Annotated in this window: 63 protein-coding genes and 6 pseudogenes (1 of these 69 cut by a window edge); 34 read left to right on the top strand and 35 right to left on the bottom strand. The window is 61.2% G+C overall.

Features of this window, described 5'->3' with window-relative positions; genetic code table 11:
* Positions 1–8: 8 nt before the first annotated feature.
* Both CXY73_RS06575 and CXY73_RS06580 read right to left on the bottom strand, forming a co-directional pair.
* Positions 9–485: a DUF4166 domain-containing protein gene (locus CXY73_RS06575; RefSeq protein ID WP_104177205.1), complete on the bottom strand. Its 477-nt coding sequence runs from the start codon at positions 483–485 to the stop codon at positions 9–11.
* Positions 482–1,090: an SRPBCC family protein gene (locus CXY73_RS06580; protein WP_104177206.1), complete on the bottom strand. Its 609-nt coding sequence runs from the start codon at positions 1,088–1,090 to the stop codon at positions 482–484. Before CXY73_RS06580 ends, CXY73_RS06575 begins: the two co-directional genes overlap by 4 nt.
* Before the next feature lie 279 nt (positions 1,091–1,369).
* On the opposite strand from CXY73_RS06580, the gene CXY73_RS06585 reads away from it, so the two are divergent.
* Together CXY73_RS06585 and CXY73_RS23495 are read left to right on the top strand one after the other, a co-directional pair.
* On the top strand, positions 1,370–1,954 hold the full coding sequence (locus CXY73_RS06585; protein ID WP_104177207.1) for a hypothetical protein: 585 nt from the start codon (positions 1,370–1,372) through the stop codon (positions 1,952–1,954).
* Positions 1,951–2,550 (top strand): RNA polymerase sigma factor, encoded by a 600-nt coding sequence (locus CXY73_RS23495; protein WP_158254047.1) that lies wholly within the window; start codon positions 1,951–1,953, stop codon positions 2,548–2,550. Before CXY73_RS06585 ends, CXY73_RS23495 begins: the two co-directional genes overlap by 4 nt.
* Before the next feature lie 159 nt (positions 2,551–2,709).
* Here CXY73_RS23495 and CXY73_RS06595 read toward each other — a convergent pair whose 3' ends face one another.
* The 4 genes from CXY73_RS06595 to CXY73_RS21895 all read right to left on the bottom strand — a co-directional run bounded on the left by CXY73_RS06595 (position 2,710) and on the right by CXY73_RS21895 (position 6,496).
* A complete protein-coding gene (locus CXY73_RS06595) occupies positions 2,710–4,929 on the bottom strand; it encodes an FtsX-like permease family protein (RefSeq protein ID WP_104177209.1) in 2,220 nt (739 codons plus the stop codon).
* Positions 4,926–5,609: an ABC transporter ATP-binding protein gene (locus tag CXY73_RS06600; protein WP_104177210.1), complete on the bottom strand. Its 684-nt coding sequence runs from the start codon at positions 5,607–5,609 to the stop codon at positions 4,926–4,928. The genes CXY73_RS06595 and CXY73_RS06600 overlap by 4 nt, the downstream gene beginning before the upstream one ends.
* Positions 5,606–6,133: a PadR family transcriptional regulator gene (locus CXY73_RS06605; RefSeq protein WP_092113102.1), complete on the bottom strand. Its 528-nt coding sequence runs from the start codon at positions 6,131–6,133 to the stop codon at positions 5,606–5,608. Before CXY73_RS06605 ends, CXY73_RS06600 begins: the two co-directional genes overlap by 4 nt.
* Positions 6,134–6,337: 204 nt before the next feature.
* Complete coding sequence (locus CXY73_RS21895; RefSeq protein WP_158254049.1) at positions 6,338–6,496, bottom strand: hypothetical protein; 159 nt, start codon at positions 6,494–6,496, stop codon at positions 6,338–6,340.
* A gap of 150 nt (positions 6,497–6,646) precedes the next feature.
* On the opposite strand from CXY73_RS21895, the gene CXY73_RS06610 reads away from it, so the two are divergent.
* Both CXY73_RS06610 and CXY73_RS06615 read left to right on the top strand, forming a co-directional pair.
* Positions 6,647–7,222: a TetR/AcrR family transcriptional regulator gene (locus CXY73_RS06610; RefSeq protein WP_158254050.1), complete on the top strand. Its 576-nt coding sequence runs from the start codon at positions 6,647–6,649 to the stop codon at positions 7,220–7,222.
* On the top strand, positions 7,219–8,445 hold the full coding sequence (locus tag CXY73_RS06615; protein WP_158254051.1) for an alpha/beta fold hydrolase: 1,227 nt from the start codon (positions 7,219–7,221) through the stop codon (positions 8,443–8,445). The genes CXY73_RS06610 and CXY73_RS06615 overlap by 4 nt, the downstream gene beginning before the upstream one ends.
* 66 nt (positions 8,446–8,511) lie before the next feature.
* Here CXY73_RS06615 and CXY73_RS06620 read toward each other — a convergent pair whose 3' ends face one another.
* Positions 8,512–9,018 carry a GNAT family N-acetyltransferase gene (locus CXY73_RS06620; RefSeq protein ID WP_104177213.1) on the bottom strand — a complete coding sequence of 169 codons (507 nt, stop codon included), beginning with the start codon at positions 9,016–9,018 and terminating at the stop codon, positions 8,512–8,514.
* Positions 9,019–9,106: 88 nt separating this feature from the next.
* Between CXY73_RS06620 and CXY73_RS06625 the strand changes: the two genes are divergently transcribed.
* Positions 9,107–10,153, top strand: a complete 1,047-nt coding sequence (locus CXY73_RS06625; RefSeq protein WP_104177214.1) for a S66 peptidase family protein — start codon at positions 9,107–9,109, stop codon at positions 10,151–10,153.
* Between the two features lie 144 nt (positions 10,154–10,297).
* Here CXY73_RS06625 and CXY73_RS06630 read toward each other — a convergent pair whose 3' ends face one another.
* Genes CXY73_RS06630 through CXY73_RS06640 form a run of 3 tightly spaced genes read right to left on the bottom strand, consistent with a single transcriptional unit; the run spans position 10,298 to position 12,266 of the window.
* Complete coding sequence (locus tag CXY73_RS06630) at positions 10,298–11,008, bottom strand: hypothetical protein (protein ID WP_104177215.1); 711 nt, start codon at positions 11,006–11,008, stop codon at positions 10,298–10,300.
* Positions 11,005–11,910 (bottom strand): ATP-binding cassette domain-containing protein, encoded by a 906-nt coding sequence (locus CXY73_RS06635; RefSeq protein WP_104177216.1) that lies wholly within the window; start codon positions 11,908–11,910, stop codon positions 11,005–11,007. Before CXY73_RS06635 ends, CXY73_RS06630 begins: the two co-directional genes overlap by 4 nt.
* Positions 11,907–12,266, bottom strand: coding sequence for a GntR family transcriptional regulator (locus CXY73_RS06640; RefSeq protein WP_104177217.1), 360 nt, complete (start codon positions 12,264–12,266; stop codon positions 11,907–11,909). Before CXY73_RS06640 ends, CXY73_RS06635 begins: the two co-directional genes overlap by 4 nt.
* 833 nt (positions 12,267–13,099) lie before the next feature.
* Here CXY73_RS06640 and CXY73_RS06650 point away from each other — a divergent pair.
* On the top strand, positions 13,100–13,384 hold the full coding sequence (locus CXY73_RS06650) for a 2TM domain-containing protein (protein ID WP_104177219.1): 285 nt from the start codon (positions 13,100–13,102) through the stop codon (positions 13,382–13,384).
* A gap of 117 nt (positions 13,385–13,501) precedes the next feature.
* On the opposite strand, the gene CXY73_RS06655 is transcribed toward CXY73_RS06650, so the two are convergent.
* From CXY73_RS06655 to CXY73_RS06675, 3 genes are all read right to left on the bottom strand, one after another.
* Positions 13,502–13,804 carry a transcriptional regulator gene (locus tag CXY73_RS06655; protein ID WP_104177220.1) on the bottom strand — a complete coding sequence of 101 codons (303 nt, stop codon included), beginning with the start codon at positions 13,802–13,804 and terminating at the stop codon, positions 13,502–13,504.
* Positions 13,776–14,672 (bottom strand): hypothetical protein, encoded by an 897-nt coding sequence (locus CXY73_RS06660; RefSeq protein WP_146071659.1) that lies wholly within the window; start codon positions 14,670–14,672, stop codon positions 13,776–13,778. Before CXY73_RS06660 ends, CXY73_RS06655 begins: the two co-directional genes overlap by 29 nt.
* Positions 14,673–15,685: 1,013 nt before the next feature.
* Entirely contained in the window at positions 15,686–16,225 is a 540-nt protein-coding gene (locus CXY73_RS06675; RefSeq protein WP_369831220.1) for a hypothetical protein, read from the bottom strand.
* Positions 16,226–16,610: 385 nt separating this feature from the next.
* Between CXY73_RS06675 and CXY73_RS06680 the strand changes: the two genes are divergently transcribed.
* Positions 16,611–16,997: a PadR family transcriptional regulator gene (locus CXY73_RS06680; RefSeq protein WP_104177224.1), complete on the top strand. Its 387-nt coding sequence runs from the start codon at positions 16,611–16,613 to the stop codon at positions 16,995–16,997.
* Positions 16,994–17,713 (top strand): hypothetical protein, encoded by a 720-nt coding sequence (locus tag CXY73_RS06685; protein ID WP_104177225.1) that lies wholly within the window; start codon positions 16,994–16,996, stop codon positions 17,711–17,713. The genes CXY73_RS06680 and CXY73_RS06685 overlap by 4 nt, the downstream gene beginning before the upstream one ends.
* Before the next feature lie 691 nt (positions 17,714–18,404).
* On the opposite strand, the gene CXY73_RS06695 is transcribed toward CXY73_RS06685, so the two are convergent.
* On the bottom strand, positions 18,405–19,112 hold the full coding sequence (locus CXY73_RS06695) for a hypothetical protein (protein WP_104177227.1): 708 nt from the start codon (positions 19,110–19,112) through the stop codon (positions 18,405–18,407).
* Between the two features lie 3 nt (positions 19,113–19,115).
* On the bottom strand, positions 19,116–19,430 hold the full coding sequence (locus CXY73_RS06700; RefSeq protein ID WP_104177228.1) for a metalloregulator ArsR/SmtB family transcription factor: 315 nt from the start codon (positions 19,428–19,430) through the stop codon (positions 19,116–19,118).
* Between the two features lie 600 nt (positions 19,431–20,030).
* Between CXY73_RS06700 and CXY73_RS06705 the strand changes: the two genes are divergently transcribed.
* From CXY73_RS06705 to CXY73_RS06725, 5 genes are all read left to right on the top strand, one after another.
* The gene (locus CXY73_RS06705; RefSeq protein ID WP_158254052.1) at positions 20,031–21,002 is read left to right on the top strand and encodes an ABC transporter permease; all 972 of its coding nucleotides are present in this window, start codon (positions 20,031–20,033) and stop codon (positions 21,000–21,002) included.
* Positions 21,003–21,055: 53 nt separating this feature from the next.
* Positions 21,056–21,418: a hypothetical protein gene (locus CXY73_RS06710; RefSeq protein WP_104177230.1), complete on the top strand. Its 363-nt coding sequence runs from the start codon at positions 21,056–21,058 to the stop codon at positions 21,416–21,418.
* Entirely contained in the window at positions 21,415–21,639 is a 225-nt protein-coding gene (locus tag CXY73_RS06715) for a helix-turn-helix transcriptional regulator (protein WP_104125836.1), read from the top strand. The genes CXY73_RS06710 and CXY73_RS06715 overlap by 4 nt, the downstream gene beginning before the upstream one ends.
* Positions 21,636–22,589, top strand: a complete 954-nt coding sequence (locus CXY73_RS06720) for an ABC transporter ATP-binding protein (protein ID WP_104177231.1) — start codon at positions 21,636–21,638, stop codon at positions 22,587–22,589. Before CXY73_RS06715 ends, CXY73_RS06720 begins: the two co-directional genes overlap by 4 nt.
* An 83-nt stretch (positions 22,590–22,672) precedes the next feature.
* Complete coding sequence (locus CXY73_RS06725) at positions 22,673–23,356, top strand: ABC transporter permease (protein WP_233198183.1); 684 nt, start codon at positions 22,673–22,675, stop codon at positions 23,354–23,356.
* A gap of 221 nt (positions 23,357–23,577) precedes the next feature.
* On the opposite strand, the gene CXY73_RS06730 is transcribed toward CXY73_RS06725, so the two are convergent.
* Positions 23,578–24,267 (bottom strand): response regulator transcription factor, encoded by a 690-nt coding sequence (locus CXY73_RS06730; RefSeq protein ID WP_104177233.1) that lies wholly within the window; start codon positions 24,265–24,267, stop codon positions 23,578–23,580.
* A complete protein-coding gene (locus tag CXY73_RS06735) occupies positions 24,264–25,178 on the bottom strand; it encodes a sensor histidine kinase (RefSeq protein WP_104177234.1) in 915 nt (304 codons plus the stop codon). Before CXY73_RS06735 ends, CXY73_RS06730 begins: the two co-directional genes overlap by 4 nt.
* 135 nt (positions 25,179–25,313) lie before the next feature.
* On the opposite strand from CXY73_RS06735, the gene CXY73_RS06740 reads away from it, so the two are divergent.
* Together CXY73_RS06740 and CXY73_RS06745 are read left to right on the top strand one after the other, a co-directional pair.
* Complete coding sequence (locus tag CXY73_RS06740) at positions 25,314–26,021, top strand: ABC transporter ATP-binding protein (protein ID WP_104177235.1); 708 nt, start codon at positions 25,314–25,316, stop codon at positions 26,019–26,021.
* On the top strand, positions 26,018–27,379 hold the full coding sequence (locus CXY73_RS06745; protein ID WP_104177236.1) for an FtsX-like permease family protein: 1,362 nt from the start codon (positions 26,018–26,020) through the stop codon (positions 27,377–27,379). Before CXY73_RS06740 ends, CXY73_RS06745 begins: the two co-directional genes overlap by 4 nt.
* 329 nt (positions 27,380–27,708) lie before the next feature.
* Here CXY73_RS06745 and CXY73_RS06750 read toward each other — a convergent pair whose 3' ends face one another.
* The 8 genes and pseudogenes from CXY73_RS06750 to CXY73_RS22645 form a co-directional block, all read right to left on the bottom strand.
* Positions 27,709–28,479: a hypothetical protein gene (locus CXY73_RS06750; RefSeq protein WP_104177237.1), complete on the bottom strand. Its 771-nt coding sequence runs from the start codon at positions 28,477–28,479 to the stop codon at positions 27,709–27,711.
* Positions 28,476–29,024, bottom strand: a complete 549-nt coding sequence (locus tag CXY73_RS06755; protein WP_233198184.1) for an RNA polymerase sigma factor — start codon at positions 29,022–29,024, stop codon at positions 28,476–28,478. The genes CXY73_RS06750 and CXY73_RS06755 overlap by 4 nt, the downstream gene beginning before the upstream one ends.
* 914 nt (positions 29,025–29,938) lie before the next feature.
* Positions 29,939–30,691, bottom strand: a complete 753-nt coding sequence (locus CXY73_RS06760) for a hypothetical protein (RefSeq protein WP_104177239.1) — start codon at positions 30,689–30,691, stop codon at positions 29,939–29,941.
* Positions 30,691–31,485 carry an ABC transporter permease gene (locus CXY73_RS06765; protein ID WP_104177240.1) on the bottom strand — a complete coding sequence of 265 codons (795 nt, stop codon included), beginning with the start codon at positions 31,483–31,485 and terminating at the stop codon, positions 30,691–30,693. Before CXY73_RS06765 ends, CXY73_RS06760 begins: the two co-directional genes overlap by 1 nt.
* Positions 31,485–32,198 carry an ABC transporter ATP-binding protein gene (locus tag CXY73_RS06770; RefSeq protein ID WP_233198188.1) on the bottom strand — a complete coding sequence of 238 codons (714 nt, stop codon included), beginning with the start codon at positions 32,196–32,198 and terminating at the stop codon, positions 31,485–31,487. Before CXY73_RS06770 ends, CXY73_RS06765 begins: the two co-directional genes overlap by 1 nt.
* A gap of 193 nt (positions 32,199–32,391) precedes the next feature.
* Positions 32,392–33,057 carry an amino acid ABC transporter ATP-binding protein gene (locus CXY73_RS06775; RefSeq protein ID WP_104177242.1) on the bottom strand — a complete coding sequence of 222 codons (666 nt, stop codon included), beginning with the start codon at positions 33,055–33,057 and terminating at the stop codon, positions 32,392–32,394.
* A 315-nt stretch (positions 33,058–33,372) separates the two neighbouring features.
* Positions 33,373–33,558: pseudogene (locus CXY73_RS22640) on the bottom strand (DUF4913 domain-containing protein); the annotation flags it as partial.
* A 12-nt stretch (positions 33,559–33,570) separates the two neighbouring features.
* The gene (locus tag CXY73_RS22645; RefSeq protein ID WP_233198185.1) at positions 33,571–33,714 is read right to left on the bottom strand and encodes a DUF4913 domain-containing protein; all 144 of its coding nucleotides are present in this window, start codon (positions 33,712–33,714) and stop codon (positions 33,571–33,573) included.
* A gap of 221 nt (positions 33,715–33,935) precedes the next feature.
* Here CXY73_RS22645 and CXY73_RS23190 point away from each other — a divergent pair, with 221 nt between their 5' ends.
* From CXY73_RS23190 to CXY73_RS06815, 10 genes and pseudogenes are all read left to right on the top strand, one after another.
* Positions 33,936–34,064 (top strand): hypothetical protein, encoded by a 129-nt coding sequence (locus CXY73_RS23190; protein ID WP_255411366.1) that lies wholly within the window; start codon positions 33,936–33,938, stop codon positions 34,062–34,064.
* Between the two features lie 206 nt (positions 34,065–34,270).
* A pseudogene (locus CXY73_RS06785) lies at positions 34,271–34,521 on the top strand (transposase); the annotation flags it as partial.
* A gap of 103 nt (positions 34,522–34,624) precedes the next feature.
* A complete protein-coding gene (locus tag CXY73_RS06790) occupies positions 34,625–35,032 on the top strand; it encodes a hypothetical protein (protein WP_104177243.1) in 408 nt (135 codons plus the stop codon).
* Positions 35,029–35,310, top strand: coding sequence for a transcriptional regulator (locus CXY73_RS06795; RefSeq protein WP_233198186.1), 282 nt, complete (start codon positions 35,029–35,031; stop codon positions 35,308–35,310). Before CXY73_RS06790 ends, CXY73_RS06795 begins: the two co-directional genes overlap by 4 nt.
* Before the next feature lie 328 nt (positions 35,311–35,638).
* Positions 35,639–35,929, top strand: coding sequence for a hypothetical protein (locus CXY73_RS21460; protein WP_146071661.1), 291 nt, complete (start codon positions 35,639–35,641; stop codon positions 35,927–35,929).
* A 577-nt stretch (positions 35,930–36,506) separates the two neighbouring features.
* Positions 36,507–36,662, top strand: a complete 156-nt coding sequence (locus CXY73_RS21900; protein WP_158254054.1) for a hypothetical protein — start codon at positions 36,507–36,509, stop codon at positions 36,660–36,662.
* 10 nt (positions 36,663–36,672) lie between these two features.
* A complete protein-coding gene (locus CXY73_RS06800) occupies positions 36,673–37,056 on the top strand; it encodes a hypothetical protein (protein ID WP_104177244.1) in 384 nt (127 codons plus the stop codon).
* Positions 37,053–38,603 carry a hypothetical protein gene (locus tag CXY73_RS06805; protein ID WP_104177245.1) on the top strand — a complete coding sequence of 517 codons (1,551 nt, stop codon included), beginning with the start codon at positions 37,053–37,055 and terminating at the stop codon, positions 38,601–38,603. The genes CXY73_RS06800 and CXY73_RS06805 overlap by 4 nt, the downstream gene beginning before the upstream one ends.
* Positions 38,600–39,235: an ATP-binding cassette domain-containing protein gene (locus tag CXY73_RS06810; protein ID WP_146071662.1), complete on the top strand. Its 636-nt coding sequence runs from the start codon at positions 38,600–38,602 to the stop codon at positions 39,233–39,235. The genes CXY73_RS06805 and CXY73_RS06810 overlap by 4 nt, the downstream gene beginning before the upstream one ends.
* An 89-nt stretch (positions 39,236–39,324) precedes the next feature.
* Positions 39,325–40,623 (top strand): DUF4158 domain-containing protein, encoded by a 1,299-nt coding sequence (locus tag CXY73_RS06815; protein WP_369831221.1) that lies wholly within the window; start codon positions 39,325–39,327, stop codon positions 40,621–40,623.
* A gap of 387 nt (positions 40,624–41,010) precedes the next feature.
* Here CXY73_RS06815 and CXY73_RS23500 read toward each other — a convergent pair.
* A pseudogene (locus CXY73_RS23500) lies at positions 41,011–41,112 on the bottom strand (transposase); the annotation flags it as partial.
* A 240-nt stretch (positions 41,113–41,352) separates the two neighbouring features.
* Between CXY73_RS23500 and CXY73_RS06825 the strand changes: the two are divergent.
* A complete protein-coding gene (locus CXY73_RS06825; protein ID WP_146071663.1) occupies positions 41,353–41,874 on the top strand; it encodes a hypothetical protein in 522 nt (173 codons plus the stop codon).
* Positions 41,875–42,303: 429 nt separating this feature from the next.
* Positions 42,304–42,543: pseudogene (locus tag CXY73_RS06830) on the top strand (IS1380 family transposase); the annotation flags it as partial.
* 49 nt (positions 42,544–42,592) lie between these two features.
* Here CXY73_RS06830 and CXY73_RS06835 read toward each other — a convergent pair.
* The 3 genes and pseudogenes from CXY73_RS06835 to CXY73_RS06840 form a co-directional block, all read right to left on the bottom strand.
* Positions 42,593–43,030, bottom strand: a pseudogene (locus CXY73_RS06835) (Tn3 family transposase); the annotation flags it as partial.
* A gap of 212 nt (positions 43,031–43,242) precedes the next feature.
* Complete coding sequence (locus CXY73_RS21905; protein ID WP_158254057.1) at positions 43,243–43,410, bottom strand: hypothetical protein; 168 nt, start codon at positions 43,408–43,410, stop codon at positions 43,243–43,245.
* On the bottom strand, positions 43,407–44,000 hold the full coding sequence (locus CXY73_RS06840; protein WP_146071665.1) for a hypothetical protein: 594 nt from the start codon (positions 43,998–44,000) through the stop codon (positions 43,407–43,409). The genes CXY73_RS21905 and CXY73_RS06840 overlap by 4 nt, the downstream gene beginning before the upstream one ends.
* 761 nt (positions 44,001–44,761) lie before the next feature.
* On the opposite strand from CXY73_RS06840, the pseudogene CXY73_RS22650 reads away from it, so the two are divergent.
* Positions 44,762–44,860 (top strand): annotated as a pseudogene (locus tag CXY73_RS22650) (pirin family protein); the annotation flags it as partial.
* A gap of 218 nt (positions 44,861–45,078) precedes the next feature.
* Here the strand turns inward: CXY73_RS22650 and CXY73_RS06855 are convergent.
* The 5 genes from CXY73_RS06855 to CXY73_RS06870 all read right to left on the bottom strand — a co-directional run bounded on the left by CXY73_RS06855 (position 45,079) and on the right by CXY73_RS06870 (position 48,143).
* Positions 45,079–45,369 carry a hypothetical protein gene (locus tag CXY73_RS06855; protein WP_104177252.1) on the bottom strand — a complete coding sequence of 97 codons (291 nt, stop codon included), beginning with the start codon at positions 45,367–45,369 and terminating at the stop codon, positions 45,079–45,081.
* A 17-nt stretch (positions 45,370–45,386) separates the two neighbouring features.
* Positions 45,387–45,581 (bottom strand): ATP-binding cassette domain-containing protein, encoded by a 195-nt coding sequence (locus tag CXY73_RS06860; protein ID WP_104177253.1) that lies wholly within the window; start codon positions 45,579–45,581, stop codon positions 45,387–45,389.
* A 189-nt stretch (positions 45,582–45,770) separates the two neighbouring features.
* Entirely contained in the window at positions 45,771–46,418 is a 648-nt protein-coding gene (locus CXY73_RS06865; protein WP_233198187.1) for a GNAT family N-acetyltransferase, read from the bottom strand.
* A gap of 256 nt (positions 46,419–46,674) precedes the next feature.
* Complete coding sequence (locus CXY73_RS21465; protein WP_146071666.1) at positions 46,675–47,094, bottom strand: hypothetical protein; 420 nt, start codon at positions 47,092–47,094, stop codon at positions 46,675–46,677.
* A 428-nt stretch (positions 47,095–47,522) separates the two neighbouring features.
* Positions 47,523–48,143: an AbiV family abortive infection protein gene (locus CXY73_RS06870; RefSeq protein ID WP_104177254.1), complete on the bottom strand. Its 621-nt coding sequence runs from the start codon at positions 48,141–48,143 to the stop codon at positions 47,523–47,525.
* Positions 48,144–48,520: 377 nt separating this feature from the next.
* On the opposite strand from CXY73_RS06870, the gene CXY73_RS06875 reads away from it, so the two are divergent.
* The 4 genes from CXY73_RS06875 to CXY73_RS21910 all read left to right on the top strand — a co-directional run bounded on the left by CXY73_RS06875 (position 48,521) and on the right by CXY73_RS21910 (position 52,179).
* Positions 48,521–49,351, top strand: coding sequence for a hypothetical protein (locus CXY73_RS06875; protein ID WP_146071668.1), 831 nt, complete (start codon positions 48,521–48,523; stop codon positions 49,349–49,351).
* Positions 49,348–49,740 carry a GntR family transcriptional regulator gene (locus CXY73_RS06880; protein ID WP_199185303.1) on the top strand — a complete coding sequence of 131 codons (393 nt, stop codon included), beginning with the start codon at positions 49,348–49,350 and terminating at the stop codon, positions 49,738–49,740. The genes CXY73_RS06875 and CXY73_RS06880 overlap by 4 nt, the downstream gene beginning before the upstream one ends.
* Before the next feature lie 160 nt (positions 49,741–49,900).
* Complete coding sequence (locus tag CXY73_RS06885) at positions 49,901–50,704, top strand: hypothetical protein (RefSeq protein ID WP_104177256.1); 804 nt, start codon at positions 49,901–49,903, stop codon at positions 50,702–50,704.
* 1,088 nt (positions 50,705–51,792) lie between these two features.
* The gene (locus CXY73_RS21910; protein WP_158254058.1) at positions 51,793–52,179 is read left to right on the top strand and encodes a hypothetical protein; all 387 of its coding nucleotides are present in this window, start codon (positions 51,793–51,795) and stop codon (positions 52,177–52,179) included.
* Here CXY73_RS21910 and CXY73_RS21470 read toward each other — a convergent pair.
* Complete coding sequence (locus CXY73_RS21470) at positions 52,176–52,691, bottom strand: hypothetical protein (protein ID WP_146071670.1); 516 nt, start codon at positions 52,689–52,691, stop codon at positions 52,176–52,178. The genes CXY73_RS21910 and CXY73_RS21470 overlap by 4 nt on opposite strands.
* A gap of 493 nt (positions 52,692–53,184) precedes the next feature.
* Between CXY73_RS21470 and CXY73_RS06910 the strand changes: the two genes are divergently transcribed.
* On the top strand, positions 53,185–53,544 hold the full coding sequence (locus CXY73_RS06910; RefSeq protein WP_104177272.1) for a PadR family transcriptional regulator: 360 nt from the start codon (positions 53,185–53,187) through the stop codon (positions 53,542–53,544).
* Positions 53,541–53,860, top strand: the 5' end (the start) of a protein-coding gene (locus CXY73_RS06915; RefSeq protein ID WP_146071671.1) for a hypothetical protein. The gene runs 1,147 nt beyond the window's last position; the window shows 320 of its 1,467 coding nt (coding positions 1–320); it begins with the start codon at positions 53,541–53,543; its stop codon lies beyond the right edge, outside the window. Before CXY73_RS06910 ends, CXY73_RS06915 begins: the two co-directional genes overlap by 4 nt.

Here is a 53,860-nt window from a genome sequence, read left to right on the forward strand (position 1 = left end):
GCGCTACATCACGAGACAGATTTACCGCACCCTGGCTGCAGCAGCCTCATCGCCAACCGCTTGACAAACATAGAAGCATCCTGTTCGACCGACAGGTCAAGGTCCACGGCCAGGTGCTGGTGCGTCCCCAGGTAGTCAAGAACTTTACCGTCGCTCAAGACCATGGTCGCATCGAACCGGCTCGGCTGGTCGCGGACCTGGTATTCGCGCACGAAGGTGACGGTTTCCCGACCAAAGGGGTCCAGGTAGGGGTAGTTCCAGATGGTGAAGGGTACGTTCCTGCCGACATCGGGAATGAGAATGTTGCGGATCTTCCCGATCCGCAGGAACGGGATCGTCCACCACGGTCCGCGTCTGATCTGCAGCATCGTGCCCCGACCGATGCATGCGTAACCGGCGCCCAGACCGACTCCGAACCGTCGTTGCAGCATCGGATGCAGCCGGTCGAAGTCATCGCCGAGGACGTGCTGAAAGATAGACGTCACGGTTCCTCCAGCGTGTGCAGGGACATCGGGGCCAGCGCCATGGCGGTGCCGTGTCTCGGTGTGCGCCGACAGCGCGCTGCTTTCGGCCGGTCTGAGCGCCAGAAGGCGAGGACGGATGCGATCGTCCACCGTTCTGGCGGCGTCCCGGTCTCGGCCCAGACACGCAAGCGGTCGAAGCTCCATGCGGTCATCCAACCGATGAACTTCCGCATGATCAGACGGTCGATCAGCTTCCCCCACCCGGGATCGTAGTCGAACCCGGTGATGAAGGTCGTCCCCTGAGATGTGGGAATGTAACGCCAGTAGCCGCGCCCGGATCGGAGCGGTGACAGCCGGTCATGCGTGGCGAACCGCAGTGCCGAGGTCAGCGTGCCATCGGGCCGCTTTTTCTCTCCCAGGGACGTACCGGTCCCCGTGATCGTGTGCAGCAGCATCCTGCGCTGATAGACGAAACGGCTCCCGCCAGCCGGAAGCGTCGCGACCGGGGTGATGCGGCTGAATCGGAGATCCCACCGTGGATGCTGATCCACGTCCTGGGTGAGTTGCCAAACTCGGTCGACCGACGCGTCGATCTCGAGCTCAACATAAATCGCTTTGTCCCCCATACATCCAGCTTGCCGCACCACTGACAATTGCCCGAATCGCATACTTCGACGAAGAGTAGAAGCGTTGCCGGCGGACGCACGGCCGGCGACCTGTTCCGCAAGCAGTCCCAAGCCGAAGGGGCTGGACTCTCAGCCAGCAAACCGGCTCCGAGTCCAGGGCAGGACCTCGCGGTATCTGTGACGGGGATTGATGTCTCCTGACCTATTCTTGGGGACACGTGGACAAAACGGGTGCCAGCGGTCATGTACTGAATGAACGTACTTATCGAAAGGCACGCCATGGACAACACGGAACTCGAACTCATGCTCCACGAGACGGCACCCCAGCCACCGCTGCCGGCAGGCTTGGCCGGGCATCGTGAGCGGATCCTCGCTGACGCAAGACCTCGCCGCGCACGTCGTTTGCGGGCATGGACCGCCGGCGTCGCAGCTTCGGTTCTGCTTTTCGGTGGAGGGTCAGCAGCGATGGCTGCTGGCGGCATGGAAACGCCCTGGGGTTGGGTCGCGGACAACGTCTTCTCAGTCTCGAACGGTGCCGAGCTTTGCTTCGCAGGATTCACCGTCAGCTTCGCGGATGGCGTAGACGAGGACTCAGCCATCGCGCGTGAAGCACGAGCGTTCGTCGGCGCCCTCGATCTCGAAACGTTGGACACCGTGCGGATGGAAGCCGAGAACCGCGAGTCGTATCTCACCGCTCAAGACGAGAACGGCGATGTAAATCCGATCACCATGAGTGATGCGCAGGCCAAGCAGATGGCTGTGTGGCGGGTGGCCTCGAACTTGACGTGGGAGCACCTGGTGGCAAAGGGTTACGACCCCGATCTCGTCGGCTTCGGCATGGCCACGGAAGGGTGCGACTTGTGAGCACTGCTGACTGGCAGCCTCGCTTTGACGTTGCTATAAAAGACAGCGAAGGCGACCTATTCCGCTACTTCTTGCGCAGGATCTCGAACCCGGCTGATGCCGCCGAAGCATATGGTGAACTACTCATCACGGCATGGAAACTCCATCGCAAAATGCCGACAGACGCGACAGAAGCACGCATGTGGCTATTCGGCGTCGCCCACAATGTGTTGCGAAGCACCCGAAGCACCCGAAGCACCCGACGCACCCGAAGCACCCGACGCACCCGACGCACCCGACGCACCTTCGCACGCCACTCGGCCGCGGTGCAGAGATTCGCCGACGAACTGCGAACAACTCCGGCACCCCAGCCCGATGAAAAGGGGATTGAGCTCCGAGACGCGATCGCATCACTTTCCGCTGGTGAAGCTGAGTTGGTCCGACTGATCTACTGGGACGGCTTCAAGTCACACGAGGCAGCAGCAATCCTTGGCATCAACCCCTCAACCGTCAGATCCAGAATGACAAAAGCCAAGGCGCAGCTACGAGCGCTACTGTCACCGGCACAGCCCGAGCCAGTGAACCCTGCACACATTCCGTGTTTATCCGTTCGATAGCTTGCGAATCCTTGTCGGGCGATCTACTTATCCACGGCGGTGCGCCGCCCTGCAGCGCCGGACACCACCAGACGATCGACGATGCCCGCAAGACGAACGTCTTGCGGGACGACGTTGTGTTGCGGCGAAATCCTCCTTCGTGATGCCGTTGCGAGTCGCCTATTCGTAGCGGATCGCGGCCAAGTCGGTGTTCTTCCCCAATCGGGTGACGGCAACAGCGACCGCGGCGAGGGCAAGCACTGCGCTGGCAAGTAGCGCTCCGATGTAGCGGGCATCGGGCCAGCCGACCGATCGGCCACCGTTGGTGAGCCCCACGAGTATGAGGTCGGCCACCAGAAAGCCGAGTCCGATCGATATTGCCATCACGGACAGGAGCGGGGCTGCCGCTTCGAGTGTGATGATGCGGCGGAGGCCGGCGAGGTTCATCCCGAGCAGCCGCAGCAGGGCGAGCATTCGGCGACGGTCGATCATGGCCGATATGGTGGCGATGGCGAGTGAGAGTCCTGCGATGAGCGTGGCAACGCCGATACCCAAGTAGGCGAGGTTCGCGAAACTCGCGGCCATGGATTGCAACCGATCGTCGGCGAGATCCGTTCGGGTGCCCGCGGGCATCCATCCGGTACCGGCGATCGTGCCTGCCTGCAGCGCGGTTCTCGCGCGTTCGATCGCGGCCGGTGATCCGTTGGTGCCGATGAGCAGGATGCGCGGAGTCAGCTCGGCCACGTTGGTCGCTTCCGCGGGAGTGAAGACGGCGGGAGTTCCTCTCAGGGCGTCGCTGTTGATGGAGACGACAGGAGCGGAAGGAACAATCCCGAGACTGAGGTCGTTCGCGGCATCCGCCGAAATCAGGAGCCGGTTGGCGTCGGGTCCCTCACCGGAATCAATCGTGAAAATTGTGGTCACTTGGGTGACTCCCGAGATCGCGGCAATGCGCGCGCGAGCCGCTTCGGTGCGAGCGGGGTCGGTCGCGGCGGGCGTTGAATCCAGATGCTGAATGAGGGTACTGACCGGAAGCAGTCCCGGCCCATCGTCGGGGGCTACGCTCTGGTTGGCGGTTGTCGCGGCACCCGCGAAGACGCTGACCATGAACACGGCAACGACGAGGCCACTCACGGAGCGAAAGGTGTCCACGGGCGTGCGACGGATGCGGTTGCCCGCGATGACTCCAGCCGCTGTCTTGCTGCGCCGAGCCATGATGCCGCCCGCGAGCAGGGTGAGGTAGGGGCCTGCCACGAGCAGACCGACGGTGGTGATGGTGAAGCCGATGACAACCAGCGTTCCGACGCGCGGAACGGGCAGTCCGGCGAGCACCGCCACGGTCGTGGCGATGAGTATTCCCAGCCCGCCTGCAAGCGGCACTAAGCGAAGCAGCGAGGGGGTCTTTTCTGCCTGCTGTTTCGTTTGTCCAAGCGGTCCGATGCCCGCGCGACGGATGCGTCCGCCTGCCGTAATTGCGGATGCCGCGACGGTGACCGCCACTACCGTGGCCGTGGTAAGCGGCGTCACGGCGAGGTCTGAAGGGAAGAACGCTCCGTCGTCGACGGAGACGAGCGCGGCGACCGGGCCGAGCAGCGCGGCAAGCAGTACGCCGATCAGTGCCCCGATGAGACTTGTGGCCGCTGTTTCAACCGCGGCGATGGCGGCAACGGTGCGCGGGGTGGCGCCGATCAGACGTAGTGTGGCGAAACGCTCCCGCCGAGCTACGGCGCCGAGCCCGGTCACGATGCTCACGAGCAACAGCACCGGGAACAGCACTGCGATGGCACCCACGATCGCCACGGTCTGGTAGTTCGTGCCCGCACGGTGTGGCACGTCTGTGAAACTGGTCACGATCTGCGCTGCCGGGCGCTCGATTAGGGCGCTCGTCCTGGCGCCGACAACGACAACGAGCGAATCAGGACTCGCGAGGGCAGAGTCGGAAATGGTTCCAGTGAGTGTGCCGAAGCGGTCGCCGAGCTCGTCGGGCGGAACCTGCGCAATGCGGTCGATGAGCGCGGGCGACGCGTAGTACTCACCTGGCTGCGGCAGGTCGGTGATGCCCGGAATCGTGACGCTCGACGTTGTCGGGGCGGCGAGATCCAGACGCACGATCCGATCCCCCTGGTGCCGGTCGGTCGTGTGGGCCAGCGCCACTCGGTCGTCGCCCAGCGACGCCATATCAGCGGTCACCGTGCCCGGGCCTGTGTCGGCGCCGACCACGTACTCCCCGGAGGCATACATCCAACTGGACCGCTCGTCCCGGGCACCCAAGCCCTGATATGCGCCCCCAAGTAGGAGCGCCAGAGTCACTCCCACGGCGACTCCGGCGGTGATACCCAGCAGCCGCCCCCAGGATGCACGGCTGCCGATCACAGCCAGACGCACCACACTCGGATTCATTTGATGCCGACCCGGTCAGTTGCCGCCAGCTGACCATCCCGCACGATGATCTCGCGGTCGGCGTAGGCTGCCGTGCGCGGGTCGTGGGTGATCATCACGAGCGTGGTTCCCGCCTTGCGGACAAGCTCGAGCATCGCTGTCAACACGTTCTCGGCAGCGAGGGAATCCAAGGACCCGGTGGGCTCATCCGCAAAGAGCACCGACGGTTGCGTGACCAGAGCGCGGGCGATAGCGACGCGCTGGGCTTCGCCGCCGGAGAGTTCGCCGGGCAACTGATCGGCGGCGACCTCAAGGCCGAGGCGGTCGAGCCATCCACGCGCGGCCGTCAACGCCTGCCTGCGTTTCATGCCTCCGAGTAACAGCGGAATGGTGACGTTGTCGATTGCTGTCAGGTCGGGCAGCAGCTGACCGAATTGAAAAACGAAGCCGAACTCCTTCAGGCGCAGGGCCGATCGGCGTGCTTCGCTCAGGGCAGTGATGACGGTGCCACCAACGGATATCGTGCCGCTGTCGGGCAGTAGCACACCGGCCAGGCAGTGCAGCAGGCTCGACTTGCCGGAGCCCGAAGGCCCCATCACCGCGACGACCTCGCCGCGCTGGATGTCTAGGTCAATGCCGCGGAGGGCATCCGTTGTACCGAAAGACTTGCGCAGGCCACGAGCCTGGATGAGGGCGGTCATGGCAGTTTGATCTCGTTTCGCAGTTGGGTCAGTCGGGCGCCGGTCAGGTCGATCCAGCGCAGGTCGGCCTCGATATGGAAGAGCGCGTGGTCACACAGCAGCACGCGCATCAGGTCTGCTCCCTGCTTTTCACGGGTGAGTTCCCGCATACGGGCGAGATGCTCCGTGCGTTGCACGTCGAGCAGCCGGTCTGCGTTGTCGTCGACGAGTAGGGCAATGATGGTCTTGGCGAAAAGGTTGCTCTGCAAAGTTTCCGAGGGAATATCGGGCGTGAACATCCACTGCGAGACGCGGGTTCGGCCGACTTCGGTGACCTCGTACTTCTTACGATCAGGGCCCCCACCAGCCTCGTCAGCTAGCGAAAGAATCTGCCCGTCACGGGTCATGCGTGCCAGGCTCGCATAGACCTGACCGAACGCGAGGGGTTTCCGCACTCCAAAGAAACGATCGTAGGTGTGCTTGAGATCGTAACCATAGCTGGGCTCGACACTGAGCAGCCCGAGCAGGGTGAGAGAGTTGTCCACAACCGCCACTATACACACAGTGAATAGTGGCGGTTAGCCATCTTGCTGACAACTACTTATTAGGTTTGGTTAGGCCGCGGACGGCGGAGCGGTCGGGCGAAGACCGCGGCCTCCTAATGGTTCCGTAGGGGAACCCTCACTGGGACGACTCACCATTTCGAAACCGGATCGCCGAGCGTCACCCAAACACGCCATCCGTTTCCGTCAGTGGTTAGCTGGGAAAGTCAGGCGACGGTTGTGAATCGTGATCACGGTCAGCGTGGCGAGAAGAACACCAACGACAACGACCATGCTCCATGTGCCGAGTACTCCGGTGAGTGCGGCCGCGCCGAAGACGAGGAGTCCTCCGCCGATGCTCTGCATCGCGATGGAGCCAGCCGGGATGATCGGAGGATTCCGGTAGAAGGGGATTCTCGTGCCGGAGTTGGCGCGAAGCCGATGGGGGAGTGCACGCTTCGGCGGCGTTTTAGCACATTGTGCTAACTTGTTCGTGTGACGGACAAGATGCAGAGAGTGCGGATCCTTGACGCGGCTGCGCAGGTGGTCTCTGAGGCGGGGTTGGGTGGAGCGACAGTGCGGGCGGTGGCTACTGCGGCCGGAGTTGGGATGGGGACGTTGCGGCATTACTTCCCGACGCAGCGAGATCTGCACGATGAGGTGGTGCGGCGGGTACTGGAAGATACGATTCAGGATTTCGATATCCGTGACGCCAGTCGGGATTCCGGTGACCGGTTGGTGCGGTGCATGTTGCAGTTCCTTCCCGACGACGCCACAGCCCAGGAGCTATTAAATGTGTGGTTCGGGCTGTACAGGCACGCTCTGGAACCGGGCGCGAATGGCCTGTCGCGCCAGTTCTTAGAGGTCGCGATCCAGCGCGCACACCGTCGAGTTGGTGACTGGCTGGAGATTCTCGCCGATGAGGGCGCGGTCGACCGTGGACGGATCCCCGAGCTTGTGTTGTTGCTGAACGCCGTGATCTCTGGGGTATGTCTGGAGATCATCACCCCCGGATCCGCGATGACCCTAGGCGCGGCGCGAAACATCGTCTCAGGTGTAATCCGGTCCCTGATTGTCAAGGAGACACGGTGACTGATCGAGCCATGGCGAAGCGTCGGAAGCGCTCTGAGCAGGTCGCACGAACGCCGGGCGTGCGAACCATCGACCGTCCCCTCGAAGGCGGAGGCTCGTTCCATCTGGCGTACACCCGCACCGGACCCGAGGGCGGGTTGCCGGTTTTCGTGATCCCTGGCGGGCCCGGGCTTGCGTCTGTGTTGCCGTACCGGGGGCTGCGCGCGAAGTCCGAGAAACTCGGCTTAGATCTAGTGATGATGGAACACCGCGGGGTCGGCTTGTCTCGCACTAATGAGAATGGCATTGACCTCCCACGGAAGGTGATCGCGATCACTGAGGTGCTTGATGACGCCGCCGCGATCCTCGACGCCGAAGGCATTGACCAAGTTCTCGTGTACGGAGCCTCGTATGGCAGCTATCTTGCCCAGGGGTTTGGGGTGAGGCACTCCGAGAGGGTGGCGGGAATGATCCTGGACTCCGCGATGATCAACGCCGGGTCCGACCAGCTCTCGACCCGCATGCTCCAGTCTCTGTTCTGGGACGGGACCCCGGCCACACAGCATCAGGCAGACACGGTCCGTCGGCTCGTCGAGCGTGGGACGGTTGACGCTGATGAGATGTTCCCGCTGCAGTTCCTCTACGAGTTTGGCGGACTACCTTCGGTGGATCGTATGCTCGCCCTCCTCGAGCAGAGTAGGGGGAGACGAGTATGGAAGTGGATCAATCGGCTTGGGACGCGCGAAGTCATGTCGTCGATTCCGTTCGTAATGGAGTTTGATCTGGTCGGTGAAATCGCGTTCCGCGAGCTCGGGTACGCGCCGATCACCACAGACGCGCCTCTGAAAGTCAGTGACGCCTTTGCAAACGCCGCACACTACTTTTCACCGTTCCAGGGTGAGCCGTTCAGCCTGGTGGACGCGCTTCCCGATTTTTCCTGGCCGAGTGTCATCATCTCCGGCAACCATGATGTCCGCACACCGCGCATTGTGGCGGAGCAGATAGCTGCGCTGATCCCGAACGCCACAGTGCTCCCAGTCCGTGATCACGGACACAGCGCACTCGATACCCACCCCGCTCTCGCCCTCGAAGTCACCCGCGCCATGGTCGACAGCATCCGCACGTCGGGAACGATCGACCCTGCAGTACTGCCCTCGGATCCGCACGGCATACGCGGGCCGATGCACCGGATCATCTCCAACCGGCTTTTTTTCGCCCGCTTCGCTCCCCGAGCCTTCAGCTGAGCAGGTCCGTAAAGCGTTGGTCTAGCGACACCGTGAACAGGGTGCCCCGCCAGGGACTGAATAGGGCTATCGAGCGCAGTTCTGCTCGCGTGTAATCCTCCAATAACTCACGTCATCGGAATCGAATGGCAGTTCAATCATCCCCAACTTTGCTGCAACGCGTTTGGAGACCTCGTTCTCCGGCTCGATCGTCGCCGAGATCGAGCCCAGCGACGAGATGCGAAACACGTGGTCGAGCATGCCGATCCCGACTTCCGTTGCATAACCGTCGCCCCAAGCCTTCTGACGAAAGACATACGTGAGTTCATCGAAGTCTCGATCCGGCGCTCGAATCACGCCACAGTAGCCTACGAAATCGCCAGATCGCGCGTCGAAGACGGCCGAGGTGCCGTAACCGCGATCGACGTACTTTCGCTCGCAGATTTCGATCCACTGCGATACTTCGGGGCGGCTGAGGACGGTCCCGTCCCCGACAAATCGCATCACGTTCGGGTCGGCGCAGAGGGCTGAGAAGTCGTTGAGGTCGTCGCGGCGAAACTGACGCACCGATAGGTGTTCGGTCTGGAAGAGCATCGGACCAGCCTATCCACGCCCGCAGGTCGTTCTTTTTGCGGGCGTTATGAACGTGCGTGGCGATCCGATCCTCTGATTCAATGACTGGATGCGCACATTCACTAACGTCCCCAAGGCCACTGTCGGCGATCGAGTCGCGATCCTATCCCCGGCGTTTGCGGCTCCTGCGGTGTCCGAGAACGTTCATGAGCGGGCGATGCGACGCCTCACAGAAGTTACTGGGCTTGTGCCGGTTGAGTATCCAACGACACGGCAGCTCGGTGCGAGTGCCGAGGCGCACGCTGCCGATATTGAGGCGGCGTTCGCTGATTCGAGTATTCGGGCGGTTCTTGCAACGATCGGAGGGGATGATCAGATCACCGTCATCCCACATATCGACACCGACATTCTTGCCTCAAACCCCAAACCGTTCCTCGGATACAGTGACAACACGAACCTGCACAACCTTCTCTGGAACCTCGGAGTGCCCAGCTATTACGGAGGCTCAACACAAGTCCACCTCGGACCAGGCCCGCACCTCGATGAGGTGCACGCGGCGTCCCTGCGTGCGGCGCTGCTTGACGGAGGCATTATCAACCTCACCGATCCGGGCGAGTCCGAAGACTTCGGCATCTCGTGGACTGATCACCGCGCTCTCAATAAATTCGGCATGCGAGAACCAACCGAACCGTGGGCGTGGGCGGGCGCAAGCACGGTAGCCGACGGCCCAACGTGGGGCGGATGCATCGAAGTCATCGATCAGATCGCCCTCGCCAACCGGACGCCCGACGTCACCGACCTGGACGGGGCGATTCTCCTGCTCGAAACGAGCGAGGAACTCCCCAATGCCGACACAGTGAAGCGTTGGGTGCGCGCCCTGGGCGAGCGAGGAATTCTCAATGCCGTCGCCGGTGTTCTCGTCGCCCGGCCACCCGTCAGCGAACTGCATTCAGCCGTCCCGTTAGCGAACGAGCGCACTCGACTGCGCGCAGTTCAGCGCGACACAATCATCGAACAAGTCGCCCGATATAACTCCGAAGCCGTGATCTGTGTCGGAGTACCATTCGGACACACCAGACCGCAGTGGATCATCCCGCACGGCAACACGATCCGGCTCGACGGCAAAGCCCGTATGGTCAGCGCGGACTACAGCTGAAGTCAGCGCACTGCATTTCTAGTCGTCTGCCGCGCAACTGATGGTGACGACTCCACGCTCACACTGTTGCCGTCCCGTGGAGGGTTGCTCGAGTGGGACGCAGTTCCACCTGTGTGGACAGCAGCGATTAGATCGCCGTCGTGGTCAGCGGACGCTCGCTGAACGCAACAGGAGCCAGGTCCCTATCGCGGATACAACGATGACCACGGCCGCCGCAACGGCAAGCCACCACAATTCGAACGCTGCGATGATGTCTTCGGCAGCGGGGATCATCACGATCAAGGCGATGACCAGCACGATGGCGGTGCTCATCCCGATCAACTGCGGCCCGCGCGCGCCGAACCTCATCCAGGATGCGCCGAACACGCCGCCGATCGTGAGCATCGATAACACGCCAAGGAAGACGATGGGCAGCAACAGACCGAGGTCACCGGCTCCGAGCACGTAGATGTCGAAAATGTAGAATCCGGCGAACCAGTGATCGGTGGCGATTTCAATGATTGTCAGCGCCGCGAACGCGAGAGCGAGATAGGCGGAGACGGTCACGCTCCACAGGAGCGTGCCGGCGGCGAACCCGCGCCTGGTGGCTCCGAGTGTTAACGCGAACGGAAACGTTGTCGCGACCGACTGGACGCCGAGATACACGAGGAACCCGACCAGCGCGTACAGAATCCCAGGATTGCTCTGAGAGCCCTGGATCCAGCCCGTCGTGCCCGGAAGGCTGCCTCCGCGCCAGAACAGCACTGAAATCAAGATTGAGATCACTGCCACCATGCCGGTGATGTATAGCGGTACGACGAGGGTCAGCTCACGTTTGTTGAAGTGCAACTTGGTCGTCGAAATCATTGTGCTCATGCTCGTTCAGCTACCTTCACGTCGGTGGAGTCTGTGTCACTCGATCCATATGCGGCAACAAGGTCCTGCAGCGACGCAGGGGCGAACTGCACTCTGAGGTCTCGTGCTCGGATGCGTGTGGCGTCGTCGAGCGCAAAGTCCGCGGTGATCGAAGTCAGGCCGCCAACGGTGTTCCTCTGCAGAACGGGGCGGTCCGCGACCAACTCGGCTACGGCATCCTTGGTGCCGCTCATCACCCAGGCGGATGCCAGCACGTCGTCTTGGTCGCCGTTCATGGCGACACCTCCTTGTTCCAAGATCACCACCCGGTCGAAGAGTGACGCTGACTCCTCGATGAGGTGAGTCGACAGGACGATCGTCCGGGGGTGTTGTCCGTAATCGTGAAGGAGCATCCGGTGAAACAGGGCGCGTGCGGTGACGTCGAGTCCGAGATACGGCTCGTCAAGCAGGGTGATCGGAGCTCGCGATGCCAATCCGAGCACGATGGCGATCGACGACAGTTGGCCGCGAGAGAGTTTCTTGATTGGAGTCTTCGCCGGGATGCGGAAGCCATCGGTGAGTTCTTCGGCGACGTCACAGTTCCAGTTCGGCGCGAAGTCCGGGGCGATCCGCAGCACATGGTGCAGTCGGTAGTCGTCGGGGTATCGCTGGTTGTCACGAACGTAGCTGATCTGGGCGAGAGTCGGTGCATGTTCGAAGGGCGTGTGCCCGAGAACGTCGACCTGGCCGGATGATGGTCGATCCTGGCCGGCAATGATCGACATGATGGTTGTCTTTCCGGAACCGTTGCGGCCGAGAAGTCCGAGGATTGAGTGCTCAGGGACGGCGAAGCTCACGGTGTCGAGGGCTCGCACCCGACCATAGGTTCGGGTGACGGAGTGGACTTCGATCGCGTTGGTCATTTCTTGTTCTCCTGGTCGATCATTTCTGCAAGCTGTCTTCTGTTGATCTCCAACAACCGCGCTTCGTGGACGAGCGGGGCGACGTATTCCTTGCGGAACTCTGACCGCCGCAATTTGTGCAGCCGGTCTCTCGCCCCGGTTGCGACGAACATTCCGATGCCACGCTTCTTGTACAGCACGCCCTGTTCGACGAGCAGGTTGACACTTTTCGTGGCAGTGATGGGACTGATCTGGTAGAAAACGGCGTACTCATTTGTGGACGGCACGCTGGACTCTTCCGAATAAGTACCGGCCATGATGTCTTCGGCGATGTGGTCGGCGAGTTGCTGATAGATCGGTCCGCCACCGGTAAACATCCACGCGCCCCTTAGGTTCTATAGTGCACTAGTTAACCTAAGCTGGCTGACCGTCGAAGTCAAGTAGGTGCTGGTCGAACCCGGCTATGGTCGGTCTACGACTCAGGGTTCCAGTTGCGGGCAGGGGACAAGGCCGTCGGCGGGTTGAGCGAGCGGCGAATACGAGCACGCGGACAAAGTTGCCGAGGAGGGGCGCTCGTGCCCCGATCGCACTTTCACATCTTGAATACTTGGGAGGTGGCATTCTGCCGCCGAGCGTGATTGGCTCGATAGATGAATATTTGGTTGATGCTCGGGCTTGTCGCCCTTAGTGCTGCTGCAATAGTCGCTTTAGCTATTTTCAAGCTCTCGCGTAATAACCTCGCACATTCAATGGGATACCAGAACAGTTACGTTCTGCGGGGGGATAATGAATTGGCCGCTGGGCACCGAGCGGCACTCCCGATCGTGTGGGCGGGGTCAGGGCTCGCCGCAATTTTGGTTTTCGCGGGCTGGGCAGTCGCTGGGCCTACGCCGTCGTCTGCACCCTGGTTGCTCGCAGCGCTGACAACTACGGGCCTGTCGCTCTTTCTGGGTGGCAAGCGTTCGAAGTTGAGGTGAAAGCGCGCCAACCGCACCTCGAACTAAGTCGATGACCTATCGAGCTTCGCGAGTATGTCCAACGGCCGGTTGGATAAATCCTCATGTGCTCAGCGGACATGGTGACCCACCATCCTGTTGAGGGTTCCCAAGTGAGGTGGTCAGTGCGTGGTCGAGCGGCAAGATAAAGACTCCCATAACCCCTAATCCACGGTGCTGTAGATTGCGCACAGCCAGCGGGATACGATCAAACCATGAACAGTGATGAGTTGCGCGAACTTGCCACCAAGCGGTTAAAAGCTAAGGCAGATTTCCGGCAGTTCCTCTGGATATGGCTTGGGATTTCGGTGCTCTTGGTCGCTATCTGGTTCTTTTCTGGCCCCAACGAATATTTCTGGCCAGTGTGGCCAATCGTGGGCATGGGGATCGGAGCGTTCTTCATGGGACTGAACGCGTACAGCCACGGTATTACCGAGGATGCCATCGACGCCGAAGTGTTGAGAATGTCTAAACGCTCCACCCGCGGCCCTGACGCTTAGCAGCCCGTACGCCACCTTACTTACACAGGGCCGGAGAGGCTAACGGGAGTGTTCCGTGGGCGAACTGACAGAACATGTTCCATTTGCCGTTCGGCTTACGGGCGTCGTCGCTGCTGTCTAGCCGAGGATGCCCTCGCTGATGGCGCGAAGGGCGAGCAGATGATTCTGGTACGCGCGATGTCCTTTCATCGTTGACTCGATCCAGGTTCTCGGGCGGTTACCGACGTAGCCCTTGGTGACTTTCACGTAGCCGGCCTTCTCCAAGTGGCCAATCGCCTTGCTCAGCACGGAGTCGTTGGCTTCGAGGAGGTCGCGCAGGGTGCGGAAATCGACTTCGGTTCTGTGTCCCAACGCGGCCATCAGCGAGAAACGGATCGGGGTCTGAAAGGCATCATCCAGTCGGTGTCGTGGGTGAGCCATGAGCGACCTGCCTGCCTCGTGAGCGGGTGGGCAGGAATGACGCGATGAGCATGACGAAAAGGACGAGGACGCCTGTGGCCACGCTGATCGGGGTCGTGATCCAGCCCGTGCGCGAGAGCAGGACGGTCAGCAAGAACAGCACACCGACTGCGATCCCGAACGCAGCCCAATGGATCGGCCCCCACTCGTAGCCCGTCCGGGGAAGCCCCCACCGTGCCCGCCAACCGCCCAGCACCACCACGAGCGCCATCATGACCGTGGCTCCCACAACCGGGAACCACGCCAGCGTGCTGGTCGCCGCGAGCAGCCCGGCGGTGGCACCGATCAATGCTGTAGACCATCGCGCAGGTCGGCTCAGCGGCTCGTTCATCCAACGATCGGGGTTGGGCGTCGTCGCGCGCCGAAGCTGCCGGATCGGGCCGGCGCTCATCGTGAGGAATATCGTCACAGCCACCAGCAGGTTCAGCCGCCAGGGGTAGCTCACTCCGGCGATGCTCAACCCGGCCAGAGTCATGAATCCGGCGATGATGAGCCCGTAGGCGATCCAATAACCGGGCGCCGGTTTCGTGCGGATGCCGAATCGCTCCCGTGCACCGCTGACCAGCGAACTGAAGATCAGCACGGGGAACAAGAGGATTCCTGTGTACGGGAAGCCGCCCGCGCCCGACGCCACCTCATCGACTGGGCGGCCACCGAAGGAGAACAGGAACACTCCCACATAGACAGCCAGAACAACCGCACCCCACAACATGAGCAGCGCGAACGCACGGGATGGACCCTGAAGCGTGACCCGGTTCCGCACGTCTTCATAGCTCCGCAATTGTTCTGCAGCGCTGTGCCGGGAAGGATCCCGGCTTTCATTTTCCATATGGATAGTATAGTCGATATGGAATCTTAATCAGAACCGTATCGTCCAGTCTCGGCGAGCCGGGGCCGCCGTTTCGCTGAGGGATCCGCTTTCCGGACAGCTCCGCTGTCCTGGTGAACGTTCCTCTTGCGGGGACGTCACTGGCCACCGCCCCCAATGGTTCACACGACGGTTTGCGCATGAATGCAGCCTGAGATCGCCACATCGCGTCAATGCACACTTGACGCCTTCACCGGCGTCAATGTAACCTTGACGCATGAACGCAAGAACACGAATTCGCACTGCACGGACCACGCTCCTCATCCTTCTGGCTATCGGCATCTGCTTGGTATTGTTTGCGGCACTCATAGGCGCTAACCTCCCCGGCCTCATCGTGAGCATTGCCGGTTGGATTGCTCTAATCGCTGGAGTGATTGGGCTCGTCACTTTTATGATCCAGAAGTCTAAATCGGCTTCGCGAGCGAATTCCTGGCGCCCAGCGGACGACGACGAACGATGACCGGAGCAGCCGACGCTGCCTTGTCGGTGCAGTTGTCTAAGCTTGCTGCCGGCAGGGGGGCAGCCCTCACCAACCAGGACGGAGATCAATCCCCTGACCTCATCTTGCACTCAGTCGTTGTCTTCGGGGACTTGGCTCGCGTTGCTACGCAACTGCAATCTGAAGCCGTGGCATCAGCACAGGAAGCCGGACTGAGCTGGGCAACGATTGGCAAGGCCCTGGGGACGTCCCGGCAGGCAGCTCAGCAGCGTTTCGATAGCCGTCGCAGCGCCCCCGTCGCTGACACCGAAGCCACACGGATCGTGGGGCCAGTGTCGCGCAGCGAAGAAGTCGACCACATTAACGCGGGTGGGCGGCAAGGGTGGAAGTTAGTCCGGTCCCTACACGGCGAACATGTACTCGAACGTAGTGAAGGCTCGTGGGAGGTCGCGCGTGTCTCCGTCTTTTCACCGCACGCTTTGCCTTCGGCCGCCGAAGGATGGGAGGCCGCCTCGACCCGATTCCCTGATTGTTTCTACATCCGGCAGCATGGTCTGAGCGGCCTCTCGAATTCCGCTCCGCTCTCTTCCCGGTGAGGGTTCCCCCTACCAGACGTGGGCTGGGTCGTTGTTATGCGGCTGCGGCGTTCTGCGTGAGGGGCGGGGCCAGATCGTGTACACGACACAGCCCAGATCACTTCAATGCCGCAGATCGTTATCAGGATTAGGTACCAACGCTCCAGGGCGGCTGTCTGCGCGGCATTGCCTACCAACCAGATCAGGCTGAACAGGACGAGAGCGGAGATTGTTGTTGCGAGCAAGGTGCGCGCGACGTCTTTCCAGCAGGCCACGGTGTAGTCGGTTCCGCGGAGGCGTGTTGGTGCGGGGCCGTCGGCGAACCGGTGAGAGAAGCGGATGTCGGCCCAGCGCACTATCCTCGGGCCGTAGACGATCGAGAAGCCAATGTAAACCACGGCCAGGCTGTGCGCCCATTCCGCGTCAGCGCCTGCGTGGAGGTGCACCGCGGTCGTGGTCAACAGCACCAGGTCGATGACCGGGGCTAGAGCTATCAGCACAAGACCGAGACGCTTGGCTTTGAGGAGGTAGCGAGCGACCAGGCCCCCCGATGACGGCCCAGAACCCGATCTCGCAGGCGATGATGACACCCAAGTTCACAAGCCGCTCCGCCCCTCGGACTAGCCGTAGGCCGCGTTTAGGGCAGGCTGGTCCCCAGTCTGAATCGAGCTGCTGAGCTGGTGGCGTGGCCACGAATTGGGCCCGAGCCTGTGCGGCAAGGTCTAGTGCCGTATTCCTGATCGCGGTGAGGGCCCCCTGGCGGGCTACTCACGCGGAACACCGACTCAAGCAGATGTTTTGAACGCGACGCCTGGTGAAGCCGTCATACGCTTGATGAAATTCCGTTTTATTGACACACTAACTACTTAGAGACACAATGTAGTTATGGACGCAAACATTCCGAACATCCCAGCAGCGCCTGGTGACGAATGGCCAAGCGATTGGCTGCGGGCAACGCTCGGCTTTCTGGCGTTGCGTGCGCTGGAATCAGGCCCTTCCTACGGATATGCAATCATCCGGGAACTGGAAGTGCACGGGCTCGGCACGATTAAGGGCGGCACGCTCTATCCGTTACTGACTCGATATGAGGCCGCCGGTCTAGTCGACACCGAATGGCGCCCGGGCGAGGCTGGGCCTGGCCGAAAGTACTTCGCAGTCACCGAGCGCGGCCGCGCCGAACTCGAGCGGCTACGCGGCGACTGGGCACGCTTCACTAATGTCAGCACGAGCTATCTAGGAGCCACCGGGCCCCGCAAGGAGAACATCGCATGAATGTCACCTCGTCAAACAAGAAATGGTTCGATGAGCTCACCCTAGAGCTGCGCATGCGCGATGTCTTCGGACACGCGATTGGCGACGCCGTAGCGACCGCCCGCGAACTACTCCTTGATACGGGTCAGAGCGCAGAAGAGGCCTTCGGACCCGCGCGTGCCTATGCGGCATCGCTCGACCTGCCTCGTGGGTCAGGACACGATTGGGCGACCCGCGGATTGTGGACCTCCATGTTCGGTTTGCTCGCTTTCTCGCTCTTCGTTCAAACCGTCGGCGCCTGGACACAAGAGGAACTGCTCCTGATCACTCCCGCACAACTGGTGATTGCCGCAGCTCTCGGCGGACTCGTCGCCCTCCTGCCGCTCTATCTTGCGGCGGCGATACGACGTCCGTGGTTGCTCGTTCTCCTCTTTGCTGTCGGCGCAGGCTGCGGGTTCCTGTGGTCAGCGATGACGCCGGCCACAACGGCAGAGGCCTGGATCAGCCTCGACCCGCTTCCGTGGCTGCTCGGCAGCGCCATCGCCATGGTTCTCTTATCAACATGGAATACGATCCAAACGCTGCGACGTGGCAACCTCGATGACATCACAGCCCCCATACCCGCCCGCCCGGCAGCCGGTATTCGTGGCATGCGGGTATTCGTGATGTTCACCAACTGGCTCTTCCCCTTATTCGCAGCAATCATGCTCTGCGTGGTCATCCTGTTCACTACCTGAACGAACCCCTACGACCGCAACTGTAAGCCAGGGCCGTTGACGAGGTGCTCCCGGCCCAACGTGTCCGCAGACATGGGGCAAGGTGACCGATCAAAGCCCGCAACGAACCGGGCTGACTTCACGGACGTTTGTCAAAGCGCTCAACGTTCCCTCAGCGGGTAATACAGATGTATCAAGCTTTGGATTTGGGGATGCATGCGCGAACAACAGCAATGGCAATGAGGACGACCAAAACGACTGCGGTCGTTGGAATGACGTACATTGCGCCGAAACCTATGGCCGCCGGCCACACTGGCTCGGGGCCGTTCAAGCTGCTCCAGCTTTCCCACGAGCCAGGCCAACAGCCGTATAGCCGATTACTCCTAGAAGCGCGGTAATTACCAATCCGAGCGTGATGGCCGCGCCCGTTATCCAACGCTTCATGTCTTTCTCCCAGTTCGTTTGACAGCAACGGTTACACGGATGGTTGGAGACGCAAGCGTCACCCACGCTGCCTGATCGATGCATCGCGGTAACTTGGATAGGCGTCCGGAGGCACAGCCCTCGTTCTGTTGGGCTTGGTTTGTCGTCTGGTGCGACAGCGTCCCGTAAGGGGTTTCGAGACACTGGCGCGGTGTTGGAGCCGATGACTGCCGCTGTTGCCCAGAAGGTGTGGTGCAGCGGTTATGCAGTTTTGCATCTCCCCCACGAATCAGGCGTCGTGTCGACGCACCCGCAACAGTGCGATTGTGTAGACGCCGAGAATCAGTGTGATCGTCCCGGCGCTTGCCACCACCAATGCCGTCCAGGCCGACACGAAGGCCAACGTGATTGATGCAACACCAATGAGCACCATGAGAATGGCCGCGGGTCGATAACCAGGGCCAACGGCCTCTAGGAGGCGTCTCAGGAAGGGAGGCAAGGACTCATCTTCGGGACGAGCCAGGGGGAAAGCGATTCCGAGCAGGATGACGATGAGGCCCAGGCTCGCTGCCATCGCCTCTTCCAGGGGGAAGTTGTTTCCGGCAAATGCGCTCAACAGTCCGAAGTGCGAGATAGTCATTGCCATTGCCATTGCCACTGCCACGCCTGCAAGCAGATAGCCCAGAACGCGCACCGCATTGCGGGAGTTCGCGGGGGCGTCCTGTGAGAGCACCTTTCGGAGTTTGCGATCTAGTAATGGCGCAGCTCCCAACAACGCAGCGAAAAGGACCAGGAAGAAGGGGAAGGCCGCAACAGCGAACCAGCGTTGAACCACACTCTCACCATGACGAGCGTTCGCCCCTCGCGTGACGAGAGACTCGGCCATGTCCGGCCAGAAGACTACGGACGCAACAACCATCGTTATGCAGGCAAAACCAACAACCGCAAACGCCGGTCGGAGAGCCTTGAGCTCGCTTGAAAATCCCAGATCAGGCATGATTCAACTCTCATTTCCTTGGGTCGATTGGTCCCCTTGTCCGTCATCGCGACGTAATCTCGACAGCGCAACGATCGCTTCTTCGATCACCATGAGGTTTGCGCGGTACTGGATTTCCGTCCCTTGCCGCCTCGATACAACCAAATCAGCGTGGCGAAGTACCTTGAGGTGTGCGGAAAGGGTTGAGTGCCCGATCTCCAGATCGCGGGCGATATCACCGGCACGAACGAAGTCCTTGTCCCGAAGAAACTGCAAAATTCGACGACGATTGCTATTCGCCAGAGCGTCGAATATCCCTTCTTCGTTATTTCGTGACATAACGAGATATTACCAGACGCACCGGGAAACTTCTCAAGCCAGCGGGCGATCAGATGTGCCCTATAACCGATGTACACCAAAAGACAAGGGATACAAGACGCTGACTACCCGCTCTGAGCCAACGCGGGCAACTAGGTCGATGCGCCAAATAGCAATCAAAGAACACCGCCATATAGCGCCGAAAGTCACACGGCGCTTCGTGCGTGCCGAAGAGACCCCGTCACCATTCCCCTTATGGGCGGCTAGGCGGGTCGTCGCGCCCATATTTAGTTTGTTCATTCGAGCGCCCGCTGATCGCTCCTTCCGGGCGCGTACGTTGGCTGAGGTACCGCCCCATACGTGCGCGGGAGGTCTCACAGTCATGCTCATGCGGCATCGAGTTGGAATTTTGGCGGCGCGACTTGACGCCGCCTCGATTGTCAAGGATACTTTCCATATGGTAAGTCTCCTTGTCACTGAAGCTCTTGGTCGGTTTGGGTGTCGCTTGTGATGCGGTGTGGCAAGAGGGGCGTTTCCCTCCCGCTTTGTTGGGGTACCTTTGCGCGTCTTTCGGTGATGAGCGGGAAGGACGTGCTGAGGAACCCGCTTACGGGATTCTCGATGCTGTTCATGTTCGCGACCATTCTGGTGATCTACGTGTCGATGTGGCTTTCCTTCACCGTTCTCGGGCTGACTCCTTCGGCTGTCGTCACTTCTGCAGGTGCGCCCGTTATGGACGCTTTGGACAGTGCCGGTGTCGCGCTCGTCGACGTAGGTGCTGAAGGCCGGAACGCGGAGATCACTGTTCACGACGGCCGCGTTTATGTCCTTCTTGATGCGTCGAATCAACCAGCGTGGAATCCGATCTGGATAGGGCTTCGAGATGCCGGTTTCGCTGCCGATGCGATCACAGTGGTCGATAGTGACGGGGATGTGAAGCTCGATCCACTCCGCGCTAATTTGGGCGTCGCCGCGATGCTGGGGATCGCGAGTATCGCGTTCATTGGCACCACTGTTCCGTTAGTGGCAATGAGGGAGCGGGGTCTCCTTCGATTGTTTGGCACGACGCCCCTTCGCCGCTCGACGTTTTTGCTGGCGCAGCTTCCTGCTCGGGTTCTCGTTGCGGTGGTCCCGATTACGCTCACCGTCACGATTGCCGTCTGGCAACGCTATCTCGATGGACTCGATGTCCTGGGCCTTGGTGTCACGTTCCTGCTCGGTACGGCCATGCTTCTGTCCTTCGGCTTGGTGTTCGCAGCACGGTCACGTAATGCCGAAGCGACGCAGCAAAGTATGGTGATGCTGACGATCATGCTGGTTTTTGCCTCTGGTGGCCTCCTGCCCGCGTCAATCCTTCCGGCTGTTATCCAGATCGCGATGAACTGTCTGCCGACGACGTGGCTAGCGACGGCCGCCAGCGCCACGCTCACCGGCTCCGAACCGTTTTTTCCCCTCACGGTCCTCTGGGCCCTCATGGCGGTGACCGCAGCATGTGCCGCGGGAATGGCTGCCCGACTCTTCGAGTGGGATCAGTCCGAACCGCGACGCCGCCAACCAACGATTCGACGAGAGAAAGTACAGGCGCAATTGTGACACCAGAGCCAAAGACTCGAACCCCGAGAGAGCTGCAAGGGTCTCGACGGTACATGTGGGAGGTGGGCGCGGGAGTCGTCGCGTTTGTCTTGCTGTTTCTTTTCCTCCCGGGAGTCGTTCGCACCGAAGAGCGAACGCCAGCAAGTATTCTCATTGCGCTCCTGCCACTCATCCCTGTGCTCTGGATCACCATCGCCGTTGCTCGACACATTCATCGTGTGGACGAGTTCCAACGGATCTTCGTCTTGCAGAGTTTCGCGATCGGTTTCGGGGCGGCGATGTTGATTGCTCTCACTGTCGCTTTCCTGAGCACCGCCGGCGTCACCGTTGCATACCCCGAGTGGTGGGTGTTCATTGGAGGGATGTCTTTGTGGGGCGTCGCCATTAGTGTTCTCTCATTCCGCGCGAGTCGATGAGAAACGACGTTCGCAAGCTCCGCACCGAGCACGGATGGACTCAGGTGCAGTTCGCCGAAGCTCTGGGCGTCTCCCGACAGACCGTCAACGCGCTGGAGACCGGTAGGTACGACCCCTCACTGCCGTTGGCCTTTCGAGTGTCGACTTTGTTCTCTGTGCCAATCGAGACCATCTTCTTCCCCGACGAAAATGACGCCCCACCTACCGGAGGCAAGCGATGATCGACCGAACAAGCGATGTGATTGTCGTCAACAAACTATGCAAAGTGTACGGAACGCAGAATGTCCTTCGGGGTATTGATTTGACGTTGCGGCGCGGCGAGGTCTTCGGACTTCTCGGGCCGAACGGAGCAGGAAAGACTACGACGCTGGAGACTATAGTCGGGCTCAGACAACCCACCTCAGGTACCGTCACCGTTCTCGGCTTCGATCCTGCGAAGGACCGGCGTGAGATTACCGAGCGGATGGCCGTGCAGCCACAGGCCGCAGCGTTGTTTCCCACCTTGACCGTGTGGGAGACAGTCCAACTGTTCGCCTCGTTCTATACCGCACCGCGTGAGACTGCCGACATTCTCCGCGAGGTCGGGCTCGAACAGGCACACCAAATGCGGGTGAAGCACTTATCCGGCGGTCAAGAACGACGCCTACTTATCGGCATTGCCCTCATCGGGAATCCCGAGATTCTGGTGCTGGACGAACCCTCCGCCGGACTAAACCCGAGCGCCCGCCGCAAACTGTGGGACATCATCGAAGGTCAGCGAAAGCGAGGCGGCACGGTGCTCTTGTCGACCCACCATATGGACGAGGCCACCCAGATGTGCGACCGGCTTGCCATCATCGTTGACGGAAGAGTCGCGGCGGAGGGAGAACCTGAAGAGCTCATCCGGCAGTACTCTGCCACCGCGACTGTCACCTTCACCGTTCCCCGCCCGGTGACCAGCACAGACCTCGCTGAGCTCGGTCTCGTCGGCAACATAACGACGACCCAGATCGGAGCCGAGACCCATGCCCGTGTAGTGACGGAAGACCCCGACACCATCCTTCGAAAAATCACTTTTTCACCGAGACTCGACGCCCACGACTATCGAGTGCAGCGTGGGTCGCTCGAAGACGTCTTCCTGGACATCTCGAACTCGAACCCGAGCACCAAATCGAGCACCGGCAGGCCATGACAGTTGGAGCCTCGACGGGCGCTCAAGTTCTCCCATTCGCACGGATGCACACACGCGAACTTCTTCGGAGCAAACGCGCTTTGGTGGCTCTCCTGGTCAGCTTCGCTGCGTTTCCCGTCCCGTTCTGGGGCATCGACATCCTCATTGCGGCGGCTACCGGAAGCCCAGCCGGCCTGCTCCTGAAGAGTTTGCCGCTCATCGCCGTGACCGGATTCATGGCCGTCGCGCTCATCCTGACAACCGTTCAACGCGTCACGTACCGCAGTAACGGAGTATTGCTTCAGCTGGCGACCACTCCTGCGCGCCGCAAAGCGTTCCTGCTCGGTCACGTCCCTGTTCGGGCCGGAATTCTCGCCCTAGAAGGAATCGTCATCATTGCCATTGCCATTGCGGACGGCATCCTTATGGGAGACGTAGGACTACTCGCTGTCACGCTCCTTCTCGGCGGGGCCATGATGCTCGTCTTCGGCTATTTACTCGCCGCCCGGATGACGAATCCAGATCTCGCACTGCAGTTGTCGTACATCATTCCGATGATCGCCCTATTCACGTCCGGAGCGGTATTCCCGCTCGAATCATTGCCCGAATGGATCACGATAGTTTTCCGTGCTCTTCCATCCACCTGGTTCGTTGACACCCTGAGCGCGCTGTTGGCCAACTCCGCACCCTTCCTCCCAATAGGCGTGAACTGGGCACTGATGACACTCTTTGCAGCGGGTACAGCCTACGTCGCGGTTCGATCCCACCAATGGATCTCGAATGAATGAACCGCTTCGCAAGCCATAAACGGCCACGCTCTGCGTCGACCAGCATCCGGCAAACAGAAGGAGTCACACTGACCAGCTTGTCAACTGGCACCAGCGTCAATATCTGCCTCAGTAGCCGTTCCCCCATTGCGGGACACGCTCACACGCCGTGATGTGATCACACGGAGGTTTCGGGCGAGTTCAGACTCAGGCGCATGAACGAAGACAGTCGACTCAACGAGTCAATCATTGGCAGTGAGATAGGCCAGCACCGCGCGTACCCGGCGATTGTCCTCGCCAGCTGGCAGTTCTAGTTTCATGAACACATTTGTGACGTGTTTGGAGACGGCGCTGGTGGAGAGGTAGAGCCGTTCAGCGATCTGCTGGTTCGATAGTCCTTGGCTCATTAGCTCCAGCACTTCGAACTCGCGGGCACTGAGCCGATCCAGTGCTGTACGGCGGCCATGGATGAGGCGAGTCGCGACTTCAGGATCTACAACAACGCCGCCCGCGGCGATGATCGATAGTGACCGCATGAAGTCCGCCACGCGTGAAATGCGGTCCTTCAAAAGATAACCGAGGCCTCCGGCCTCTTGTGGTGACACCATGGATGACCCGTCTCCCCAGCCGTTGAAGAGGTCCGTCGCGTGGGCAGTGGCCACATACTGGGACAGGACAAGAATTCCCATTCCCGGGTAATCTCTGCGGATGTTGATTGCTGCGGCCAGGCCGTCGTCACGCATGCCTGGCGGCATTCTGACGTCGGTGATGACAACGTCGGGGCGCCGCCCAGCGTGCACGGCCGTTGCAAGTGCCCGGATTAATTCCGGGGCGGTGGCCGCCTCCGAGATGACCTCGTGACCCTGACGCTCGACCAGGGACACTAAACCCTCGCGCAGAAGCGCAGAGTCATCGGCGATGATCAGTTTCATGGGTTCGTTTCGTTGGTTGGAGTGAGTAGTAGCGGTATCCGGGCTGACAGTGTCGTGGGCCCACCCTTGGGTGAAACCAGTTCCAGGGAGCCACCAAAGGCAGCTAGTCGTTCACGCATCCCGACAAGCCCGCCGCCGTGGCGCAACTGGGCGCCTCCTGGCCCGTTGTCCACGACGGAAACGTGCAGGTCTGCATCGGCGGCCAGCAGCAGTGTCGCTGTCGCTCCCGGTGCGTGTTTGGCCACGTTTGTCAGGGCTTCGGAGCAGAAGAACCAGGCGGTCGCTGCGACGCCCTCGGGCATGTTCGGTAAACGGTGCGGGCAGTGCACTGCTACGTCTACAGTGCTGCGTTCGACCATGTCGGTGACGGCGGCGAGCAGTCCCAGGTCCGCGAGTGCTTGGGGGTGAATGTTGGATACGGTGGAGCGCAGTGCGCGCATCGCTTCCTCCGCGTCGCGGTGCGCTCCCTCCAGCAATGAGGCAAGGAGCATCGGCTCAGAGCCTCGGGTGCTGGCGCGGTTGTGAAGCACGGATGAGGCTTCGCCGAGTTTCATACTGGCCGACACTAAGTATTGTTGGGCGCCGTCGTGCAAGTCGCGCTCGATGCGACGTCGTTCGATCTCGAATGCTGACACGATGACCCGCCGGGAATCACGCACCTCCCGTAGTTCTCGTGCCCAATCAACGGGCCGCGCTGTGATGGCCACGAATTTTGCGCGCTCCAACTTCAGCAATACCCACCACGCGAGGACTGCCACTGCCACGGCTGCAAAACTGGCGAACACGCTGAACTCGTTTGCTCGCGCTGACAGCGTGACGCCCAACAGGAAACCAATGACCAAGACACTGGCTAGACCGACTCCTGCTTGGCTAAGAAACAGGATGCGACGGTGGCGCGTGAGGTCTTGCATAGGAACAACTCTAGAAGAGGCACAAACGATCAGCCCCACGAACGTGGCCTCCGCGCTAAAGGGTGGAGCTGACTCCACCCTGTTCGGGAGGCTGGCGTCATGGCGCCCGCCTTCCCGCCATGGTCGACTAGGAACATGATCACCCCCTCGTTACCGCGCAAGACTCTCGCCGCTCATAATCTCTCCAAGTCCTATGGACCGGTCCGCGCACTGGCCGATGTGACCTTCGACATCCCCTCGGGACAGGCTGTTGCCATCATGGGGCCGTCCGGATCGGGCAAATCGACATTGTTGCATTGCTTGTCCGGGATCCTCGTTCCCGACGCCGGAGAGGTGTCGCTGGGTGGTAAATCCGTCTCGAGCTTGAAAGACAAACAACGTTCGCTGTTGAGGCGGCGCCGGTTTGGCTTCGTCTTCCAAGACGGCCAGCTCTTGCCAGAACTCCCTGCTCGCGAGAACGTCGCTCTTCCTCTCCTCCTCACGGGTATTCCCAGAAACCGTGCCCTGAAGACAGCGGACGAGTGGTTGGGCAAACTTGGATTAGCGGGCATGGAGAATCGCCGTCCGGGCGAGCTATCCGGGGGCCAGGCCCAGCGGGTCGCGATTGCTCGGGCAGTTATTCACGAACCCGAGGTGGTCTTTGCCGACGAACCGACCGGCGCATTGGACCAGACAACCGGGCATGAGGTGATGCAGATTCTCACAGCGACCACCGCCAGCTCTGGAGCCTCACTGGTGGTCGTCACCCACGATGATGAGGTCGCCAGATGGTGTCAGCGTCTCATCGAAATCCGCGACGCTATGGTTCACGACGACCAGCTGATCAGTCGGAGTACCCGATGAGCGTCGCCGTCAGTCTTGCACCCCGGTTAGCGATCGAACGCATCCGCGCGACCAAGGGCGCTGGTGTTTTAGACGCTATGGCAGTTCTCGCCTTCACGGTTTCCTCGTGGCTGGCACTCACTGTTGCCGGGGGAACCTGGATGTTTTTCCAGCGATGGCAGGTCGAGGGTGCGCTCCCCAGCTCTCAGCAGTCTGGGCTCGCAGTCACCTACGTCGCCCTGGCTGGCTTCGCCTGTGCGCTGCTGGTCATCCCGATCCTCGGCCTTGGAGGTGGCGCCGCCCGTCTCGGTGCCCGCGGACGTGTCCGCCGCTTGGCCTCGCTGCGCCTCATTGGGATGACCAGCGGCGAAGTAGTACAGATTTCGGTCATCGAGACGATCGTGCAATCTGTCGCCGGCGCGTTGGTGGGATCAGCCATATTCGTCCTTTCTCTACCCTTGTGGCAGCTCATGAGTTTTCAGATGCGACCTATCGGTATTGCAGAGTTGCTGCTGCCGTGGTGGCTGTGGCTCACGGTCATCGGTGCGTTGATAGTCCTAGCCATGGCCTCGACAGTGTTTGGCCTGCGACGTGTCACCATCTCGCCCCTCGGTGTGGCACGCGACCAAACACCTCGCCGCCTCAAAAGGTGGCGTCTGCTGGTGGTCGTGGCACTGGTCATCGCATTCCTCGTGTACGCACAATTCACGGATATAGCCAGCTTCATCGGCCTCGGCACCACAATCGGTTTCCTCGCCGTTGTCATCGGCTCAATCAACCTCGTCGGCCCCTGGCTCATGCAACTGTTCGCCCGACCGGGAGCGCGAACCGGCAACGTGGCGCGCCTACTGGCCGCCCGACGCATCCTCGACGATCCGCGTGGCGCGTGGCGCAACGTAGCATCTTTGGCGTTTCTCGGATTCATCGCCGGTTTCGTCGTCACCATGCCGACGACTACGGGTGATAGCGGCCCTAACACCTTCTTCGTCCAGGATATCCAGACCGGAGTCGCAATCACCCTGGCCGTGGGCCTGATCTTGGCCGCAACCGCCACTCTCATGACTCAGGCCTCCCAAGTTTTCGACCGCGCCCCGGAGTCAATTGCGCTCGACCGAATGGGCGTGCCCGCGACCATTCATCTTGCAGTTCGTCGCCGCTTGGTTGTGGTCCCACTCGCGGTTGCGCTGGGCACATCGGTACCCCTTGGGCTGGTTCTGTCGACGGTCGCGGCCGTCCAACTCGAAAGCTTCCCAGTTGTTGGTGTTTCCCTACTAGCAGGCACCGTGATCCTGGGTTTCTTACTCTCCCTGGGGGCAGCCGAAGCATGCCGCCCACTACAAGCCGGAGTCCTCAGAGTGCAGCGTCGCCGCAACGACTGACGGACGGCAACCCCGAGGTCACCGCCGAAAGTCGCTACCTAATCCTCGGGATTGGGTAGCGAACCAGCCGCGTCAGCTCGCGCACCGCGCATAGTTGGGGACTACTGTCTCAGCTGTCCCGGTGAGGATCCGGCTTACGGACGCTTACTTCTGGTCTTTGCCAGCCGGCGCCGCCAACCAGCGAGAGCGAACATCACCGCCATCACGCTGAGATTGTCAGAGCCAGAAAAACCCATCGTTGCAACGACCGGTTGAATCCGCCGTTCCTGTGCGGGCCCAGTTCTGTGAGTGGAGTTGCCAGCGATGGGGTGTCGACCCTTTTCCTCTCTTCAATATTGGATTGTGAAGTCTCCGATGCGAGTTTCGCCATCGTTTTGATAGACGGGGATCGAGACGGTTGTCCCCGCCATTGAGTCTTGCCATGCGAGCGCTTGCTTGGGGGATATGAAGGTTGCTGCTTGTTCGCTGCCGTTGGCGTGGGCAAGTTCCCCAGCGTGAACAAAGCCTTCATTTCCGTTGGTCGCGATGACCGCAATCAGGTCAGGCTCACCGCTTTCGTTGAGCGCTCCATACGTTTCGCCGTTGGCGTTGATGGCCCACTCCGTGGTCCGCCCACTAACGTACGTCGCAGCAAGGGTCCAGCTGGATTCGGGTGCGGTGGTGATGGTGATGGACTGCTGTTCTGGCAAGAGATTCAGCGTGTAGCTGCCACCACCGATGGTTTGACCGACGTCGTCCATATTGCAGCCGATGCTCGCGCCGTCGTCAAAGGTGAACGTTCCCGGAGTCAGACAGGTCAGGGAAACGAAAACGCCAGTTGCCCCGTCGGGGACAGCACCCAGCTGGACAGCAGCCGTTCCGGTAGCGGTTTCAACGACGGATGCACCGAGTTCGGTGACGTCTTGCGCGCCGGGCATGGTCAGGAAGACGGTGGCAGCAGCTGCGCCTCCGATCAGGATGCTCGCACCAGCAAAGATGCCTGCTCCGAGACGGAGGTGTCTGCGCCAGTATGGGATGGGCGACGTCGGCGCGGTGACGCGCGCGTCTAGCTCATTGCGAACTGCCGTCGAAAATACCGGGTCGAAATCAATCTGTTTCATGTCCGTACCTCCGTCAGTTGTTGTCGGATTTTTCCTTTGGCCCGATGCAGGCGGGTGCGGGCTGCACCATCGGAGAGGCCCAGCAGAGTTGCAGCCTCAGTAACGGCATAGTCCTCCAGAACGACTAAGACGACGAGGGAGACATCAGAGGGCTTGAGCATCTTCATCGCGGCTTTCAGGTAGCCGACCGACTCGCCCTCTTCGATGTGGGCGACAGCAATCTGCTCAGCATCAGCAGTGGCATCCGCTCGCGGTAGGGAATCGAAAAGTGCGCGGTACCGTCGAGTTCCACGGCTAACATTGCGCGCGATGTGGCCGGCCGTCACCAACAGCCAGGGAAGAACGGAATCGCTCACGAGGACAACACTGGCGCGGCGGCGCCACAACTCCAAGAATGACGCCGAGGTGACTTCTTCAGCATCATGAGCGTTGTCGACCAGACGCAGAACGTGGCGAAAGACGCGGTCACGATGAGTGTCGAATAGCCACGTGAACGCGCGGCCATCATTGGCGCACGCACGCGTCCAGACTTCGACTTCGTTCACCACACCAGTACCCATACCCCGTAATGTCCGCCCATCCTCCAAACGTTACAGTTGGTCCCGCCCGACACCTCTCTGCACCGCTGAGGCATAACTGCAACCAGACGATCGCACAGCCACGCGGCCCACCGCCATTCGGACGAAACTCAAATGCTTTTCCCGCAAGAAGTTTGGCGGATTCAACTGGTCGTCGTAACACTCGATTTTGTGAGGTGTTGAACGTGTGGTCGAAGTATGAGCTGGTTGAGAAACAGGCGCGGTTTTGGGTGTTGATCACTCAAGGTTCGACGCTAACTGCAGCGTGATTGCCCCTCAAGGGTCTGCAATACGCTCGGCATTGAGCGGAGGAATTGTGAGCACACGCAGTGGGTTGCAGGGTAATCTCGCCAATCCCGACACGGTCGTGGAGATCTCCGTAGGTCATCTGCTCTTCAGCAACGAGCACCCGACTGATGTCGTTACGGGCACGATTGCCATAACACCCTCGACGGAGACACACCCGTCGAGCGAATCCGTGAACTTCTCAAGTCTCAGCCACCGCAGCGCTGCGGTGACTACGTGGAACCATCCACCATCAACTCTTCCCGGTCACATCCCGCTGGGTGGTTGCTCTTTCGCGGTGCGTGCCTTGGTGGCTGAGGAGCGTTCCGCGAGCAGGATCCGCATCGATTCGACATGGCCGTCGCGTTGTTTGGGGATCGCAAGACCTTGCCCGGTCGCAACGGACAGTGCTGCTTGGCGTGCGTCAAGGGGATCGCAACGGGATACTGATTGCGACGGACTATTTTGGGTCTAAGTCGAACTCACTCCGGACGAGCAGTCATTGATCACTGCGCGGGAGCGTGGCCGCTGGGTCGGCGGGGATCCGTTCGAGGTGAAGTAGCGGTGGGCTCTTCCGCGCTCTTTTCTTTGGGGCGCTAACTGTCGCGGCGGGCGAAAAGTACGCCAGCGACGATGAGGCAGACGATTGCCCAGGCCGACAGCAGAAGAATGGCCGCTGATTGCGGGGTATCGTTCGGCACTCCGGCAGGAATGACGAGTACCTGCAGTGCGAGATCGTGCGGCAGGAGATGGATCACGGACGGCATCGACGCGCGAAGCGTCGGCGCAACGAGTGCCGCGAGTGCCCAGAGTGTGACCAGCGACACGACAGCGCTCCTGGTGATGATCGCCAGGCCGAAGCCCACGAGGCTCAGAAGCGTGAGGACGAGGAGGCTCGCAACCGCTGCGTGAACGAGATCGGCGGAGCCGCTTTCGGCAGGTGGTGTGCCCTTGGCTAGCAGACCGATCGCCGACAGCAGCATCGCCAGAGGAGCAACGACAATGAGCAGGCCGCAGAGTTTCGCCGAGTACAGGATCACCCGCTTGGGGACGGCTATATAGCTGATTCTGATTTGGCCATTCCTGTATTCTGATGCCGAGGTGACAACGGCGACGCCGATGAAAAGGTAAGCCGGGACGAGCATGAGCGCACGGATGCTCTCTGCCGACAGGCCCCTCTCATCCGCCGTCATGCTGATCCCGGAATAGGACAGCAGGACGATGCAGGCGGACAGGACCAGGGTCGCCATAGAGATAATCCAGGTGGCTCGCAAGGCGAGCAGCTTTGTCAGTTCTGCGGCGAGCGGCTGACGGAAGCTGAATTCCTCATCCGTCGTGAACTTCGTCATCAGGCGTCTCGTCGGGCAACGCAAAGCCAGCCGAGAACCCCGAACACGAGTACCCAGGCCGAGAGGATCAAGACTGCGAGCAGGGGAGTGGAAGAGCCGGCGAAGCTGGAGTCCAACAGCAGACTGCGTGCCGCATCGAAAGGCAGCAAGGCCTGAAAGGCTGGCGAGGCATAGCCGATGAATCCACCGATCGAGACGACGGCGAGGACGATCATGATTCCGATGCTCGACAGGACATCTCGGGTCACAAGCGTGAGTCCGGCGGTGAGCAGCGCTAAGACAAGACAAACGAAGGTGAAACGACCGGATGCTAGCCACGCTGCGGGTGAAGACAGGAGTCCTGAACTCCAGGAACCCGCCGCGGCGAGGATGCCGATCGTGGTCACGAGGTTCACGACGATGCTGAAGGCTATGGCGAGCACGGCGGTCGAAGCGTATTTGGCCAGGACAAACTGGCGTCGACGGGGAACGGCGAGGAGGGAGATCGAGAGCTGGCGCGCCTCCCGGTATTCTTGCCCGATCGCGAGGGCGATCACGATCGGCAGGAATGCCGCGGTCTGGAACGAGGCCGCCGCGGCGAGGTCGAGGACGGCGCTTCCGGCAGACCTGACCTCTCCCCGAAACAGCTCTATGTTTGTGTCGAAAGAGACCCCTCGGAGCATCCCACTCAGATTTGGATACGCCTGCGCCAGTAAGTACACCTGGAGGGCGATGATCAGTGCGAAAACGATCCAGACCATCGGGTATGTAGCGATCTTCCGCAGCTCGGAGAGCACCCTGTTGAGAGCGTTCACTAATCTGCGTCGCGGTTATCGGCGACGGCGCGGCCGGTGAGGGAGAAGAACGCATCCTCGAGCGAGTCGAACCCGGAGGTCACTGCCGCTAGGGTTCCGGATGACACGATCCGGCCCTGGTTGATGACTACGATATCGTCGGCAGTCGCCGCCATCTCGGACATGAGGTGGCTCGAGACGAGAACCGTATTGCCACGCGACGCGTACTGACGGAGGAACGTTCGAATCCACCGGATGCCGTCGGGATCGAGTCCGTTCACCGGCTCGTCAAGGACGAGTATGGACGGTTCCCCGAGGAGCGCCGCCGCGAGCCCCAGTCTCTGCTTCATGCCGAGCGAGAGCGTGCCCACTCGCAGCTTCGCAGCATCCTGCAACTCGACTTGAGCCAGGGTCTCGTGCACTCGGCCCTGCGCAATCCCGTTGCTTTGGGCGACCCATTTCAGGTGACTTGCGACTCGCCGGTCGGGCAGCGGGCTCGCGTCATCGAGCAGCGCGCCCACGGTGAGCAACGGCCGGAGGATGTCTCGATAGCGGCGTCCCTTGATGAGCGCGGTTCCCGTGGTGGCCTTGTCGAGACCGAGAAGGATGCGGAGGGTGGAGGACTTCCCAGCGCCGTTGGGGCCTACGAAACCGGTGACCCTACCCGGGCGGGCAGTGAATGAGACCGAGTCGAGGATCACTGTCGAGCCGCGGCGTTTCATGAGGTTCTGCACTTCGATCAATTCGTGGTCCTTCCTGTAGACCCTCTCTAGAGACCATCAGTCAATGCTGGTTTTGGGAATGAGCCTCTGCAGGTTTTGGCCACATAGAAAAAGAGAACGTTTAGATAGGTACTGTGATTCTAAATATAGACATTTCCTTTATCAGGGGACGGTAGATGTATACGCAGGTGCTGTGGAGAGGACTTTAGCGAGCGAAGCGCATCTCATGAGTGACCACGAGCATGGTCATGCCGTCGTCCGCGAGGTCCCGCATAACCGCGAGCACCTCAAGGCCAATCTCGGGATCGAGTGACGAGGTGGGTTCGTCGAAGAGCATGACTCTCGGCGAAAGCGCCAACGCGCGAGCGATGGCGATGCGCTGCTGCTGACCGCCCGAGAGCCGAGCCGGATACTCCTTCGCCTTCTCGGGGAGACCAACTCGCTCGAGCAATGACCGTGTCGTTTCCTCCGCCTCAGCTTTGCCGATCCCCAGCACCTTTCGCTGCGGCAGCGTAATGTTCTCCATCGCGGTGAGGTGCGGGAAGAGATTGAAACTTTGAAACACCCTCCCGGTCACACGACGCAGATGGCCAAGGCTCACCTTGTCAGGTCGCTTCCCGCCAGCGACGACCTGTGCCCCGCCGATCGTGATGGTTCCCTCGGTCGGCACCTCCAGATAGTTCAGGCACCGAAGAAAAGTGCTCTTGCCTGCTCCTGAGGGCCCGATGATCGATACGACCTCACCCTCATCCATGGACAGGTTGACGTCGGTCAACACCTTGTGTGTGCCGTAGCTCTTGCCGAGCTTTGAGACGTGGACACCTCCCGAGAGGGCGATCGGGGACGTTCGTGTTCCGAGGCTGAAGACCATTGGATACCTCCGTATGGCGAGACACTCGGTCAGAGCGCGCGCTGGCTGTAGAAGATGGCTGCTGTGCGGTCAGTGTTCTGCTGGCGCGAAGCCGATGCTTTGGCTGTAGCTGGTGATCTGGGGCACCTGACCGAGCATGTTCATCGATTTTCCTGCAACTCTGCAGCGCTACGTCGGATGATGACTTTGGTGCTTTCATCCAAGGGCGCGGGGCCGTCACCTGGTGCGCGCTATGGACAACAACCAACGCTAGCCCTGAACGTAAACAGACACAAAGAGGGCCGCACAATTGTGCGGCCCTCTTGTTAGTCACGTTCAGTTCTCCCGCATGTCGGGAAAGAGCCCTTCTGGTGGGGCCGTGTAGGGCAGTGGTTCACCGGGTTTGTTGGTGTCCTCGGATTTTGCGAATGGTCCTTCTATGCTCATGAGGATGGGCATGTGGTGGTCGGCGTGTTCGATCCACCAGGTGCTTGATCCGGTGGCGCCGTCGAGTCTGAGGTGCTCCCATGCTCGTCAGAGGGCGTTGATGCGGGCGAGGGCTTCGGGGTAGTTCCACCAGTTTGTGGCCCATCGGAAGCTGGCGTTGCCGGGGTCGACTCTGACGAAAATGTTGGTGATGTGCGCTCGATCCAACGAGAACAAAACCACCTGGCTCATCTTTGATGCCGATCGCGGCCAGGTGACCACCGGAGCGGTCTCATGACAACGTACGCAAGCCACCGATCGTCGTCAGTCGCGCGGAGGGGTGAGCGGATACTGCGCGGCCCCCTGCCGCCGACGCAGCCCGTCAACGAGTACCTACACGCCATGCGCGAGGACTGGGGACTCCTCAGTCCGTCGAGGCCGCCCGTGCGGCGCTGCTGTTCATTGCTGACCCGGTGTCCCAGCTCGACGAGCACGATCACGATACCTTGTTCGACTACACGCTGGGCGAGCTGTACCGTGCCCGCGTCGTGCTGCTGCGCCTGTTGCCACGCCTGATCGCCGCAGCGACCGAACGCGGTTAGAGCTGGCCCACCATTCCCGGTATGTCGGCGCAGCCAAGACTCGGGGCTTGATCCGCATTGGAACGGTCAGTCACATTTGGGCGTTTGGCGGGCCTGAGCTGGCGGATCTTGCGGGCTCATTCGGGTGGGGGTATCGACTGGGTGACGGTCTTGTTGATGACGCCGATCGAGACTCCTACGGCGGCTGCGATGGTGCGGATGGAGAGGCCCTCGGCAAATGGGTCGGCTGGGCCCGCCGCTGCCGTATCCCTTCCTTCGTAAAGCTGCAGAAGAGCATCGTCAAGCACCGCACCGCGATCCTCGCGTCCATCGAGCTCGGACTCTCTAACGACCGGGTCGAATGAATACCAAGATCCGCCTCATGACCCGCATCGCCTTCGGCTTCACATCACCCGACGCTCTCATCGCTCTTGCCATGCTCAGCCTCGGCGGTCACAAACCAGTGCTCTCCGGACGGTTTCAACCACGGAAGAGTCAGGAGAGCCCGTTAACATTGCAGTTTGGGAAATACTTGCATCGGCTGCAAGTACGAGGAAGAATCGACAGAAAGGATTGGAATAATGGAATCTGGTGAAGCTCAGTCACGTCTGTCCGCGCTGTCCGCTCGGCCTTCTCGAGTGTTTACTGGGCAAGACATTATTCTTATCGCTGTTACACCCGTTCTTGCGTACGGTAGTGGAGTCGTTGGGGGGCTGGGCAGTATTGTTGGTCCGATCCTGGCGGTGATTGCCGGGTTTATGGCTATCGCGATTTGCGCCACGCGCTCGGGCCGGACGAACGAGCCGATGATTCCCGGATACATGTTTTCGGTATCGGTGGGTGCTAGCGTTTTTGTGATCGTGACCTCTTTCGGACAATGGCGAAATGCGCCCATCGAGAGCGTTTGGGTGCTTGTCGGTGTGCCCCTGTTGAATCTGTTGGTATTTGGGGTATTTATGGCGCTGCTGTTTCGGCGACGTCGCACGTGATTGACGAGTCGATCAACAAAGTTCTGTATCCTCTTCAGCGGTTCAAGGTAATGGGGTTCCTGTGCCAGGTTGAGAAATCGAACTATGCATCGATTGGTGAGTTCACCAGCCTGAGCATCACTGATATTTCCAAGACGATACGAGTGCTCAGAGAGAACGAGTACGTCCTGGTCGGCAAGGAACGCCGTGAACGATATTCCGAAACGATTGTCCGAAGTACTGACCTCGGGCGCCGCGAAATGGCACAGCTCATTCGCGCCCTCAAAAAATACCTATAACCAGAAAGGGGCGACAGGGAAACCCCTGTCGCCCCGTCGAGAGAAAGGTAGTTATTAAAGAACGCGCACTGCACCGCAGAAACACCCAGCGACACGACCACGCCGGCTACGCCACCAGTAACTCCCGCTCTGACGAGTCGAGGCAGCAGCGCCTCCGCCAGCTCGTTCCACGCTTTCTGTCGAATCAGCTCGTAGAAGGCTCCTCCAATGATCCCGGAGGCGAGCCCGATAACGCTGTTCTGAATCATGCAATCTACGAAACTCGCTGTGCGAACATCTGTATTGATGCGGGGGCGCTCAGCGAATTAGCGCGTTTCTGATTGAGCTGTTGTTCAAGGACCGCCGCAACTTCTGCGCCGAGCAGATCGGTCGTACTCTACACGTCAAACGAAACCACACCGTTGGCGTCGTATGTCATGATCTCTGTGAAAAGCGTTTCAAGACCGGTAGCCAGTTGATTTACTTCAAGGACGTCCACCACAGCAACGGTGGAAGTCTGCTGTGGCGCAACCACTGGAGCGGCATTCGCCGCCGTGGGCACGATCAGGTGCTTCTCCTGCGCCTGGGTGTCCTGGTGGACGTCCTTCTTGCGGGACCCAGGAATGACGGATGTTTGTAGAGCCGCAACGTTGGGCAGCGTCTGGCGCCGACACGTCTGAGGTCGACATCGATCCGCGTCTACTCTGTGACGAGCGTGCTCGGGTGATCAGCGAAGCCTGCGCGCCGGATGTGTGCTCGACGCGGTTGTTGCCAATATGACGACGTCGAGGCGCATGTACAATCGAGCAGCGGCGACTGCCACTGTCATTCATGCGGGGCTCACGACATCTGGGTGACACCCTCCCTCGGGCTCGATTAGGTCAGCAGTCTGGGAGACGGGCAACACGCTGGTGGTGTAGCGCTATCCGCCCGCGCTTCGCGACGCTCTCCTAATTCGTCTCCAAGTAAACAAGCCGGCGGAATGGTTTTTTATTTGATTAAAATCCCATCGCTCAGCTCATTTAGCCGATAGCTTTTAAGCAGTGCCACGGACATGTGCAGGGTATTTCGGTCACAAGTTGCGGCAAGATTTCGAGGCCAATGATGAGAATTCGCACGAAAAATAGCTTGATCGCCATCGGGGTTGGAGTAGCCATGTCTTTGGGTATCGGTGCAGCACCTGCGTTCGCCTCAGACACAGCCGCACCAGACTCAGTATGGGACTGCAGTCCTCGGGGGTCAAACCCTGGTCCCTCATCCTCGCAGCAGGTCTGGCTGTGGTGGGAACGTTCGTTGTCCGGGACGCCCGCTGGAGCGTCTTCCCCCGACTGGCACTGGCGATGCTTCTCGCCGGCGTGTGCCTAGCCGTATGAAGGGTTCGCCATGTCCTTGACCACGCTCGCTGAACGAGGACGTCGACCGTCGACCCTCGCCGTGCTCGCGCTGAGTGCGACGAGTGGTGCCTGGGTGTGGGCGTCCGATGGGACGGCGGACGAGCGGTTCGCGCCGCTGCATGCGGGTGGCCTCGGTCTTGCGGTGCTGGCGTTGGTCGTGCTCGCGGTGGTTCCCCGGGTCTCGGTGCGGGTGATGTCGTGGCTCTTTGCGATCGCTGGTCTGAGCATCATCGCGGCGATGGGAAGCGACGTTGGCGACCTGGGACCACAGGCGCTCGGGTGGACGGCCGCGGTCGTCGCCATGGCGATGGCCGGCGTGGCAGCGACCGCGACGGCTGACGCGGCCCAGAACCGGCCGGTCTCGCGGCTGTGAACACGAGAGAGGGTGCTCTGGACGACGTCCTCAGCCTCTGGGCGGTGCAACGCCTCGCCGCGGTCTCGATACGGATGCGCGTTCACACCTTCGTGGCTCTCTACATCGTCATCGTCGCGGTCGTGACGGCGACCGCGGGGACCGCCGCGTTCCTCGTCACCTCGGCCACCCCCGTCTTGCTTGGGGTGGGCGCAGGCGAGGTGAGGACCGTGGCCTGGTCGACGACGTTTCTGGTCATCGTCGCGCTTGCGTACGTCGAAGCGAGCGCGCTCCTGCGCGAACGGTTCTCGCGCGTACGGTTCACGGTCTCGGCGGCGCAGGTCCGCGGTCTGTGGCTCGCGCTGGATCTCCCGCTTCGCCACGTGGTGCTGGTGGAGCGCGGTGCCGAGCACCTGCCGAGGGTCCTCCTCGGTGCCGCACTCGCCGTGGGCGGTGGAGCAGGGCTCGCGACGGCCGGTCATCTCTGGCCGGCCGTGACGACTTTCATGGCGTTCGGCATCGTCCTGGCGGGGGCTCTGGGGTGCCACCTCGTCGCGTTGCGCAACGCGACGGGCCATCCCGGGAGGCGAGCACCCACCGGGTTGTGGGAGGGCTACCTGGTCCTGCTTGGGCTGGTCGTGGGGACCTTCGCCTCGACGGCTCTGCGGTGGAGCGGTGACGTGGCGGTCGCGGGCCTCGCCCTCGGACCGACGTGGGTGGTACCGGTCGCCGCTGCCCTTGTCGGACTCGGTTGGGTAGGGGTGGGCGTGCTCACGCCACTGGTCCGCAGGGCTCGGCGCTCAGGTGCCGACGTGCCGCTCCTGGGAATCGATGCCCCGGCCCTCCTCGCGGACCGTCCCACCCTGTGGCCGCGCCGGGGACGGTCGACGGTCGTGGGTGCGATCGCCGTAGGTTCGGGCGCGCTCACGGTGCACCCGATGGTGATGCTGGTTCTTCGTGTCACGCTCACGATGGTCGCGATCGGCCTCGGGGTGGTCCTCTCCCACGGACCGGCTCTCCGCGGTGTATGGCTCGGACCGCTCGCGTTGGACGAGGTCGTGCTGCGTGCAGCTCCGCTGGGAACGGTGATGCTCGTGAGCATGGTGTGCATCGTCCCGGTCATAGCCGCCGGTCACGAGGACAAGCTATGGCACTACCGCGCCCTGTGGGAGCTCGGCGCACGACCGACCACGGTGTGGCTTGCGCACGTGACCGGTTCGCTGGTCCAGACCACGGTGCTCGCGATACTGGTGGTCGCCGGGATCGCGACCCTGACCGGTGAGGTGATGTTCGTGGTCCTGGCGATGGCGTGGACCGTCGTGCTTGCCGAGCACCTGAGCGAGTCCGTGCTCGCGCACGCGAGCCGCGGTGACGGTGACGGTGACCGCCGCAGCGTCAGCTACGCGCCCGCGCTCCTCGCCGGCGCGCTTGTCGCCCCTGCCATCTTCGCCGGTATAGCCGGTGGCTGGTGGGCGCTCTCAGTGTTCCTCTACGTCCTGTTCCTCGCACTAGGAGGCCTGTGGTGCTTCACACATCGTCTGACTTTCATGCCGTTGGCTCCCGAGTGAGTTCGCGAACCCCTGCGCTGTGCGTGGTGCAGGTGACAGCCGGGTGGGTCGACGACGTCCCGGCCGTGCGTGACCTGTCCTTCACTGTCAGCGGGCCGGGCCTTACGATGGTGGTCGGCCCGAACGGCTCAGGGAAGTCGACCGTGGTCGAGCTCGTCAGCGGTTACCTGCGTCCGTGGTCGGGCCAGGTGATGGTCGACGGATCGCCCTCGCACCTGCCGGTCGTGCGGGCACGGCGTCGGGTGTGCCGGACAACGCCTGCCCTCTTCGCCCTCATGACCGTCCGCGATCACCTCGTGCTCTCCGCACGTTCGACGGGCACCTCACCGACACGTCAGCTGGATCGCGCGGAAGCCCTGGGGCTGGCGCCGTGGCTCGACGAGAACGCGGGCACGCTGTCCAGCGGCTCGGCGAAGAAGCTCTGGTACCTCTTCTGCACCGCCGGTGACTTCTCTCTGATCGTCCTGGACGAGCCGTTCAACACCCTGGACGCCGACACCGTCCAAGTCGTCGTGGACGAGATCACCGCCTGGTCGCTCGAGGCAACAGTCCTCCTCGTTGCGCACATGCCACCGGACAGCCTCCCCCCGGCAGCGGTGATCGACCTGGGAAGGCACAACAGTGACGGATGAGCGAGGACTGCGACCCGTTCGTGTCGAGGTGACTGACTTGACTAAGCCTCTGTACCGACCCGCTGGGAGGTGGGCGCCGGTTTCGGATTTTGGGCGCGGTCGCTCGTTGTGGCGCGTTTGATCTGCGGGCCTCGCTGCCCAGTAGTTCCACGGGGTGTCCCAGTCGTGCCGGTTATCGGCGGACATCGGACCCCGTCGTGCTGGGTGAATTGACGGGTTTCCTTGCAGCGCGCACGGCCACGCGCACGGAGCGGTCGACAGCTGCGTTCGACCAAGCGGTGGCGTGGTTGCGGCGTGAGAAGGTGCTCCTGCCGGGGGTGAGCCTGGTCACGAGACTGGTCGCCGAGGCGAGGGCGGAGGCGAACGAGCGGTTGTTCTCGCTGCTATCGGATCGGGTGCCTTCCGGGTTGGCTTCCCGTCTCGATGCTCTCGTTGACAGCGCTGTGGAGGGGCGTGTTTCCGGGCTGGAGGAGCTTCGCAGGGCACCGGTCCGAGCATCGGGGCCGGAAATGGTGAAGGCGCTCGAACGGGTGGGCGAGGTAACCGCAGTAGGTGCGTCCACGGTTGATTTGGCGGGGATCGCCCCGGGGCGTCTGGACGTTCTGACGAGGCACGGCCGGTCTACTGACGAAAACACGTTGCGGCGCATGCCCGAGCGGCGGAGGCGGGCAACGGTGTTCGCGACGGTGGCGTCCCTGCAGGTGTCATCCGTTGACGATGTCCTTGACTTGTTCGCTGTACTGATGGCGACGAAGCTGATCGGCCCCGCGACACGGGCCGCGGTCAAGGACCAGATACGGTCATTGCCGGCCCTGCGCCGTGCGTCCGTGACGTTGGCGTCGGCGGCGAAGGTACTGCTGGAGGTTGCCGAACAGGACGAACAGGGTAAACAGATCGATGCTGCTGCAGTGTGGGAGTTGTTGCGCACAGAGGGGATGCGGGAGCGGCTGATGAAAGCGGTGCAGGTTGTGGAGGAATTCAGTCCGTTCGACGAGGACGATCCCACGCTGGAACAGGTCGAGCTTGTGAAGCGATACGCGACCGTGCGGCCGTTCTTGTCGATGTTCGCTTCGACGCTGCCTCTGCGTTCGACCGAGGCCGGCGCGTCGCTACTCCAAGCCGTCCGCGGGCTGGGCGCGCTGGTCGGGCGGAAAAGAGTCGAGCGGTCGGAGATCGTCGATGACGTCGTGGGTGGCGCTTGGCGGCGCCTGATCTTTTCCGACCCGGTTGCTGATGGGCCGGTGGATCATCGTGCGTACACGCTGTGCGTGCTCGAAGGTGCGCATCGCGCTCTGCGCCGCCGTGAGCTCTTCGCCGAGGGATCCACACGTTGGGGGATCCGCGGGTGCAGCTGCTTGACGGGGTCTCCCGGCTCGACGTTCGCGTGAAGGAATCCAGCCAGGCTGGCCGCCCAGCCGCGCCCGCCCGAAGCCGCTCCCCTGGACCTTCACCTCGACGGCGGCCGCGAACAGCACCTTCCCGAGCGCGCCACGGCCAGGGATTCCGGGCTCCGGGCCACCGAGGAAGGACTCGTCGACCTCCACGTCGCCACGCAGTCGGTCCCGGCCCGGACGCACCATCACAGTCCGGTAGTGGTGCAGCATCGCCCACGCGGTCTGGATCGAGCCCAACTCCATCTCGCGTTGAAGCTGGGTGGCCGACACGCCGGTCTTGCTGTTGATCAGCAGCCATGCCGTGGCTAACCACATAGTCAACGGGGTCCGCGTCTTGTCGAAGATGGTGCCCGCTGTCACCGAGACGCGCCGGTCACAACCAGCACAACGCCAGCGCCGATCCGGTGCCCGCCAGCCGCGGCCGTTGCCACACCAGGGACAAGCGAACCCATCAGGCCAGCGCAGCCAATCAAGGTAGTCCAGACACTTTCAGTCCTCGTCGAACCACGCGCGCAACTGCGTATACGAGCCAGGGTAGTCTCGGCCCGCCGTCGGCGACATACAATCGTCTTACGGCACCTAAATGGAAACCCCCCCCTAACCGATTTCACCCACTGCGTACAACGGGTAACGGACTCCCTCGACGCTGTGCACGACGTAGTGCATCACGTCAATGTACTCGCGGAATCTGCACTATAGCCAGATGCGGGCTAGGGTGACAGAATGAGCATTTCGTCTGGTACGAGCGAACCCACTGGCCTTCCGAGCGCACCTTCTGTCAAGTCCACGCCATCGTCTGCCCCCGTTGGCCAGCCCCAGCAGGTGAGGATGGCATTCTGGCTCTACCTCCTTGCAGCCCTCGCGGCGCTGATCGGTGGCGTTGTCCGCGCAGCGACCGCGGGCGCTGACAGATCTGTAATCGAGAGTCAGCTCGCGACATCCGGCGTGGCCGTCTCCACCAGCACGATCGACGCCGTGATCACCACGGTGATCATCGTGGCGATCATCGTCGCGATCATCTGGATGATCGCCTTCGTCATTTTCGCGCTGTTCATGAAGCGAGGCGCCGGATGGGCCCGCATTGTCCTCACGATTCTTGCCGCCCTGTCGCTCACCAGTGTCACAGGCAGCTTCGGCCTTGGGGCGCTCCAGGCCGTTGCCGCGGTCGTCGCGACCGTGCTCGTGTGGCTGCGGCCGGCAAGAGAATACTTCCAGGCAGTAAAGGCGTCGCGGGTCCCGCGCTAGTTTTCTTAGGGGTCAGAACTGAGACATTTATCTGTAGTCCGGCTCTTCGGGAGTGACCGTATGCGGCCTGCGGGATGTTCGCGTGAGCGTAGCGGGTCTGGTGGATGCCGTCATGTTTTGGGTCTGGTGGCCCATAATTTACCAAGCATCGTTGTAAAAATCGGCAGGTGAGCGACGCCGCGGCAACTTATTTCGCAGACGCGACAGCGACGAAACATTTTTAGCACACCTAGATCACTTGGGGGCCAGAAGTCGGGCGTTTGTACCGAGTTTTAGGCAGCGTTAGTCATGGGGGCATCGTTGATATAGCTGTCGATGTGTTGCTCGATGGTCTTCAATGCCTGGCGCAGTAGGGCTGGTGCTGGGGGCGTATTTGCTGCGATGAGTGGCCTGAGGAGCCGGTCGTGCAGCTTTGTGCAGAAGATCGCGATCATCGAAGTACACGGGTATCAGAAGCAGGGCTCGGGTTACGGCTACTCCAAAGTTCGTGGCCTGAACGTCTTCATCGCGACGATGAAAACGGTGGATGGTGCACCGATTATCTTGGCCCAGCGGTTGCGCCGGGGTCCGTGCTGGTCCCCGCGCGGCGCTGACCGTCTCATCCAGGATGCCCTGGCCACCGTCCGCCGCCTCCCGAAGATGAGCGGCGTCCCGGTCCTGTTTCGAGCCGGGGTCTGAGTAGCAAGGGAACGAAAACGTCCGCTAAGGGCTTGGTCGTTCAGTCTTGGGTGTTCGGATCGCGCAGCGGGCGGAGTTGATTGGGCGGTAGGTCGGGCATGCTGAATTGGTATCGGCCGAAAAAGTTGATGTGTTCGTGGCCGAGGGGTGAGAGGCTTTTCACGTCGTCGTCGGCTACCTGTAGCCCTTCGTGGCGGAGTTCGCCCAGGGTGGCGTCCATATAGTGGGTGTTCCACAGCACGAGTGCGTTGATGACGAGTCCGAGGGCACCGAGTTGATCTTCTTGACCCTCACGGTAGCGTTGGCGAAGTTGCCCGCGGTGCCCGTGGAAGATGGCTCGGGCGAGCGCATAGCGGCCCTCGGTGCGGTTGAGCTGGGTCAGGATTCTTCGCCGGTAGCTGTCGTCATCGAGGTAGGTGAGGAGGTAGAGGGTTTTCGATATCCGGCCAAGTTCTGCCACCGCACGGCCCAGCGGGGAGGTGGACCAGCATCGTGAACCGTGTCTGACGGGGCCTGCCCGAAAATGTGCCGCCCGCACTTTGCGGTCCGCCTGCGGAGGATTCTGGATGAAATCAGAAATCAGCGCGATATCGGCTGACACCCGGGCCACGATTCACTCACAACGAGCCGCGCACAGGGCCCCCGACGGGACCCGCCGCTGTCTGAACGTGGCCCCGTTCTCGGTACGGCTCACCTCTCGCGTCGAGCGGGTCGGCGACGCCACGCCACCGCGTAGCCGAGAATGACCACAAGTAAGGCTGCACCTCCGAGCAACCACGCCGAGATCGGAGTGACGATTGCCACGATCCCGAAGACGATCACGGGTACCAGCCAGCCGAAGTACCGCAGAATTGTCATGCGCAGTTCGCCGCATCGACATTGTGGAATCCGTGCCCGGTCGGCAGAATCTTGATCTGGTAGCACGAATAGTTATTCATGCTGGTGTTTGACAATGCGTTCATCACGCCGGACCACATCGATTTGAAGGTCGGCACCCCCAGAAACGTGCACGCACCCTGAACGATATATCCAACCCTCGGAATCTTGGCCGCGGCGACGCAGCCTCGTGCAACCCTCAGGGCAAAGACGGCGGATGTCGCGGCTGCCAACGCTTTTGCCTGTGCGCCGGTTATATTCCAGTATGTCCCGGGGCCGCCTGACGCATTCCACAGCCCGAACGTAATCGTTGGGTCGGCGACGATGGGATACTGAGCCCCCTGAGTTTGGACGTGCTGCGTCAGCTGCGTCCCCTCCAAGGTGTACTGCGTTGTCAACCTGGTGCCATCAGCATCTACCGCCCACGGGGTTTCAATGGCACCCAGAACCAGCTTTGTGCCGCCGGCATCGCCGACGATGAGGAAGCCAGCGTCGTAGGATTCCAGACTCGTGTTGGCTGGCAGGTCGACTGTGAACGTCGCATCAGATTCACCTTGCTCCAGCTGGCTCATTATCCGAGCGCCGTTGCTGAGAACCGTTACAGCAGATTTGTCGCTCGCAGCCGTAATCATGACAGCGAGCTCGGATGTGCTCAGCGTCGCGGACGACGATGAAGGACTCACCGTGATTCCGGGCTCCAACGCTGTAGCATTTCTTTCAGAAACTCCCATCGCGCGCTGAGCCCGATCAAAGTGGTTGTGGCGCACTCCGGGGCCGCCCCTGGCGGGACCGTCAAGGACAGTGGATTCTGTGGAAGCGTTCGGGGAGACGGCTATCCCCACCGACCCAGAGAGTGTGAGCCCCGGTGTGGCAGCCTCTGCTGGGGTTGGAGGGACAGCGAACGGCGCGACGCGAGCCAGTGCAACAGCAACCGCTACTGCCAGTCCGAAGGCCGATCCTCGCTTGTGACGGGTTTGGACAACAGTGAATGCCAAATTGAAGCCGATCTCTCGATGCTTGTGCGGGGTGCAATAGGTGTCCTGTCCCAAGCGAAGTCTCATTTTATACAACCAAGCGCCCGGTTCTAGGCTGCTCTTGTGCGCTGGCGAGTGCAAGCCGAGGTGCGTGGCTCATGGCCTGACACGCGCGGCCGCGCGGCAACATCGCGGCCACGCCCACCCACCCCACTCGGTACAAGCCGTAGCCCAGCTTCTCAGTCAGCCGCGGACCTCGGACCACGGTCCAGTCCAGCCCGCACGCCTCATTCATGACCGCGCTCGAGCGGGTCGGCGGGGTGAGTGTTCCGCGGCATGCGCATATCGGATTGCAAACCATGAGCTGGTTGTTCACTGGAGAAATTGAGCATCGCAACTCGGCTGGGTTATACGCGATCGTGGGGACGGGTGAAGTCAACCTGAGGACTTCCGGCCGCGGCATCAGCAACTCCGAGTTCTCCACCCCCAATACCCAGATTGTGCACGGTGCACAATCGTTGGTGGCGCTGCCCGAACGCGCCAGTCAACTGGAGCCCACCTTCGAGCACTACCGCCCCGAGCCACTCCACGGCGACGGCTGGGATCATGCGCGTGTTGCTCGGCTCGCTGAGTGGCAGCACATCGCCGCGGATGCCGACCTCACCCTCGAGATCGGTCAGGGGCCGCTGACCAGTGTAACGACGACGATCAGAATCTGGATCAGCGCAAAACCCCATAGAGCGGATGCCAGTGCCCACCACCCGTGCCGGGCACGCACGGCGAAGCCGGCGCCCACGAGCCCGAGCACAACGGGAATGCCGAACAACCACAGCGGTCTATTGGTGCCAGATCCGCTCCAGTCAGGCATGAGCAGAACTACGACGAGGGCCAGAAGCATGAACGCCCACGTGGCAATCGGCCGGTGATTCGGATGCGCCATATCATCTGTTGCTTTAATTGCGGTCATGGGAGCACACTCCATTCCTAGGCGAACGGATTACACAGGCAATAGGTGAAATACGTGCTTACGGCAACGGCCAGCACGCGCAGTAACGTCGATTTACCCGTCCCGTTCCGACCCCGCACAATCAGCGCCTCACCCCCCTGCACCCTGACCGAAACAGGGGCAAGGAGCGTCACATCACCCGCGGTCACCCCAACCTCGTCCACCTCGATCATGGGATCATTCTCCCAGATCAAGGAAGTCTCGCCCCAACTGCAATGGTTGTCGGTGCATCCTCAGTCGTCTTGCCGCTCCCCTCCAATACCCGCCGAAGCAATGACATTGTCCGATCGGGGAACGGCATCGGTTCCTCGTTCCACCGCCCACCTCGTTCCGTGCAACGCAGTATCGACTCTGGGGCCCTTTTAGTCGACGAACGCAGCCCATCGGTCCTTCGTGATGGCGTAGTCGACGTTACCTTGATCGGAGCCGGGAATCGGGCCAGCAATCCCCTCGCGCCGAGTGCCTAAATAAGTCAGGCCCAGTCGACTCATTACCGCTCGAGATCCTGCGTTGACCGCCATCGTTTCGGCGAAAATTTGGGTCAGCCCCATGTCGTCGAAGCCGTAAGCGAGCAATGCGGCGGCACCTTCAGAAGCCAATCCTTGGCGCCAGAAATCCGGCAGCAGCCGATACCCCAGTTCTGCTTGTCCTCGCTCATCATCGTCCTCCAGTGTGAGGAGCCACCAACCGACGAAATCGGCACCAACAAAACCCGCCCAGAAGCCGAGACCGTTTCGCGCTTCGTCGATGCGTTCTTGATGGTGTTTCTCAACTTCCAATCGCTCCCGCGGTTCGCCAGTACCGAGGTAACGCATGACGTCGGGATGTGCGTCCAGGAAGACCTCGTATTCGAGGTGCTCCTCTCCCAGCGGAACGAGAGTCAACCGTTTGGTCTGCAGAGTACGTTGGATCATCTTCTGACTATTGCAGCCAGGCATGTCCACGGCCAATCCGAACTGACCGTGGGCGGCCAACACAAAGCCCGCGATGGCCACCAACTGCCCGCTCATAGTCGACAGGCAACGTCCCGCAAGAGGTTCGGCTTACGGAACGGGGCTCGGAAGATCGCGACTCACTCGGCGCGGCCAGTGCTTTCCGCCGCGCGGATGAACGTGCCCCACTGGCTAGCTAGTAGTTCTCACGAGCGGAATCTGACTCGCTCAGTGTGTCAGATGCACTCGCTCGGGGACACGCAGGCATGAACCTGGCGAAGCGCCGCAACTTCCGCGTCGCGATTCCTCGCCGGGTGGGATTAGTAGGGGTTAGTCACGGTCGAGACAAGGGCAGTTTGGTTTCATCGACGTGTGTTTGCACGACTAATTCCCCGTCAATAGACTCGATTCCAGATAGATCCCATACCCATCGAGTCGTCCATTCCGAACCCGTCCCGCCCACGGAACGAACTTCCCGTCCGATGGATTGCATCGCCACTGGAGCTACGACGCAAATTTCCGCCAGCACTACATGGGCGCCGGATAAGGGAGGGGTTCCAGCGTAGCGGATTCCATTGCGCACGCTTGCTTCCAGATAGCGTTCTAAGGCGCGCTCGTAAACAGAATCGAATTCGCGCGTAGCTTCGGAAGAAACAGCCATGACTTCCAGCACAATCGACTTGTCAGACCGCATTAGCCTCAGGACCGCCTCCACCCCGGACGCGGTCCTGACAATACTTATGCCGTCAGTCATTCTCGCCTGCAATCACGGAGCTTGAGCCCGAATGTTCTCCAGGAGTGTGTCCCCCCTTATAGTACGAGGAAGCGATCGGGGTGCTGTAGCCCGACGTACTCATCGTTCCACTTTGTGTTGCAAGGGTGACGTAGGCGGTGATGATGCCGATGCACGGGCCGGACTGCCAGGCGCCATTTCCTAGGTGTGCCCGTCGGATCACGTTCAGGTTGTTCACGTTCGAGCCGTTGTACGGAACCCCGCTCGCATTTACGTCGATTGGCCACGTGCCATAAGGGTTTCTGCACGGGTGGTTGACGTAGATCGAAGCAGCGTCCTCGTAAATGTAGTTCCCGTACGCGGTCCGGGTTACGGATGCCCGCTACAACGGGCGGTTGCATGTCACATGGGTAGAAGCGGTTATACCCATGTGACGTAGGTGGGCCGACCTAATCGTCCGAGCCGCGAGCCAAGACAGCTCCGAGCAGTGTCTCAACGTCCTCGGTTGGGGAGACCGGCTTTTTGCCCGTCAGGCTGGCTCGCATATGGTCTTCGACGAGGAACCACTGGATCATGTCAGCGGCCTCCCAGATCTGAAACCTCAGGAGTGGCCTGTCGATCTCATGTGGCACCGTGAACGAGCCGTCCGCTTGGAGATCGACGTAGAAGCCCCTCTTCTTCGCCTCGTTGTCCTCCTGGGCGAGGCCCTTCAGATAGGCGGCCAGCGCATCGGGTGCGTGGACCTTCGCGATTTCGATGTCCACGGCCTCTGAAAATCCCGGGACTTCGACCATTGCGGTCAAGAAGTCGGTGGCCTCTATGAGCTTTGCGAGGTGGTTAAGCCCCTTGTTGCGCAGTTCAGGCACCTCGCGCGGCGTTTCGTCACCGTCGTTCCAGGCGTTATAGAACGACTTGTAGACCCAGACCGCCTTGCCCACTTCCTCCTGTGCAAGTACAACCAGCGACTGCGCGCGCGGTGATGGGAACAGGGCGTCTGCATCAATGATGCTCCGCGCCGCGTTGTCCAGGAGTGCCAGCCAGAATGCTCGGGCGGCCGTCGGCGTCAGCATCGTCACGTTGCCAGACTAGACGTCTCGACGACGTGCGGGGACCGTAGGCGGGGAGGCGGGCTCGCTCAGCCAACGCTGCGGTCCTTTGTAAGTCTCGTCACCGGGAAGACCTCGAACGGTTCCCTTACGAAGCGAGCGACCGTCGCGAGCACTTCGATGTGCGAATGGCCAATGGTCCGTAGATTGCGGAGTGCAGTCGCGCTGGGTTCGCCTTACGGTCTGCCCCGCTTGTGACAAGCACATGATACATTTATGTATTATTCAAGTGACACAAGATGGGGGCTGCAACGATGGCTTGGTTGTACTTCATAGTGCTGGGTCCTGTGGCAGCGGGCATTGTTCTGGTTGTGGTCTGGTGGCTGATTTGGGGGCGGAAAATGGGGCTTCCAGCTAGCACGGCTGGTGCGTCAGCTTTGGCTGCAGGGCTGATTCTCCTGCTTGTCGGGGTCCTGGTGCGTCTGTTGGCCGGGCCGTTGGCGCTCGTGCTCCATATTCCGACTGAATTATGGGGCTGGTACTCGGACTATCGGTTTATCTACCCGCTGGTGCTCGGCATTCTCGGCTTGGTCATCGTCGCATTGCCGGTGCGGGCGCGCAGCGGGCGGGGCACTGCGGAGCTCGCGCCCCGGACGCCGTTGAGCTACGCCAAAGGGTGGTGGTTCATTACCCCCGCCGTGGTGCTCGCGCTAATCGTCGCCTTTACCGTCGCAGCCGGTGCCGCCTCGCGGCCGGAGGAGACAACAGGTCGCTACACGGTGTATAGGGTGGACCTCGGTGGGGAACGGGCAATGGGCACCGGCATCTACGGTTGGTTCTACTCCGTACCCTGCCTCATTCTCATTGGAGTCATGATTGTCATCGCCAGTATTGACCTGGTTCTCATCGCCCGACCGGCGCTCGACCCCGATCATGAGCGCGACGCACACGTGCGAACTGTCCGCACCCGCAACGTCGTCTTGATCGCGACTGGTGCGCTCCTGGTGCACGTCGGACTTATCTTCGACTCCCTCGCCGCAACAGCTTCCGTTCGATCGTCGTTCCCGACCTCAGAAGGCAGCGTGGCATTCTGGACGCCATTCGCCGCCCTGCAGCCGACGCTCGTCGGCGCGTCCAGCGTGGCCGCGGGGCTCGGGTTCATGCTCTGGGTCGCCGTCGCCGTGTCCGCGATTCCGCCGCGACGGCGCCGGCCAACCGCAACCAGATCATGATCATCACCCTGTCGGGTTCTGCCCCGCCCACGGAGCAGATCCGCGATCAAATCCGCGGCCTGATCTCCTCCGGTCGACTTGCTGCCGACGAGCGCCTCCCCTCCGTTCGGCAGCTCGCCAAGGATCTCGGCGTCGCCCCTGGCACCGTCGCCAAGGCGTACAAGGCGCTCGAAACCGAGGGCTACCTCACCGCCCGCACCGGCGGGGGAACCCGCGTCAGCCGAAGCGCGACGACGACACCGCTCCGGGTAGTGGAAGCGGCCCGCCAACTTGCCACGACCAGTACCCGCGCCGGCACCGGGCTGGACGACACCATCCGCATCCTCCGCGCAATCTGGCCCGAGCAACAGATCCCACCTAAAGCACCGAACGCGGGAGGTACGCGCTGAGCGATCCGCCCGGGAAAATCCCAGCTGTCCTGTAGGGGGTTGGCGGATTCAACCGGTCGTCGCAACGATGGGTTGAATTCGCCGTTCCCCTTAAGAGACGTGCTGTCGGTATCCCGGGGGAGGTCTGCGCGTCGGAGTGGTTGGTGAGAGGATCTTCTATATGGGGGCGACTGAGGACGATGAACTGCGGGGCCTGCAAGCACGGGCCTACGGTCCAAAGGCCGACATTCGTCACGACTTTCCAGCACAAGTGCGGCTCCAGGAACTCGAGGACGCGAGACGGCAACAAGCGCCGCAACTTCTCGCAGTTGTGCCCCCGGCGCCTACCGTCGATCCGCTCGACGTGTCCGGCAGCGAAGAAGAGTCCCCTCTCGTCGATGACGAGCAGAAACGCCCGACTCACGAATTTTTGAGACGTCTTGCTCGCCTCGCTCTCGCCGTTGGGGATCGACTCGCCCGCGTCCGCCGCTCGACCGTGTTGATCGCGCTCGGTCTCGCCGTCATCGCGAGCGTCATCGTGGCCGCCCTCATTCTTGTCGAGCGAGTCCAGCCCGATCCTCTCCAGACCGGAGCCGACCAAGTCGCCCGACTATCAATCGATCCCAGCTATCAGGTCCCCGTTATGCTCCAGCACACCGCAGCTGAAGGCGATGCTACGCAGGCCTTCCACGAGTTCTACGGGCTCCGTGCGGTCGTCGTGGCCGGCGGCTGGTTCGGTAGCGACGCAGAGGACGAGTGCCTGAGCGTCTTCTTGGCCGCGGACGGCGAGAACTCCGACTCAAATTCATTCTCGGGGCAGGTCAGGGGCGGTTGTGCCGCGGGACCGTTTCCGGCGATGACCCAGTTGATGACGGATGACGAGGGCCTTCCCGACGAACTGCAGTCGGCGTTCCCGGGACCGACCGCCCTGCAGTTCGTCTACGACAAAGCGAACCAGGAGATCGTGATCTTCGCGGGCCAATAGCGATACCGAATGGGCCAGTGCGAGGCAACGTCCAAGGGTCAAGTGCATCGAGCCACGTCGATATGGCGACGACGATACGGTGGAGATATGGGGAGAATTGGGCACGTGCTGTCCTGCGCTAAAAGCCTGACCGTACTCATAGCCATTTTCGCGCTGACTGGATGCGCAGTCTCGGCTCCAAATGCTGGTGATTCAGCATCTGGAACCTTGACGCCGCAAGTGAGTGACACTCCGGTCGAAATTGACTCTGACACACTCGCCGTTCCTGCCGCGTCTGAGAATGAGTAGCGACCACCTTGCGTAAAGGATTCCGCAGGCGACGGATTGACCAGATATTTGGGCGCGGCGGCCGAGGGTTCTGGCGTCGAGCGTCCGCGATCCCGTCGCGACTCTTGAATGTTGACTCAGCTCGCACGTGACCAAATGGGTCCAACGCTCCTGCCGTCCCGTAGAGGGTTAGGGTTTCGAGACAGGTCGGGCTGTGAAGCTACTGGCCGCTTCGGCGCCGACCACGACGGCTAGAGCATTCTCTTGTCTTGGGCAGGACGGGCGACACGTTGACCTGAGTGTGGCGTGTGAATGTTCACCATTATCGCCTGGTCACTGCCAGCGTTGAGGGACGGGCCTGCATTGGCGGGTCTGTGACTGAAACACAACAGGAAGCAGAACTAGATGAAATTTCTTAGAAACTCCCTGACAATTACCGCACTAGCCGCCGTGGGAGTGTTGTTAAGTCCCGTCGCCGCTTCCGCAACCGCCGACCCGGGTTCACCCGGTACGGCAGAACAGGCGTGCTCTGCAGCAGCCTCTGCCGCGCTCGAAAATGGCAACTTTATCGCTGCAACGACAGCCTTCGATTTCACCTGCGCCGCAGGAGAAGTGACAGTGACAGCAACCGGGAATGACGGCACTGTCACGACTCTGACTGAGGAGGTTACCGACACCAGCGCTCGATCGCTCAACACTCAAGCTCAGGCGAATACTTGCACCATCGCCGGCGCACCGACCCGAACGATCGTAAGTGAGTTACAGGTAAACATGGAGTTCTGCGTGATCTACGGGCAGAACGAGCATCCGACGAACGGTCCGTGGGCGCGTTCCACATTCAAACCGACTGGATAGCCTTCCCTGGCTTTCCTTCAGTGCAGAATCGGATCAACGTGATTCCTAGTGAGGGGTCTCCGACACTTACGGGCACTATTACGGTGCAGCAGCAGCGAGGGATCGCTCCTCCTTTGGAGTTGACCAGCGCCATCTTCACGGTCAGCAACGGGGCACCCGTTACCGGTTTCCTGGTGGGCGGCATTACCGAGGGTGGCTCCCACTCCGTCAAAATGGGGGACCTTCAGGTGTCAGACCCAACCTATGGATTCGATGCTCTTGTCGACAACCCGGACGTCGTAACTCCGCGGTTCTCCTGTGACACGGCCGACCAGCGGTGCTTCTACCCGAATGGCCAAGAAGCTGGCCTCTAGCTAGCCGGCCAGAATCGGTCTTGTGCGGGCTCGACACCTTCGTACGTCAGCCAGAGCGACGAGGTGTCGAGCTCCACGACTGCACGACGCGCGACATCAATGACAAGACGACCAGCATCGTCGGGGTCCTTCTTGTTGACGAGATCCACAATCAGGCGCTCTCCGTCCTCGACGGCTTTCACCATCCGATAGGTGTCGCTTCGTCGTCCCCACACACTGAGCGACATCGGAAAGGCCAGCCGCGCAGGTATCGCTTCCCCATGAAACTGATAGGGATAAACCACATCAGGGATACCCCCTGTGATTCGCTCGCGACGATAATCGTCGTACGACGAGACGCGCCCCGTCGCCAGATCAGTGAGGAAATAAGACGAGTGACAAGGTTCGGCGTGCACCTCGTACGAGGATGATTCATCGTCGAAGCGCGAGCGTTTTACAGCGATACAACGAAATGTAGATACCAGACGCCACTCGGTCAGTATCGCAATGGCTTTCCACTCAATTTCACCCATACCTCCAACCTAAAGAAGTCGGCGATGGAAACCCACCCAAGGAGAATCCTTCTGACCGGATGCACAGGTCAACTCGAGCTGGCCAACACGTGGACGAATCCCGCCGAAGACCGGGGAAAACTGCACTAACACACCCCCTCCAGACGCCGGGAGTTCTCCGTCTTAGCTAAGCAATCATGAGTCGGGCTCGCCCTCACAGATACTGCGCGCCTGACTCGGGTCGGGAACTGCGCCCAGCGCCGTGTCCAGTGCGCCGGCGCGTCTCAATCCCCGTGACACGTCGCCGAGGCCCCACGGGTCATTCGTTGCCTCGTTGCACTCATCCGGACTCGTCCCGCAAGGGGTTCCCCTTACGAAAAGCGAGCCGAGGGTCGCCTTGTAGTGCCTCCGCACCTGCTGCTGGTTAGCGACGCTCTTGTGAGCGGTGTCGTGAAGATCAACGCATGAACGCTCGAGCATTGATATGTATCGGTGACTGATGTATGTTGATGTCATGTCTTCCGCCGCCCTTCATGAGCCCACATTTCTGATCCTTGCGGCTCTAGCGGAGGGCCGGAAACATGGTTACGGCCTGATCGCTGAGGCGGAGACGTTGTCGGACGGTCGAGTGACCCTGCGTGTCGCTACTTTGTACACAGCACTGGATCGACTGCGGAAGGAAGGACTTATCGCCCCTGCGGGGGAGGAAGTCATCGATGGCCGACTGCGTCGATATTACGAACTGACCGATGATGGCGCTGCGACCCTCACTCAGGAGATCGCTCGGATGGAGCAGCTTGCTGCTCGGGCGACTATCCGCCTCCGGCACCGCCCTGGTTTCGCCTTCGGCTGGGGTGGCGGAGCCTGGGCATGAGTTACCCCGTGACGGTGAAGCCACTCGCCCCGACGACCCGGTTGGCGATCCGGCTTTTCCCCCAGTGGTGGCGGGAGCAGTACGGAACTGAAGTCGTTGACACGCTCGTCGAGGTGCGCCAGCGACGGCACGGGGACCTGCTGGAGGATTTTCATCTCGCTAGCCGGGGTCTCTGGCTGCGAGCTCGAACGTCGCCCAGTTTCTGGGGTGGCCTGGTCCTGCTGATCGTGATGCTGTGGGCATCATGGCAGGGGCCAAACGCGTTCTTGGTGGAGCGCTATTGGCCTGCGGTCCTGACGGCGGGGGGATCGTCGGC

Source organism: Cryobacterium sp. Y50, assembly GCF_002929805.1.
Lineage (GTDB): Bacteria > Actinomycetota > Actinomycetes > Actinomycetales > Microbacteriaceae > Cryobacterium.

Bases quoted from the DNA above. Each gene is read 5' to 3' on its own strand.
- CXY73_RS06580 (WP_104177206.1), bottom strand. From the start codon at position 1,090: ATGGGGGACAAAGCGATTTATGTTGAGCTCGAGATCGACGCGTCGGTC.
- CXY73_RS06585 (WP_104177207.1), top strand. From the start codon at position 1,370: ATGGACAACACGGAACTCGAACTCATGCTCCACGAGACGGCACCCCAG.
- CXY73_RS06595 (WP_104177209.1), bottom strand. From the start codon at position 4,929: ATGAATCCGAGTGTGGTGCGTCTGGCTGTGATCGGCAGCCGTGCATCC.
- CXY73_RS06600 (WP_104177210.1), bottom strand. From the start codon at position 5,609: ATGACCGCCCTCATCCAGGCTCGTGGCCTGCGCAAGTCTTTCGGTACA.
- CXY73_RS21895 (WP_158254049.1), bottom strand. From the start codon at position 6,496: ATGCAGAGCATCGGCGGAGGACTCCTCGTCTTCGGCGCGGCCGCACTC.
- CXY73_RS06620 (WP_104177213.1), bottom strand. From the start codon at position 9,018: ATGCTCTTCCAGACCGAACACCTATCGGTGCGTCAGTTTCGCCGCGAC.
- CXY73_RS06625 (WP_104177214.1), top strand. From the start codon at position 9,107: ATGCGCACATTCACTAACGTCCCCAAGGCCACTGTCGGCGATCGAGTC.
- CXY73_RS06630 (WP_104177215.1), bottom strand. From the start codon at position 11,008: ATGAGCACAATGATTTCGACGACCAAGTTGCACTTCAACAAACGTGAG.
- CXY73_RS06635 (WP_104177216.1), bottom strand. From the start codon at position 11,910: ATGACCAACGCGATCGAAGTCCACTCCGTCACCCGAACCTATGGTCGG.
- CXY73_RS06640 (WP_104177217.1), bottom strand. From the start codon at position 12,266: ATGTTTACCGGTGGCGGACCGATCTATCAGCAACTCGCCGACCACATC.
- CXY73_RS06650 (WP_104177219.1), top strand. From the start codon at position 13,100: ATGAACAGTGATGAGTTGCGCGAACTTGCCACCAAGCGGTTAAAAGCT.
- CXY73_RS06655 (WP_104177220.1), bottom strand. From the start codon at position 13,804: ATGGCTCACCCACGACACCGACTGGATGATGCCTTTCAGACCCCGATC.
- CXY73_RS06660 (WP_146071659.1), bottom strand. From the start codon at position 14,672: ATGGAAAATGAAAGCCGGGATCCTTCCCGGCACAGCGCTGCAGAACAA.
- CXY73_RS06680 (WP_104177224.1), top strand. From the start codon at position 16,611: ATGGACGCAAACATTCCGAACATCCCAGCAGCGCCTGGTGACGAATGG.
- CXY73_RS06685 (WP_104177225.1), top strand. From the start codon at position 16,994: ATGAATGTCACCTCGTCAAACAAGAAATGGTTCGATGAGCTCACCCTA.
- CXY73_RS06695 (WP_104177227.1), bottom strand. From the start codon at position 19,112: ATGCCTGATCTGGGATTTTCAAGCGAGCTCAAGGCTCTCCGACCGGCG.
- CXY73_RS06700 (WP_104177228.1), bottom strand. From the start codon at position 19,430: ATGTCACGAAATAACGAAGAAGGGATATTCGACGCTCTGGCGAATAGC.
- CXY73_RS06705 (WP_158254052.1), top strand. From the start codon at position 20,031: ATGCTGTTCATGTTCGCGACCATTCTGGTGATCTACGTGTCGATGTGG.
- CXY73_RS06710 (WP_104177230.1), top strand. From the start codon at position 21,056: ATGTGGGAGGTGGGCGCGGGAGTCGTCGCGTTTGTCTTGCTGTTTCTT.
- CXY73_RS06715 (WP_104125836.1), top strand. From the start codon at position 21,415: ATGAGAAACGACGTTCGCAAGCTCCGCACCGAGCACGGATGGACTCAG.
- CXY73_RS06720 (WP_104177231.1), top strand. From the start codon at position 21,636: ATGATCGACCGAACAAGCGATGTGATTGTCGTCAACAAACTATGCAAA.
- CXY73_RS06730 (WP_104177233.1), bottom strand. From the start codon at position 24,267: ATGAAACTGATCATCGCCGATGACTCTGCGCTTCTGCGCGAGGGTTTA.
- CXY73_RS06735 (WP_104177234.1), bottom strand. From the start codon at position 25,178: ATGCAAGACCTCACGCGCCACCGTCGCATCCTGTTTCTTAGCCAAGCA.
- CXY73_RS06740 (WP_104177235.1), top strand. From the start codon at position 25,314: ATGATCACCCCCTCGTTACCGCGCAAGACTCTCGCCGCTCATAATCTC.
- CXY73_RS06745 (WP_104177236.1), top strand. From the start codon at position 26,018: ATGAGCGTCGCCGTCAGTCTTGCACCCCGGTTAGCGATCGAACGCATC.
- CXY73_RS06750 (WP_104177237.1), bottom strand. From the start codon at position 28,479: ATGAAACAGATTGATTTCGACCCGGTATTTTCGACGGCAGTTCGCAAT.
- CXY73_RS06760 (WP_104177239.1), bottom strand. From the start codon at position 30,691: ATGACGAAGTTCACGACGGATGAGGAATTCAGCTTCCGTCAGCCGCTC.
- CXY73_RS06775 (WP_104177242.1), bottom strand. From the start codon at position 33,057: ATGGTCTTCAGCCTCGGAACACGAACGTCCCCGATCGCCCTCTCGGGA.
- CXY73_RS22645 (WP_233198185.1), bottom strand. From the start codon at position 33,714: ATGAGCCAGGTGGTTTTGTTCTCGTTGGATCGAGCGCACATCACCAAC.
- CXY73_RS06790 (WP_104177243.1), top strand. From the start codon at position 34,625: ATGGAATCTGGTGAAGCTCAGTCACGTCTGTCCGCGCTGTCCGCTCGG.
- CXY73_RS21900 (WP_158254054.1), top strand. From the start codon at position 36,507: ATGGGACTGCAGTCCTCGGGGGTCAAACCCTGGTCCCTCATCCTCGCA.
- CXY73_RS06800 (WP_104177244.1), top strand. From the start codon at position 36,673: ATGTCCTTGACCACGCTCGCTGAACGAGGACGTCGACCGTCGACCCTC.
- CXY73_RS06825 (WP_146071663.1), top strand. From the start codon at position 41,353: ATGAGCATTTCGTCTGGTACGAGCGAACCCACTGGCCTTCCGAGCGCA.
- CXY73_RS21905 (WP_158254057.1), bottom strand. From the start codon at position 43,410: ATGACAATTCTGCGGTACTTCGGCTGGCTGGTACCCGTGATCGTCTTC.
- CXY73_RS06840 (WP_146071665.1), bottom strand. From the start codon at position 44,000: ATGAGCCAGCTGGAGCAAGGTGAATCTGATGCGACGTTCACAGTCGAC.
- CXY73_RS06855 (WP_104177252.1), bottom strand. From the start codon at position 45,369: ATGACCGCAATTAAAGCAACAGATGATATGGCGCATCCGAATCACCGG.
- CXY73_RS06860 (WP_104177253.1), bottom strand. From the start codon at position 45,581: ATGATCGAGGTGGACGAGGTTGGGGTGACCGCGGGTGATGTGACGCTC.
- CXY73_RS06865 (WP_233198187.1), bottom strand. From the start codon at position 46,418: ATGAGCGGGCAGTTGGTGGCCATCGCGGGCTTTGTGTTGGCCGCCCAC.
- CXY73_RS21465 (WP_146071666.1), bottom strand. From the start codon at position 47,094: ATGACTGACGGCATAAGTATTGTCAGGACCGCGTCCGGGGTGGAGGCG.
- CXY73_RS06870 (WP_104177254.1), bottom strand. From the start codon at position 48,143: ATGCTGACGCCGACGGCCGCCCGAGCATTCTGGCTGGCACTCCTGGAC.
- CXY73_RS06875 (WP_146071668.1), top strand. From the start codon at position 48,521: ATGGGGCTTCCAGCTAGCACGGCTGGTGCGTCAGCTTTGGCTGCAGGG.
- CXY73_RS06880 (WP_199185303.1), top strand. From the start codon at position 49,348: ATGATCATCACCCTGTCGGGTTCTGCCCCGCCCACGGAGCAGATCCGC.
- CXY73_RS06885 (WP_104177256.1), top strand. From the start codon at position 49,901: ATGGGGGCGACTGAGGACGATGAACTGCGGGGCCTGCAAGCACGGGCC.
- CXY73_RS21470 (WP_146071670.1), bottom strand. From the start codon at position 52,691: ATGGGTGAAATTGAGTGGAAAGCCATTGCGATACTGACCGAGTGGCGT.
- CXY73_RS06910 (WP_104177272.1), top strand. From the start codon at position 53,185: ATGTCTTCCGCCGCCCTTCATGAGCCCACATTTCTGATCCTTGCGGCT.